The following is a 55,136-nucleotide window of genomic DNA, read 5'->3' as shown; positions in this document are numbered from 1 at the left end:
TAATGCAAATATCATTTTTTGTGTAATACAAATATCATCTTTTGTGTAATACAAAGATCATTTTTTTGTGTAATACAAATAGTACTTTTTGTATAATACAAGTAATACTATCCTATTATTTTTCTTTACACAATTGAATGATCTTTAATGCCAAAACCTTAATTATTGCGGAAAAGCCAAGTGTGGCACGAGAAATAGCCCAGTTTTTAAGCAATAAACTCAAACGCAAAGCAACAAGAAGTAATACTCATATTCAACTTGGAGATAACCTCGTAGTGACCCATTGCGTAGGACATCTCCTCAGTCAAGCCATGCCCGAAGCCTATAATCCCAAATACGCTTCTTGGCGTCTCGAAGACTTACCTATTTTTCCTCAAGAATGGAAACTTGAAGTTAGTAAGAATACGGCTGGACAATATAAAGCTGTTGCGAGCTTTATTAAAGATAAAAGTTTTAAATATATTATTCACGCAGGTGACCCTGACCGCGAAGGTCAATTACTTGTGGATGAACTTTTTGTTAATTTAAAAATTAATCCTTACCAAGATCAACGTATTCTGCGTGTCATGATCTCGGACTTAACCCCAAATGGTCTCGATAAAGCTTTTCGGGATCTACTCAGCAACCAAGAACTCTATGGCGTAAGTCAGTCGGCTTTTGCTCGAGCTCATGCAGATTGGTTACTGGGGATGAACCTTTCCCGAGCAGCTACTATTTATGCACAAAAGCATCAATTTAAAGGGGTAATTCGTATTGGGCGGGTAATGTCGCCAGTAATGCAATTAATTTGGCAAAGACAACAAGAAATAGAAAACTTTGTTCCCCATAATTACTATCAACTCTATGCCCAAGTTAAATCAGCTCTAGGACAAGAATTTGCCATTACTAATAACGGACAGGCAACTACGAGTCCTTATTTTGTTGTGCGCTTAGATTTACTCCGCACCCTCGAAGCCCAAAAACCAGAAATTAAAAAGGCAACAACCGAGCTTTTAGTTAATGACGATTTTCTCGCTCGTATAGTTGATGAAGAAGGACGCATAGTTAATGAAAAGTTTGTTGAAGCCTTACCAGCAGCTCTCAGTGAAAATCCTTTTGGTACAGTAACCAAAGCTGAACAAAAAACTAAAGAGCAACGTCCGCCTTTAGGCTTGTCTTTACACGACTTACAAACTTTAATGTATAACTCTTTTGGTGTAAGTATTGATGATACTTTACAAGCTGTACAAAACCTGTATGAACGCAAGGTAGTTACCTATCCGCGTACTGACTCTAATTACTTTAATGAAACTGATTTTAACGATCGCCATAAAATTCTGGCAAACTTACAACAAAGCAGTGAGCAATTAGGCGTAGATAGACACAGTAATTACTTCCGTTTAAATCCAGAGCAAAAATCAGCAATCTGGCAAAGTAAAAAGGTAACTAACCACTCGGCTTTAGCACCAACTACTCAGAGTTACGACTTTAAGGGCTCATTTGCCGAAAATATGGCTTATAAGCTTATAGCCCAAAGATACCTAATGCAATTTATGCCTAATGCCGAATATGCTGATTCCTTTTTACAGGTTGAGTTTGAAGCATTTAAACGTCCTTGGGCGTTTACTGCTAAGTCTTCGACACTAAAATATCCAGGCTGGAAATTCCTTAGTCTTAGTGCCAAGGATAAAGAAAACCTCAAGCAAGGAAGCAAAGAACAGGCTCCAGGAAGTTTAGCATCAATTGTTGCAAATCAATTGGTAGCCAATATTAATCTCGGTGACCCTGTAGAAATTAATGACATGGCTAAAGAAGTTAAACTAACTAGCCCACCAAGCTATTTTAATGAAGCAAGTTTACTTACAGCCATGACTCATATTGCCCGCTATGTTACTTCTGCCAAGGTTAAAAATATTCTTAATGAAACTGATGGCTTGGGTACTGAAGCAACTCGGGCGGCTATTATTAAAAAATTGTTTGATAGCCAATATTGCTATAAAGAAAGGGGCAAGGATATTAAAGTTACGCCAATAGGGCAAGCTATTTTACAAGCTTTACCGCCTGAAGTAACTGTACCCGATACTACTGCTTTATGGGAATTGAGCTTAAAAAACATTAGCCAAAACCAAGATACTTACCAAAACTTTATGGCTAATATTCAAACTTGGATCAACCAACTGTTACAGCAAATGCAACAAGAAAGTAATAAGTTTAGGGCTTTAACAGGCTTGGGCTTGAGCAAAGGAGAGTATAAAAGTAAAGGGAAAAAAATATATCGCAAAAAAAAGACGGTCTAGCTTTCTAGATCGTCTTTTTTTATAACTTATAGTTTATCTAAACCTAAAACATTAGTCATGTCGTAAAGTTTTGCTTCAGGTCCTTGGCTTAACCAAAGAGCTGCATGTACTGCCCCACGAGCAAAAGTAATACGGTCAGATACTTTGTGGCTTAATTCAATTCTTTCGCCAATATCAGCAAACCAAACTGTATGTTCCCCAATTACATCGGCAGCACGAATTGTAGAAAAACCAATTTCATCTTTAGTACGCGGACCTATAAGACCATTACGCTCTTTTACCGCAACTTCATCTAGGTCACGTCCTAGAGCTTTACAAATGTGTTCGCCTAAAGCTAGAGCTGTACCTGATGGAGCATCTACTTTATTGTGGTGGTGAGCTTCAATAATCTCAATATCCGAATAAGTACCCATAACACGAGCAGCTTTTTCTACTAGTTTGAACATCAGGTTCATCCCTACGGAAAAGTTAGCGGCAAATACTACAGGAATACTTGTACTTGCTTGCTGAATTTTTTCTTTTTGTTCAGCATTTAAACCTGTAGTACCAATTACTAGAGGTTTACCTAGTTTTTGGCAATGTGCTAAAGTTTCTAATGTAGACTCAGGAGAAGTAAAATCAATTGCTACATCAAAATCTGTAGCTTGGCTTAGGTCACTAATATATTTTACTTCAGCAAACTCAGGTACATTTTGCCCTAATTGCGGTGCTTCAGGATGAACTACTGCGTAAGCTAAAGTAGTATCAGGGTTAGACGCTACAGTTTTAATTAGGTTAGTACCCATACGGCCTGCAGCCCCTTTAATAAGAATTCTTTTTGTCATATTAAGCCTCAAAAATAAAAAAAGTTATTATTGTTGTGGATCTACTGGAGGTAAAGCATTGATCCAATTTTTTTGCTCCCACATGCCTAGGCGATTGTTTTGTGCATCTATGGCTGCTAAAGCGTATTGTTCACCCCAATATTGCTGGATATTTACTTTTAGATCAACAAAAGCATAGCCGTTAAAAAGCATAGTATAGGCTATATTTGCTCCTAAAACATTATAGGCAGTTGCTTGGTAAGCTTGATTATCAGCTTGGTGAATTTGTAAGTAAACGGTCGAGTTATCGCCACCAAGACTAATAATCTTTTTGAGTTGCTCTTGAGCTTGCTTACCATAGGTCGCTTCTTGTCCTTGGGCATTGGTTAAAGCTGGAGCATAGAGGCCAAGCAGATTTACGGTAATGCGTTTGTTGCCCGCAAATAAACAAGTAAAACTACTTGCTGTTTGCACTTGGACATTAGTACAAGCTGGTAAAGTTTGGGCAAAGTTAATATTTGGGACTATAGCAATATATTGCGTTTGATAACCTACGTTACCTAAACCTGGAATTTCAATGCGAGGCACCTGACTAAAATCTTGCTCTTGGATTTGTACTTCAGGTGGTGCTTGCTCTGGTTCTTGGGCTAGCATAGGTTGTTTAACGGCAGCATCCGAAGTTGGGGCTTGGAGTTGCTGTTGGTCATAGTAATAAACCACGCCCGCAAAGATTAAAAAGAGGAGCGGAAAGAGAAAAAGTTTACGACGATTACGACGCCAACGCTCTTGGGCTGCGTTATCTTCGCGTTGTGGAGTTTGTTTATAATCGGACATATTTTTTTCAAAAGATTAGATATAGATTAAAATCTTTCCTATTATAACACAAAAAAAAAGAGCCCTAAATTAGGCTCTTTTTTCTGCTAGTTTCTAAAATTATTAGTATAAGTTACAAGCATTTGTTTCACTAAATCTAACACAGGATCTGGTCCAGTGGTTACATCAGCATTGGTAAAAGCACGATAGTTTGGATAAGTTTTCTTACCATTAGCTTTTGCCCAAGAGTTATAACGATTTAATGATTCTCTTTCATAGAATTTTTGGTAATCGAGACGACGACTATAGTTTATATAACTAACTTTTGCTTCGTTTTCTTTATGTACACGGAGAATAAAGTTAGCATAGTCACGATACTCTTTATTGGTTTTACTCCAATTTTGTTCGAGATCTTTTAGTTGTTGGATATAGGCAGGTTTTACATAATCTGTAAATGCCGTAAATCTAGTCTCATTAATTACCGAATATGGTAGAGGATTAAAGCCTGTACGTTCTGAATCTGCAGCTGCCGGGATAGCTGTAATGTTAACATCTGGAGTTACCCCATTAAACTGAGTTGCTCCCCCAGTTAAACGGAAGAATTTTTGAATGGTAATAATTGAAATACCATCGTTCGAGAAGTCACTTATAGGGCGAGGTTCTTGTACTGTACCCTTACCGTATGAAGTACTTCCTACTACAATTCCACGTTTATAGTCTTGGATAGCAGCTCCTAAAATTTCTGAAGCAGAAGCAGAATAACCATTAATTAAAACAATAATAGGTTTGGTAAAGAGGCTAGCACGATTATTAAAATCGTAAGTGCTCGAAAGTTTAACATTACCTACTACTTGCGATGGAGACGAAGTTACTTGGAAAATCGGAGCATAAGGTCCAAAGAATAGTTCCGACATTCTGAGTAATTCATCAACAAGACCACCACCGTTATTACGTAAGTCAATAATTAAACCTGCAATATCACGGTTATCTTCGATAAGTTTACGGATATCATTAGCTACGCCCGTGTAGAACATACCAAAAGATAGAACCCCATATTTTTTACCACCAACTCTATAGGTCTCTAATTTGGCAGTTTCGTCTTGTTTTTCTACCTCTCCACGAACAATAGATACTACTTTAGTGTAACCATTGCTAGAAAGAAGACGTAGGAAAACTTTAGTATTGCGTTGTCCTCTAATGAGGCGTACTACACGATCTTGGCTTAAGCCTTCTACTGAAGTCCAGTTGCGATTGTCATTAGAAACGGCAAGAATTTCGTCTCCTTTTTCAATCCCACCTTGTTTAGCCGAAGGACCGCCTGGGAGAACGCTTACAATTTCAAAAGTACCGTCGGTATTACCTTTAAAGCTTACGCCGATACCCACAAAGGATCTACTTAAACCATCAGCAAAATCTGACTGACGTTCAGCAGGGAAGAATTTAGAGTGATAATCTGCTCCCCCTACAGTATAAGAATTCATAAATAAACCAAACACATCACTATTGCTGGTATTATTTAGAATGCTTTGGAAGTTAACTAAACCACGAATAGCATAAGCACAAATTTCGCTCCAACTAAACGTAGTTTTTTCTAATTTAATTGAAATTAAACGAGATAAAGCTAATTCACGTGCTAGCTCATCTACGCTCTTACGATTTGCATTACGATAACTAGCTTTTTCCCCTAAAGCAAGCACGCCATTGGTATCTAAGTTAGGTTGCTTGTCTTTAAGAGATAAAATATAAGCTGCTTGAGCTCGGTTAATCTCTGTAGCTCTTTGCACATAAATTCGATAAATTTGCCAAGCTATATTTAAGTCATTAGTTAGCTTTGGCGTACTACCGCGAGTAAATTGAGACTTAAATCCATCAACGTCTTGTTGGGTAAAATAAATCTTATTAGGGTCTAAAACTGATAAATAAAACTCGAGAACTTTTTCAGCGTGTTCACTGCCACGGTTAATTCTTACGCGATCATAATGAAACTGAGCAAATTGCCCCTGCACTTGACGAAATGGGTAGAATTGATTTTGAGCGGGAGTAAAACTTGCACTAAGGATACTACTATTTACCACAAAGCGATCTAAAATTGAATTTTGGAGATAGGTACGATTATCAATCGGACTCGCTTTAGTGCTAGAAATTACAACCGCATTGGCTGTTTGCGAAACAGACATAATTGCCGTTAGTGACGCTAAAGTTGCGACGAATACTGTTTTTAAAAATGTTTTCTTCATAGGTATGCAGTTGTTTCTGTCTTTAATTTAAAATTTCTCCACCTTTCTCAAGATATAAAAACACTCCTTCATTATATATTATACTCTTTTTTTCCTTGAAGCCAAAAAGTCTTATATAATAAGAAAAAAAATTTGCAACCCTTTACTTTAGTTATGCCTGAATATAAATTAACCTCAGTAACCCCTCATATGCTTTTAGCGCAAAAGCATCTTGAAGGGCAAAAACCTACCACCCCTATAAAAGTACTCTTTACTGACCGTGATGATACGATTAACGATGATGGTCCAGGTTATTTACACCAGTATGAGCAAATGGAGATTTTTCCGCAAGCTTACCAAGTATTGCGCCAAAAACAACTCCAGGGCTACTTTATTGTTATAGTAACTAATCAATCGGGAATTAGTAAGAACAAGTTTAGCGAGCAAGACTTTATCCAATGCATGAATGATATGGCTCGAGATGCCTACCAAACTACAGGCTTAGTTATCGATGCCGTGCTCTATGCTAAAACTTCCGATGATAGTGAACCTTGGCGCAAACCTAATCCGCAAACTTTTATTGAATTTAGTCAATACTTTAATGTAGATCGCAGTAAAAGTTACATGATGGGGGATAAAACTATCGATATTCTCTATGGAAAAAACCTTGGTCTTACAACTATTGCCGTACGCACAGGTACCGAAATTTGCCAAGAGGCAGATTATGTTATTGACTCTATTGCCGATCTAAAGCAAATTCCTTTTAAATAAAATAGTTTACTCTCCGCAAGTTAAGTGCTTTTAGCTACTTTAAGTTTTTAGTTTTTTAAGCTTGCTTAAGTTTTTTAGTTTTTTTGTTTCATTAAGCTTTTTTGCCTCGGCAAAAACAAATTGGCAAAAGCTAAAAATCAACCTTGAGTTTAACTTAGCTCTGACAATAGTAAAAAGTACAACGCTTGCAAGAGTAAAAATAGCAATTCTAGCAAGAGTAAAAGAACAACTCTTGCTATAGTAAAAAAGCAACTCATGCAAAACTAAAACAAAAAATACCTCTGAACCTTTGCGTTCAGAGGTGTTTTTTTAAAAGTCTTTTTTGCTTCTTTGTAAAAAGTAATAGGCAATAAAGCGTAAAACTAAAATTCCTCCTAACAGACACATAGCGGTGATATTGCCCTGGTTAGAAGCAAAGCTATTTAACTGATTAGAAAGCAAATAGGTAATACTCGAAAGTTGATTATTACTTACAAAGAATAAAATTATTGAATAATCCCCGAGGCTTAAAATAAACACGGTCGTCGCAGCATAGATTAAGGAGTTCTTTAATAAAGGTAACTCATATAAATATAAACTCTGCCATGAGTTTAAGCCTACCATTAAGGAAAGAGGACTATAGTTTTGAATTTGCATATAAGCAGGATAGAGATAGTTTAAGCTAAAAACTATGGCTCCAAAGGCATTGGCTAAGACTATGAGAAAAACAAAGCCCCAAGTCCCAACCGCAACATCTAAACCTAAGTTAAGAAAAAGAAAATACCCTGCCCCTAAAAGCATGCTTGGAATTACTAAACTAAGTAAACTGAGGTTATTTATCCACTGTGCCGTATAATCCCCTAACCAACGTAAACCACGTAAAATTAAAATACTTGCTCCTAAACAAACTAGAGTTGCTCCAGCAGCTATAATTAAACTCATTTGCGTAGCCCGCCATAACTCCGACCAAGGATAACTAAAAGTATCACCGGTAAAGGCTCTTACTGACGTATCCTCGAGCTGACGTTGGGCATTTTGGTAGAGAAAAATCGCACTTTTAATGCCTGTATAAACCAGGCTAAATAACGGCATGCCAATAAAAATTATTGCCCCTGCTGAGTAAAAATAGGAAGTGATTTTTTTCCACTTGCTTCCTGGCCATAATCTTGGCACATAGCTATAGCTTCCCTCTTGCAATTGGGTACTATTACTTTGGTTTTGACTTGGTTTTACCAGAGAAATTAAAGCAATTAAACCCAGCGAGAAAATAATTTGTAAAGTGGCAATAACACAAGCTTTAGTAAAGTTAGCTTCGGTAACCAAAGAATTGTAAATGGCTACCTCAAAGTTAGTATAGGCTGGCCCCCCGAGGAATAAAACTAGAGCAAAGCTATTAAAGCAAAGCATAAAGAGCAAGAGCCAAAGATTAAGCAGATTATTTTTTACATAAGGATACTCTAAAATTCTTGCTCTTTGCAAAAAACTAAATTGACACATTTGCGCTAATTTAATGTTTTCTAGGGGAATTTTTTGCATGCTATTGTAAATTGCACTAGTAGCATAACCTAAATTAAAGTAGGTATTAGCAACTACTATTCCCACTAAACCATAAATACTAATATTTATGCCAATTTGTCTTAACCAACCATCTTGACCAAAAATGGCAATAAAAGCAAACACCACTAAAATTGTTGGTAAAGAAAAGCTAGTATTAGTAATGGTTAAGAGCCAAGAGGTATACTTGGGCGGTAAATAATAAATAGCCTTGGCTAAAAAGTAACTCAAAACGACAATAATTGTTGCCGAAAGACTTGCTTGCCATAAAGTATTTTTCAGGTACAAGCCACTAACTTGCTTTACCACTTGCCACCAGTCTGAAACCGGAGTTGAGTTTAAATCAAACTCAGGACGTACTAAATATAAGCTCAGCAAGCTAATCGCATAGAAAAGACAAATAAAACCTAAAACCAACCAAGCAATGCTAATTTCTTGCCATTTATATTTTTTCATAAACAAAAGTAAAGCTAACTAAAAGGTAAAACCTCTAGTTAGCTTGCAAAAATTACCTTAGTTTCCTACAAACACTTTAACATATGCGTCTAGTGCAGATTTTTCTGCTTGCGCATCTAAATTACGTAAATCTAATACTTTGTAATTGTTAATGCCTGCAGCTACTTTACGTTCTTCTGGACTTAAAACAGAATCTATATTAACTACAGGATATGAAGAGTTGTATTTGAAAAATACTTTTTGTGCTTCTGGAGTTAATAAGAAAGCGGCAAACTGGTCAGCTAGAGCTGCATTTTGCGTTTTAGCAGGAAGCAGAACACTGTCTACTAAAAATGGTAATTGTGCCCCTTGTAATAAAGGTTGTAAATTAGTTTTATTCTCTACTAAGGTATGATAAATAACTGAGGAAGAATAACCTAAAGCAGCTTGAGATTCACCTTTAGCAAATACCCCATACGAAGATGACCAACCTTTACCTACAGTAACTGTATGGTCTTTAATTTTTTGCCATAAAGCTACACGAGAAGCATCATCTTGCCCATAGTAAGCAATAATTTTATTTAAAGTACGACCTAAGTCATTACTACGTGGATCCCCAAAAATAAAACTAAAGTTAATATTGTTAATTAAATCCACAAAGCTAGTATAGTTTTGTCCAGGAGTATACTTGTCGCTATTGTAAATTACTGTTACAGCTGATGAACTTAAAGGTTGCGCATAAGGGTTGTTCCAAGTGCTTGCAAATGGGAAGTTATTTAAAGATTCAGGAGCATAGTTAATCGGACGGAATAATTTGCTTAATTGATCTTTAGCTATAGTTGCTGAGTTAATATCAACCCCAACAATTACATCAACCGGTTGCGCACTTTTACTGTTAACTGTAACTACGTATTTATTTAACATTTGAAATTGGCTCGAATCCGTAATCCAATTTATTTTACAGTTACATTGAGGTTCAAAAAGTTTACTAATTTGTTCCGCAACACCATAATCACGAATTACTTCATAGGTGAGAACATTTAAAGTAGGTTGATTTGCAAAGGCTGGTAGAGCTAAAAGACTAAAAGAGAGAAGGGAAAGTTTTTTCATGATATATATTCCTTAAGAAAAAAGAGATTACCATAAATATATATCACCGGGGGATTTAGGGTATAGAGGATCATTTCCTACGCAGCTATTGGGCTGATCAGGTTCGACGGATATACTCTCAGGCTTTTGCAAGCCACTCCGATGACACTCATTTATAATAGCATAAAACTATTAGAGATTTGTTGTTTTATAAATAAGCTAACTCAGGCAAATAATTCTCGCTAGTTAACTTAACTAAAACTCTATGTTCGCGTTCTAGAGCTACTAATTGCTCAGGATCGCTAATTTTATCACGCTCTGCCCAGAGTTTATTGTGCTCGGCAATAATTACTTCGGGACGGTATTGCGGATCATGAATAAAGGTTTCCAGATCTACGGCATCGCGTCCATAAAGATGCCCTTGGGCTTCACTTTCAGGATAGTTAAAACTAGCAAAGATTTTTGCTACATTTTCATAAGTAAAAAACTCAGGGTCTATGGCTACTTCTGGTAATTGATCTACCATTTTTTGCCAATCTACTTGCTCATAAGGAGCGCCATTAACAAATCTCGCTTCTACTTTCTCTTTACTTAATTTTTGATAATAGTAGAGCTTTTCCGTATCAAAGTGAAGCGAATTTAAAAAGGCTTTTTCACCTACAGCCTTAGCTCCGCGAGCAAATTTTTGTAATTCATAAATTTGCGTATTTAGGTCTTTTTCTTCTTCGCTACCTTGTACAGGACGATTAACACACATTTGGAATGGGGCAGTTTTATCTAGCTTAACCACCACATGATCATAACCATTACAAATATCGGCAACCCTAAATTTTTTATGTTCGTGTACACTTTCGTGTAAAACATCTTTACGAATATTTGCCTTATAAAAATAAGCAAAGTTTTCTTGGTCGGTCTTAAATTTTAACTGCATGCACAGTTTAGTATACTCAAGAAGTTTTTGACTAAAAACATGGTCGCAATCTACTTTAAATAGCCAAGCTTTATCATAGTCGCCATTTTCTCGAGCTAGCTCTTCTAAATGTAGTAAAGCATATTGCGAATAGGCATGTAGTAACCAAAAACGCGAAATACCATTGTAAATATAGTTATAAAAACCAGGTAAACCGTGATAAATCACATGAAAAGGATATTTTACCAACCGAAAACCTGGATTTTTAGCAATAAATTCTTGCGCTATAGCTAGAGAGGCATCGGCTTTAATACCTGGTAAGGGTTCGTGATAGCAAATAATTCCCTTTTTAAAAAATGGCACCAGAGATTCAAGGCAAGTTTTTAAAGTAATTGCCTCGTTGCTAAAACGAATATAAGCATAGGGCTCAAAGTCCTCACACTGATGCTCTTTTACCAGTTCACGTAAATCTTCTAGCGTATAGTTTGGATTTAGTTTCATATATATTTTAGTTGTCTTTTTAACTTAGTTTGTTCTTTAGACAAATTTATTTTGCCTAAAGTTTAAAACACCTTGCTTACAAGGTGTTATTACTATATTTGATTTTATCTAAATATTCATCGGCTAAAATTCTGGAAATAACATTAAAGTCGATAAAAAATTCAAGATTATTGCGTTTTTGCCCTGAAACTTCATATTCATTTCTTTGTTTATTTAAACGTTTGGCAACAATTTCAGGACGATAATCTTCTTGTTTAAACAGTTCTGCTAAATTAAATTGGGCAAAGCTCGCTTGGGCTTTTACCTTTCTAAAAGTATGAGCTACTTGTTTTAAATAGGCTTCACTATAAAAGTCTAAGTGATTTACCACTTCAGGAACTTGTTTGCTCAGGTTTTGCCAATTACAATCGCCTAGTTTAACACTTGCACCTTGATAATTAGTGACAAAGTTTACTCCTAAAACAAAATACTTGCGTGTACAAAGAGCAGTATTTTCTTTAAATACAGGATAAGCTTGAGAAATTACGCGATTTTTTCGTCCATCGCGATCTATTTTAAAATCAAACTTACTTATACTTGCTAAAGGAGCAAAAAACTCACCTGCTTGTAAACTACAAGAGATAAAGTTAATATCTCCTTGTGCACTTACTTTAAAGGCATAAGGTTGATAAACTTGATACTTGCCATAACTCCGACAAATATACTCAAAGAGATAAGCCACACTTAGCGGATCAAAAATAGTTTGGCTATTAGTTTTTAAAACCCAAGCTTTATCTTCGGTGCCTTGAACTTTAGTTAAAATGCGTAAATGCTCTAAAGCATAATTCCACACAGCATCGCTTAACCAATAACGAGAAGTACCTTTATAAAGATAGGTTTCGAGCTCAGGATAGTTTTCTGGAATAGCGGCAAATGGGTAAGTAAGCAGTTTATAGCCTGAATTTATGAAGCAAAATTGCTTTAATAATGCCAAAGTATCATCTTCCTCAACGCCACCAACCGCAGGAAGAAAAACTATAATTCCTTGCGGAATTAAATTGGCTAAACTGCGTAAACTCGAAAGAGCGGTTTCACTCCCACTTTCAACGCAAGTTAAAACGTAAGGAGAAATATCTTTTAGTTCCGGCAAACGAAACTGTTTGTGACTTTTACCTTCGAGATTGCTAAGATTTACTTCTAATAATGAAGAAAAACTTGACGGTAAATCAGGTAAAACAAAGTCATCTTCGATTTTAATATTGTTAACTTCTTGTCCTAAAGGTTGACCTATAGTAGCAACCTCTTCTGAAGCCAAGGTTACAGAGTTTGATTGTAAGTTATTTTTGCTCATAGTGGCACTAATCTAAAAAAGTTAAATTGTTAGGTCTATTTTTGAAAGTTAAATTGTTTTTTATATTGTACCACTTCCCCCAACGTTTTTGCACTAAAAAAGCCCCTAGACCTAAGGTCTAGAGGTTTGAATTTGTTCATAAATTAAATTAGCAAAAGTTCCGTTGGCATAAGCAAAATATGACGAACGATTCCAATGCATATAAACTTTATAGTTTTGGGTAACTAAGTAAGCTTGTTTAGGTTCATTGTGAGGCACAACTAACCATAATGGTGTAGTGTCACTTACGCCACTAGCATAAGCCATATTACCTTGATCGGCATTAGGCACTAGACCTAAAGCTTGCCATTGAGCTAGAGTTCTTCCTGCTCCGCCCACGCCTACTAGATCTTTATACTTAGTTAAATATTGCTCAAAAGTCATATTAACTTTTAAGCCCCAAGGTAAGTCAGCTTGCCAGCCTTCTTTATGGAGGTAATTGGCAATAGAGGCAAAAGAGTCTATTGCTGACAACCAAATATTTACTACCCCATCTCCATTACCATCGGCACCATAGAGTAGGTAAGATGTAGGCATAAATTGAATTTGCCCTACAGCCCCTGCCCAAGACGAGTTCATTTCTGCCTTGGTAAAGCCGTTAATTTCCATTACCCGTAAAGCATTGAAAAACTCACGCATAAAGTAATCACGACGACGCCCTTCATAAGCTAAAGAGGCTAAAGAGTCAAGGAGGTTATAGCTTCCTTGGTTGCGACCAAAGTTAGACTCCATGCCCCACAGACCAACAATTACTTGCATAGGCACTTGGTATTGGACTGATATTTTTTCTAATACTGGACGATAGTTTTCTAATAAAGCTACCGCTCGATCCACGCGCCCTGTACTTATATGCATATTTAAGTATCTTTGCATCAGAGCTTCTTCTTTAGGCTCTTTAACTACAGTTTGCCCTGAGCTTTGGCGGTTACTAAGAATACGTTCATATTGAGCTTGGTCTGCTCTAACCACGCGCGGATTAAAAGTTAAAGTTTTTAATTGCTCTAATACGCGTTGATCAAAGCCTTGCGCTTTGGCATTGGCAATTAAAAATTCCACAAACTCAGGCCATGTACTAGCATCAGCAGCATAAGGGATATCGGTCTTAGGAGTATCGGCTACGGCTAGAGGCTGAGTTAGATTTGGGCTCGGCTTAACATTATCGGCACAAGAGGATAAAGCAAATAAAGCCAAAAACGGAACGGTAAATAAGTTTCTGTATCGCATCCTAAAAAATTCTCGTTGTTGTGTTTGCTTTTTATTATAGCAAACAAAAGCCTAGGGGAGAACTCTAGGCTTTATCTTCAGCTAATTCCTTAGCTTGTTTGTGCAATTGTGCTTTCTCGAGTTGCGAAGGTTTTAGTTTAACTAAACGTTTACTATGTTCTTGCTCAAACTCTTGACGGGCAAGTTGTTCAATTTGTCCATCAATATTTTCGAGAGCACGATTTTGACTATCTTGGAAAACGGCAGTTTCCATTTCAAATTTAATCTCGCGAGCTTGACGATCCAGTTTAGCACGGAACTCTTGTTCGTTCTCGAGTTCTTCTGGAGAAAGCTGAGCTTGATTAATTTGCGAAGCAAACTGAGCAGCACCTTGGTTAACCACCCTTTGTCCTTTGCTCGTACGACGATATACGCGAGCTGCGTCGGCAAGTTCAGGCTGACTATTAGTTTTAATTTTACTTTCATCAACAATAATGCCAAGGACTTTGTTAATGGTTTTCATAACTTCGAGCTCATCGCCTTTGAATTTATTAATTACTAAACTATCTTGCGTTACTCTAAACACTTCTGGATAGGTAGAAACTAATTTAAAAGCCTGATCTACATTAAGCTTGTCCGTGCTTTCCCAAGTAATGGTAGCTGCTCCGCGACTCAGAACTATCGACTTGAGTCCTGCATCTTGATAATGGAGACGGAGCTTGTGCATCATAAACATGGTTCTTAGAGGCGTTGGCAATGGACCATGGTTTTCAATAATGCTATTGGCAATTTCTTCCAGTTGGAATTCACTGCTTGCATTATCTATTTGGCGATAGTAGAACACGCGTAGGTTCGCAGACTCAATATAGCTCGAAGGAATTAAACTCGGGATGTCTAGATCTATTTCTAGACGTTTACTCATAATTGAATCTATATCTAACTCTTTATTGTTACGTAATTGTTTAACCGCATTTTGTAACATGCTCATATAAAGAGTATAGCCTATTTCATCAATTTTACCCGATTGCCCTTCCCCTAAAACTTCACCTGCTCCACGAATTTCTAAATCATGGGTAGCAAGAATATAACCTGCCCCTAACGAATCTATATCCGTGAGCGATTTAAGACGCAAGCGAGCCTCGGTAGTCATGTGATTTAAATCTGGCACTAGTAAGTAAGCATAGGCTTGACGGAACGAGCGTCCTACCCGACCACGCAATTGGTGCAACTGTGCCAAACCAAAGTTTTGCGCATTGTTAATTATTATGGTGTTAGCATTAGGCACATCTATTCCCGTTTCCACAATGGTGGTACAAACAAGAACATTAAAGCGTTGATTATGAAAGCTCATCATTACTTCTTCGAGCTGGCTTTTTGCCATTTTCCCATGCCCTACGCCTACGCGAGCATGTGGTACCAGTTCACGAATGCGATTAGCTACTGCTTCAATGCTTCCTACATCATTGTGAATGAAAAAGACTTGCCCCCCTCGTTGAATTTCTCTGGCAATGGCATCTTTTACTACCTCGGTTTTATCACTTTCGTATAAAGAGGTAATAATTGAGAGACGATTTGGGGGTGCGGTCGAAATTAAAGAAATATCTCTAAAACCATTAAGAGCTAGATTTAGGGTGCGCGGAATCGGGGTAGCAGTCATGGTAATAACTTCGACGTTAGCTCGCATTTGTTTGAGCTGTTCTTTTTGTCGTACCCCAAATTGATGCTCTTCATCAATAATTAAAAGACCTAAATCTTTGAACTTAACTCGTTTTTTTAACAGAGCATGCGTCCCAATAATAATATCAACCAGCCCTTGTTCGAGGCGTTCGATAATGCGGTTATTGGTTGTTGCGGTGTTAAAACGCGAAAGTATTTCAACATTTGCTCCCGTAGCCGCAAATCTATCTCTAAAGCTTTCGTAATGTTGTTGGGCTAATAAAGTTGTAGGCACAAGAATTGCTACTTGTTTAGCATTGGTAATAGCAACAAAGGCTGCACGCATAGCAACTTCGGTTTTACCAAAGCCCACATCACCACAAATCAGACGATCCATTTTCTTATCCGAACTCATGTCATCTAACACTTGTTGGATAGTAGCATACTGATCTGGAGTTTCTTCATAACGAAACTGCGAAACAAACTCTTGGTACTCTTGCTCAAAAATAGTATAAACTATGCCTTTTTCCACCATCCGGCGGCTTTCAAGGTCAAGAAGTTTGGCTGCCATATCGCGAATTGACTCTAAAGCCTTTTCTCGTGATTTTAACCAACGTTTAGCCTTGCGTCCTGAAACTGCCGAAAGAAGTTCGCGAGGTACATCCCCTACATGCTGCTGTCCATAAGAGGAAAGTAAATGTAAATCTTTAACTGGAACAAAAAGATTAGTATCAGCAAACTCTAATTCGAGCATGTCTTGCGGAAAATCTGGAGTAAACTCATAGGTTTTTAAGCCCAGATAACGACAAATCCCGTGGTTCTCATGAACAAGTAATTGCCCTTCGTGTAATTCGAGTAAACCTTGAATTACTTGGTTGGCATTTTTTTGTTTAATACGAGCCAGAGTACGCGAACGCGTAACAAACGAACCTACGACATCTTGTTCAGAAAGAATTATATAGGCAGTTTTTTTGCTTTCATCATAGTAAGCAAAGCCTGATTTTAAGCTCGAAATTAAACAAGAAAAAACTACTGGATTAGCTACGGCAGCTGGATCGCTGTTTTGCAGGCGATTATATTCTTTATTGCCTCGACTCGAAACTACTTGCTTTTTATAAGTATTGGCAAATTGTTGGGCTAGAGTATACTTCTCTTGGGGTTCAATAAACTTGAGAGGAATATCCTCAAGCAAATCAATAAATGAATTTAAACGTCCTTTATTACCCGCACTTACGGTAATATGCACATTACTAAAGTTAGCTCTTAGTTTACGAATAAAACTTACGAGCTTGTATAAAGGGTGATTTTCAGTTACTTTAGGAGCAAATAGATTGCGTAAAGCTAAAGCATTAATATTTTCTAGCGATTTTAAAGTAAGATCACCAATAATCGGTTGATTTTGTCTATTTAATCCTAAAGTAATGAGCTTTTGTACATTAGGTTGGGCTTCGAGTTTTACTTCCTCTTTAGTTCCTACTGAGTTTTGCACATAAGACTGCAACAGATTATCTAAAGGTAAAAATGGGCTCGTATGTTCGAGCTCTTGTCCTTTTAACTCTTGCCCCTGAGCCAAGTGCGACATACTAGTAAAGTAGTCTTCATACTCAATTAAGTTAGCCTTAGCTCTTAATTGCTCTAATAGTTGCTCAGTATTAAAGTAAAGATCTTCAACTTTAACTGGTGGCCAGAGGCGATTATCGACGCGGTCTTGATAACGACGCTCATTTTCGGCAGCAAAGAACTCGCCCACGCCTTGGTAACCTGTAAAGTAAACTACTTGTACTTGTCCTTTGAGGTAGTCAGCTAGCGAGCTTAAAGGTGCCTCATAAAATAGAGGTAAGTAGTATTGCGAGCCTTGTGGTAAAGGACCTTCATTTTCGGTAATTAAGGCATAAATCGAATTTACATCCACAGGTATAGAACCAAAGTAGTCTAAAAACTTCTGGGCAAAATTCTTTCTTGCTACCTTGCTACTTGGAAACTCTGAACCTGGGTTAATATTTATTGATTGGACATTAACAAAGTTTTGACGCTCTTCGGTAGTATAAGAACGTATCCGGTCAATAGTGTTTTCAAAAAAGTCTAAACGATAAGGGAACTCAGCTCCCATTGGGAAAAAGCTAATTTGTCGACGAGCTTGAGAAAATTCACCAGGCTCATAAACTAAATCTACTTCACTATAACCTGCATCTAAAAGATCTTGACGCACTTGCTCGAGACTACGTTCTTGCCCTGCACGGTAGTTAGTTACATTAACAAAACTACTTGCTGGCGGTAGCTTATGTAAAGCCGTAGTTAAAGAAAGAATATAAATTCCTGGCACTCCACTACCTAGAGCTTCAAGAAAGCTAATGCGTTCGGAAATAATTTGGGCACTTGGACTAAAACGATCATAAGCTAAAGTACCCCAATCTGGACAGTAAAAAACGTTATACTCTTTGTCCGCTAAATCTTTTAAAAAACCATATAAATAATCAGCCTGATTATTACTATTGGCTAAAATAAGAAGTTGCCCGTCTTGAAGCTGAGCAAATTGCTCTTGCAGTAAAAAAGGTACTGCATCTTCAACTACACGGGCAATTTTATTGGTTTGCTTAAAAGATAGAGAGAAGGGCAAAGTGATAAAGTTGCTTGCCATTTGCGCCTCACTTCTACTTTTTTAAAATAGTTTTTTCGCTAACTTATCAATAAAGAACCAACGTGCCCGACGTAAGGTTTGTTTTACCCGACGAGGATAATCTCTTTGTGCTTCTATTTGTTGATAAGAGGTTAATTTCGTACAGTGTTGCAACATAAATTGCATTTCATGCTCGGCTCTTTGCTTTAAAAGATAATAAGGATCATAAACTAATAAAGCATTTTCGGCATCTATATTAAAAGAACGTTCGTTAAGATTCGAACCTGTCCAAATATAAAACTTATTGTCTATAGCCAAGCCTTTGGCATGATAAGAGTTATTGTCGTGACGCCAAGCAAAAACTTCAATTTTACCTTCACTGATGAGGTTTTGGTTGTTTTTAAGAAACTTACGTAAGTTTAACTCATATAAGTAAGGTAAAGAATTCGCCGAAGTATAGCTTTGGTCTTCTGGATCAGTATAGAAATCGTTAGCAACCTTATCGCTGAGGATAATTCTTAATTTTACCCCTCGTTTACAAGCTTCAATTAAACGTTTGGTCAGTTGTTTAGTGAAGTTAAAGTAAGGAGTGTAAATAAGAATTTGCTCTTGGGCTTGAGTTATTACCTCAAAAATAGTTTGGTTAATCGGATTGCGTTTACCAATGCCAAATAATGGGGTAATAATTACATGCCCTGGGACAAGATTATTTGCCTTGCCGTCATTGCTTGTTTTAGCGTACTTTAAATTACGTCCGCAGAGAACATTTTGTCTAAAGTTTTTATAATCTAAACGTTCACTTTTACCTGGACGGCTCGAAAGATTATCACTAAATAGGCTAATTGCCGCCTTAGCTCCCGCTAAAGCATGCTCTTGGGCTGTGGCAAAGTTTTTATAGATAAAATCGTAAAAAGTATCAGCTAAAGCCTGATCTTCGATCAGTTGATATCTATCTTGACGATAAGTTTGGTAAGCACAATAGTTATTATTTATTGAAGCCCCTGTATAGAGAATAGTATTGTCAAATACCATCCCCTTAATATGATAGACACCAAAAAGCTCGCGAGCATTACATGGAACCCCATAAATATTTATGCGGCCATGCTCTGACTTGCGATTGAAATTGCTTAGCGTTTGGTAATACCAGTGAGAATTACTTAATTTTTGCTCTTCTCCTAAACGGCTTCTTTGAGCTCGATGGAGATCTAAAAAGACATCGACTTGCAGTTGAGGATTTTTTTCAACTGCATTAATTAGAGCTTGCATTACTAACTGTCCACTTTGGTCATTTTCGAGATAAAGACAGTTAATGAGAATACGTTGACGGGCATTTTTAATGAGCTCTAATAAGCTATTGAGGTACTGTTGTGGATGTTGTAAAAAAGAAATCTTGTTGTCCTCAACAATATACCCTTGATTTATTAAAGTATTTAACATTGTCAATACAAGATCAAGAAACTATTTTTTGCGTAAAAAAATAGTTAAATTGGGAAAATTGATCTTTTAGCTTTTAGCTAAAAGAATACAAAAGTACTATCTATTTTACACTATTTACGCTATTTATTGCCAAATAATTGTGCATAAATTAAACGATAGCTTTTAATATAAGTTTGCGGTTGTTGACTGAGAGTAAGCAAATTCTTTAGCTTTTGGGCATAGGCTGGGTAGACTTTTTCCCAAGCATGGAGTTTTGCCTTATTAGCCTCGGGTGCCAAGCTCAATTGATATAGTTCCCCTAGGGCTTTAATTACCTCTTGCTCGCCATAAAGAGCAAGCAAATTACCCTTGCCTGTTGACTTATTAGCATTAGCGAGATAGCAAACATTAACAAAACCACACGCTTGCCAAAAGGCACTGGTTTGCTCGTGCTGACTATACATAACTAAAAGCTGAGGATAGAGGTCTTGGCATTGTTGCACCATAAACTTACCGAGCCCTAAATGACGATACTCGGGCTTGAGAAAAATACGACTAATGCGAGCTCCTTGCCAATGTCTCAGTTCGTCGCTAAGAGCAAAATATTGCATTAGCGTTTGGATGCCAAGATTACCTGGCGGTAAGCGCGTGCCTGCAATTATTGCTTGCTGAAGCTCAGAGCCTTGGGGCAAGCTTTCGGGAATAAGGTGAACCCCGCCAATTAGTTGCCCTTGATAAAAAAGAGCATATAGCTCTTGCTCGGCAAAGGCACTGGCAAAATCTTGCACTTGATGGCGATAATGGGTTAAATATGCGAGCTTAAAGAACTCTAACTTAGAAGCAAAAGAAGTTAATTTTTGCCACTGCAGTTGGCTAAAATCTAGGTGCTTTATGGCCTGAGGAACTACAGGAGTAAACTTTTTGCCTGTAGCCATCGAAGTATAAGGCAAAGCTTGACTTTGTAAGAGAGTTTCTAAGCTCGTTGTCCCTGATAAAAGCTCTTGCCAACGACTTAGCACATCTGGCACTAAAGCTCGAAAATGCCAATCAAAATAGTACACTTGGAGTTGACGCTGACTTTGCGGAATTACTTTGTGCCATAAGCCTACGCCTGCTCCACTTTCATAACCATCAATGGTAGTAAGAAAAATTAAATGTTGCCAGTCACTTGCGAGAAGTTGCTGTAAGTGTAAAGCAGATAAAGCACTTGCCTCATCTACAAGTAAAACCTTGCCTTGTTCTTGGCAAGCAACCTCTGGAGCCAGGTAAGGGAAATTAGCATAAACTTGACGTTTGCCAAGAGAGGTTATAGCTCCTTGTCCTAAAGCTTGAATTAAATCAAGACTAAACTTAGTTTTGCCTGTCCCTCTTTGCCCTGTAAAGAGCCATAAGGTTTTTTGCGTGCTAGTTTGCAATTGCGCCAACATCTGGGCTAGCTGAGTTTGGTAACTTTGCTGTGCTTGGGCTTTTTGCTGAGCATAGGTATCTTCTTGCTGCCAAAAATGAATTAAATCTTGGTAGTTTGCTAAATAGCTTACTTGCTCTTGAGCAAAAGAATTTGCTTGCTCTTGCCCTAAAGAGTTTGCTTGCTCTTGAGCTAAAGAGTCTCCTTGCTCTTGGGCTAAATAAGCACTCACTTGGGCTAGCTCTTGAGCCGTTTGCACTACATAAGCCAAGTAAGAATTAGCCTCAGCAATCGGGCTAGTAAAAAAGTAAAAATACCCTTGCTCTTGCACTGTAGCTAAACAATAAAGCAGATTGTGGGCATGAAGGTTTTTTTGCTGTTGTGCCAAACTCAAGTGCTCATAATAATAGTTGTAAACTATGCCACTAAAGTTATAGCCCAAAATACGTTTGGCATTGCTTAAGTCAATAAGCATTACTTGGTAAGCCCCAGTGCCTGCTAGCACTTGATTTTTACTATCTAAAAAAGTAAATTGGGCAAGATCCTTGTCTTGCATCTGGGCAAGGAACTCTTGACTACTTGCCCCTAGCCAAGCTGCCACGCCAGCATTAGCTTGGCAAATAGTGGCTAAAGCTTGGAGTTGGGCTTCTAAGTCATGCCCCCAAGCAAAATGTAATTGACGTGGAGAAGGCATCATGATTTTTTTAATCCTTGCCAAGGGGTAAAGATATCAGCAGGATAAGCTATATCAAGTTGATCACATATACGAGCTACTGATTGATTTACTAAATCATCAATAGTTTGCGGATTATGATAAAAAGCTGGGACAAGAGGCATGATTTGTCCGCCATACTCGGCAACCTGAGTCATTAAACGTAAGTGCCCTAAATGTAAAGGCGTTTCTCGCACACAAAGGACAAGTCTACGTCTTTCTTTTAAGTGTACATCAGCACAGCGGGTAATTAAATCACCGTCAAAGCAATTGGCAATGGAAGAAAGAGTTTTAATTGAGCAAGGCACAACCACCATTCCATGCGTTTTAACCGAACCCGAAGAAAGGGCATTACCTATGTCTTGGTAATTATGCACTTGATCGGCTAGAGCTTTAAGTGCAGAAAGGCTGATATTGCTCTCACTTTTTAAAGTCAATTGCCCTGCTGGACTAATAATTAAATGCGTGTAAACCTGCGGTAAGCGTTGACACACTTCTAATAAACGTTGTGCGTAAATAATTCCTGTTGCCCCTGTAATGGCAATCACCAAATGTTTTTGTTCCATAATTTTTAACTTTTTTGTCTATATTATACAAGGAAAAAGTTCCCCTTTAAGCTATAACATCCGCTAAAATATAACTAGCCAAACTCAAGCTTTACTTTATATGTTTAACTTAATTAAATATGACCGCCTTACTCCCTGTTTAGAGTTACTTACCCAAGTAATTAAACAGAAGAATTTACCCCCTTTAGATTTAACGAATCTTGTTAATCTTGCCGAGCAATTTCAGGCACAAGATTTAATTGTGGTGAATAGCGATTTACAACGCTTACAAATTGAAAGCCAACTCAAACAAATTCCTGGCATTCAGGTTTTACCTAAGTTTATTACCCTCAACCAACTTTTTGGGAAAATAATAGACGCTTTTATTTTAAAAATCAATGAACAACAAGTGCGGATAAAAAAAATTAGTCCGCGCCTACTGGAAATTAACACCCAACTAAAAAACTACTCGAGCTCGCACAAACTAATTAATACGAGCAACCTTGAAGCTCTTTCGGTAAATGAAAATAATGCTATTTGGTTAACCAGTCAGCTCTTGCAACAAATGTTACAGGCTCCTGAGCAAAACCCATTTATTGCTAACCTTGCCAAACAAATTGGGGAAATTCAAGACCCCCAAGGGATTAGCTCGGCATTATTTTTTACTGCTCAAGAGTTAAGTAGTCTAGGACGTATCCTGAGCTACTATTATCCTGAACTGGCATATGAACTTATGCAAGATCAAGTTAACTATGAGCAACTGTTAAAGCGAGACTTTACTTGCTCGCCTCAGGAAAAACCTCTGCTCCAAGGGCAACTTGAGTTCTTTAGTGCCTACTATAAAAATATCCATGATTTTACCTGTAATGTTTTAGGGAAAATGCATACGTCTTCTTTTGCGCAGACGCAAAACATTATAATTACCAATCAACAAGCTGTGCTTTTACTTGCCGACTCGGAATTTGAAAGCTCTGATGTTAGTGCGGTAGAAAAAATGCAACGCATTTTTATGTTTGATACTAGAGTTTACAATAGCTCTTATATGCTTATTCTCAAAAAAGCAGCTCATCACTTAAATATCGAAATTAACTATTTTGTTAATACTTTTACGCATTTGCTTTTTGATACTACCTCGCGTCGTACTTTTCTTGATTACCTTGCAGGGCACAACTATAACTTGGATTTTAGTTTAAGAAACTTAAACTACACTAAAACCAACTCAAGTTATAACCTCTTAAGTTTACTGGGCGAAGGTACCAAAAAACGCCTCATAGCTCTACTCAACCATGAAACCTATGCCGAGATTGAGGAAGAAAAAGATAAATATAGTGAAGGTTATATTTTTACGCATCATTTGGCTTACCCTATCCATACCTATGACATGTTTGTTGAACTGCAACAAACTGATGGCTTTTACCCAAGTGACTTACGTAAAAAGCTCACGCAAGTGTTTGGGGAAGTATATAACAAGCTCGAACAAGCTCTAGGCGAGCAAGCTATAACCGAACAAACTGTGGCTCAAGCTCTGCTTAAACAAGATTTAACTGATTTGGTTAAAGTACTACGCAATCCTGGTCATCCAAGCTTACTCGAGCAAATCAAGAACTCATTGCAAGAGTATACTGCCTTTGAGAATAAAGACTTTAGTGACTTTACTCACAACCACAAAAGACAATTTCCCGGCTACTTACACTTGCGAGGCGATGACTCTTTACAAGTAGTGCGTGCCCATACGGCAAGACGCGAACTCGAATATGCTATGGATTTTATCCAACGCGAATTAAGCCAAAATCCAGCTCTCAATTTAAGTGACTTTGTTGTTTTTACTACACATTTACCAGACTACCAAGCCTTAATTCCGCAAGTAGTTCCGCCTGAATTTGCTTATCAAATTCTTAGTAGTGAAAAAAATGAGCAAATTGTTGAAGTAATTCAGTTCATTTTTACCTTAAGCGACAACTACTTAAATATCGAGCAATTTAAAAACTGGTTAAACTTTGCTTGTGTGCAAGATTTTTACCAGCTCAACAATCAAGATCTCGAGTTCTTTACGGCTTTACTCAGCAAGCACCAAGTAAACAATGAAGCTGGTTACAATGGTAAAGATATAGGCAGTGCTAGCCTCTTTAATCATGTTTTACCTTTGCATAACCAAAAACTGCAAACTAATGACTCTAACTCAATTGGCAATAATTTTCCTGTGTTAAATTACAATGCTTGGCAACATGTGTTTCTCCGAGCAAATTTAAATAACAGCTTTAACTATGCTGCCAACCAAGAGTTATTTTTAACTACTTGCTTGCCACAAAGCCAAATGAGTGCAGACTATGCGAGTATCAGTAAACTAAATAGCTTACTTACAGATTTAACCTTGTTTAATCAGTTTACTAATAGCCTCCATACAGGCGACCAATGGCTCGACTTTTTACATAATCTGGGCTTACAGTTTTTTGTTACTCCAGAACTTGAGCGTCAATTTAAACAAGCTTGGCAAGATCTTCACTCACAAATTTATCTAACCCAAGTAGGGGCAACTAAAGTAGATAAGTTCATTATTCAATCTGCATTTTTTGAGGCACTAGCAACTCGCAAAGTGGCTCCGCAACACAATAGCTTAACCTTTGCTAATTTAACTGATCTTAGTGGAACTAGCTTTAAAAATGTTATTTGCTTAGGCTTAAATGCTAATAAGTTCCCTGGCCTCGAAGAAGTAAATACTTACGATTTTACTGCGAGTTACAATAAAATTAGTACTAGTCCTTCGCTATATCAACTTTCCCAGTTGCAGGTGCTCGAGTTATTCAATAATACGCAAAATAAACTTGTTCTGAGTTATATTGGGAAAAATGCCCGTGATGATGAGTTACCGCAGTCAAGTTTACTTAGCGATACTTTAGAGTTTATTAGTAATAATTTATACTTGCCGACGCCTTTACTGCCGCAGCAAGATAATCCTGAACTAAGTAAACACTTATTGAGTATTTTTTACTCTACCCCAAGTACGCCAAGTTACTTAATTGATCTTAACCTAGGTTCTTTTGATTTACGTAACTATGGACAAAATGAATTGCAACTAAGCCAAAGTTTAGATAATGAGTTACTAGCAAAAAATCTTCTCCACACGGCATATCCTAGCTTTAATCGCACTTGGTTAAATCTCGAAGGACAAGCACCAGAACAAGAAGATTTTGCTAACTTTGGGCAAATTCTTGCTTGCTATAAACAAGTGCTCGACCTAAGCAACGATGATAATCTTCTTGTTTATGAACCACATTATCGTCCAAATAGCGAGCATTTAACATTTACTTTTAGCCTTAGAGATCTAAGTAGTTTTATGAGCCTCGATACCGAGCGCTTACAAGAAACAAAAATTTGGCAAAATACGCTCGCAGTTACCTCGACCTATGGTCTAGAAATGAGCGATACAAAAGTTAAATGGAAAGCACACAAAGCTCTAGAAAAACTTTATACTAGCTCAATTAGTGCCGAGCATTTAATGCAAAATCTTTATCTCGAAGGGGACTTTCTTAAAACCACTCTGGTGCAAACTAAACTCAACCCTGAAATTGAAAAATTTATTAATCAAGCTCAGGCTCTCGAGCAAATTAAGCACACTAAGGTTTTTTATAGCCTCAAAGATTTGTATCATTTAGCTCGCAATGCTGATTATCCAGCTCCAGCAAAACTTGACACAGCTTTACATTTTGAGCCTCAAACTACAAGTCTAACCTTTAAGTTAGAGCCCGCATTTATCGAGCGTTGTCGTCAGTTTTTTGCCGAGTATAGTCAGCAACCAGTTTTTGCTCAACTAATTCCTCGCATGCCAATTTACATGCTCCTTGATGAAGTAGAGCAAAAACAGCAAGGTAACAAAGACATCTATGTGCAAATAAATGTCGATAGCTTAGTATGGCAAAATAGTCTAAAACTTGAACTCGAAGACGATAAAATTAAGTTTTGTGAATTACTTGATCTAAAGCGTAAACCTAAAGTTTCTAGTCCTTTAGGGAATGTGGTTACTAATATCAATAACCTCGCACAGATTTTAGCTGCTTGCCAAAATCCGCAAATCCAAAGTCTCTATATTGACTACTTTATTAGCAGTGAAGATCTAAGTAAAATCCAAGAGTTCGAACTCCCAGAAACTCTGGTAAAACTTTGCCATGACCAGCGTTTAGTTTATCAACTTCTGGATCTAACGAGCCAACGCCAAAGCCTGCTCGAAGCAGGAGGCAAGGCTCTGAGCCAAATTCTCAGTTGGTTCTTAGTCGGACGCAATCTCCTTCTACCTAAGGATCAAGAGAGCTTTTTTGTCCAACTTTTTAGTGAAAGGGATATAATTCTGAGTAATCAAGAAAACAATTTAATCAATGAATTATATTCTGGGCAAGAGTACGATATGCTAAAATCCTTTAGTTTTTATCGTAAAAAGACTCAAGTTGCTCTTAACCTTGAGGCTATTAAGTTAGCTCTAGAAAACTTTTACGCATAAATAATGCTCCCAGGATTGCTCTGGGAGCTTCTTTTTGCTAAGAACATAGAGGCTTTTTTTTGCCAACAAAAAAAAGGAGTGGACTAGTAATCCACTCCTTAAAATCACTCTAATTTTAATGTTTTCTAGAAATAATAAATCTCTAGATTGCCACGACTACTCTAGTAGCCTAAGGCTCAGTTGGAGAACTAAGCTACATCTGCAGCTGTATCTGCAGGTAAAGGATATTTCTCACTTAATTCTTTATCGATTAAATAAAGACCTTGACCTTTAGTACCTACAATACCAATTTTACGTAACATTGAAGTTAAGAAGAACTCATCAGCGTGTTGCGTAGTTACTTGAGATTGTAAATTTGCGTAAGTAGCAAAATCTTTGTGTGATAAACATACATCTAAAATGTTGTTAAGGTCTGCTTTATAACCTTTTTCCATTTCATAAATGTACACAAAAAGATCTTCAATATTATCAAACTCACGTAAACCTTCAGGGATTTCACGTAATTCAGCTTGATAACCGCATTCGCTTAAGTATTCAACGCCAGAATTAACGTTGTCTAAAGCTTTTTGTGATAGGCTTAAGAAGTAACCTTGTACTCCTTTTAAAGTTAGGTCATTTGCCCAACCTGAAATATCTAAAAACAGATTCGAGCGGAAGTATTCTTGATTGATTTTGTCGTTTAATAACGCAAGTATGTTTTGATTAATCATAATATGCAACTCCTTGAGTAAATTTAATGTTTAAATGTAAATTAGTGGATAGACTCAATATCACGGTCAACGTAGTAAACAGCAATACCGTCATTACCAGCTATATCAAATTTACCAAGAATGTCAGAGAATAAAGATTCTTCTTCTACTTGTTCATCAACGAACCATTGTAAGAAGTTAAATGTTTTATAATCTTGAGCTTCTTGTGCTACTTTTACACAATTGTTAATTGCTGAAGAAACAAATTGTTCGTGTTGGTAAGCTTGTTCTAATACTGATCTTAAATCTTTAGTCTCAATATTAACCGCAGGAACAACACCTACATGTGGACGTACATTGTTATCTTCAAGATGTTTCCAAATGCGTTTAAAGTGTTGGTATTCTTCTTCAGCGTGTGATTTGAAGAATGAAGCAGCACCTAATAAACCTTGAGTACGGCACCAGTTAGACATTTGTAAGTAAATGTTTGAACTGTGGAGCTCATAGTTTAATTGTTGGTTTAAAACATCAATAACCGATTGTTTTAACATAATTAAATTTCCTTTCTTTTGTTTATTTTTTCTAAATCTTTGTTATAACTTTGACTTGAGCAAAGAACTTATTGCCAAAGCTATGCAACCATAGGTTTGACGATAAATTCTTGACTCTTTTAGTCAAGTATAAGTAAAATTATTTCAATTTTGTTATGCTTCTATTATAGGCCTTAAAATAAAAAATTTAAACAAGCGAGCTTGAAATTTGCCCATTTTTAGGACAAATAAAAATTAAAAAAGAATTATTAACAATAAAAAGTATAATCAGCAAGCCTTAGTGTTAATAATTAACATTTAACTTTAGCACTTTATTAAAAATCAACAAGTTAACACTTGTGCAAATAGCAATAATTACAAATTAAGTCCTCTCTAAATAGGTTTTTTTAGCTTTTAGTGAGCCTAAAAGGCAATTTAGTTCCTGTTATTTTGCCCTAAATTAAATATTTTTCTAAAAGGGCTTGCAAAAATTTTATTGTTAAGTTTAGCTTATTAATTAATTTCCTCACGCCGTTTTTTATTAATTTATTTACCTTAACCTATTGCTCAATTTCTTTTTTCTCAAGCCGAGTTGAAATAGATAGCTTTGGTAACCGAGCCCTTACTTTTGGTTAACAGAGCTCTTACTTTAGTTGTATTTTTATCTTTGCCTCATACTTTTAGTTTGCCTTGGCTAAGTTTTTGCCATGGCTAAGTTTTTGCCATGGCTAAGTTTTTGCCATGGCTAAGTTTTTGCCATGGCTAGGATTTTGGTTTAAGGAGTTATTGACTTAAGCTTTTAAGCAATTTATTTACTTAGCTTCTTATATAAACAGTTAGCTTGCCTTAATTACTTATATAAGCAGTTAGCTTGCCTTAGTTACTTATATAAGAAGTTATCTTGGCTAGTTACATGTATTAAAGGTTACATGTAAGCTTAGCTACTTACATTCCTTGGGTTTAAATTAAGTTATTCTCCTTGCCCTAACACAAGTTACTTTTTTTCATAAGAAAAAACCCGAGGTCAGTTACCTCGGGTCACCTGTCTAAAATAATATAGGAAGTATGTTAATTAGACGTTACAGTATCATTGTTAGCTTTACTATCAATATAGTCTAAAATATCTTTAACTTGATAAGTATATTTTTTGCCACAGCAATTACATACAGCTTCAAGAGTTGGTGAAGTTTCATCTTCTAGTTCTGCACGTCCTAAAGAAGCTATAGCTTTAAAGTATTTTTCTTCTGAACAAGTACATTGGAAGCTCAGATCTTTTTCTTTAGCTAGAGTTACTTGTTCTTGGTTAAATAAACGATAGAGTAAATCAGAAGCAGAAAGTTTTAAAAGCTCGCCGTCGGTTAAAGTATGAGCTAGAGTCGCTAAGCCATTAAAGTCTTCTAAAGTACCTGATTCATCTGGAATAAATTGCATAAATAAACCTGCTGCATTTACATCCCCATGCTCATCAACTTGAGAAGCAATACGGAAAAAGGCAGGAATTTGTACAGATTGACGGTAATAGTCTAAGATCGAATCTTGAATCGAGTTTAAGTTAACGCGAATAATACTTTGGTAAGGTTGCATTTGTCTGTCTGCAAAGTATACCGACATAATTAAGTTAGCTTCAGGATTAATTAAATCCTCAAGTTTTGCTTCTTGCGCAAACTCAGCATTTTCATCTAAATAAGCTACCACACGAGCAGTATCACCTAGTAAGCCTACAGATAGGGCTCTTACTGGAGTACCTTCAGATTGAATAGCTAAAGAAAAGTTACCATCTGTTTTAAGATAGTGTTTTAAAATTGAACCTACCACTAAAAGCTCACCTAAAAGCTTTTTAATTGCAACTGGGTAGTTAACTTGATGTTCAAGCGAATCTTTTAAGGTTTTATGAACGTTGATCCATAAACCTTGTGCTGGTTTTACATCAAATAAAAAGCGATACATGCTATCACGATCAGCTAAACCTAGTTTTTCTTGTTCCGCTGATACGGCAAATTTGTTGTTTGTCATTATTCCTCTGGATATATTTTAAATTAATTTTTTTCAGCTATATTATAGCACTAGAGTCAAGCTTTTTCAATATTTACGTCTAAATTTTAAAATTACTAATGAATTTACCGCTACTTTTAGGTATTTAAACTTCTCAAATTAAAAACTTAAACTCAAACTTCTAGTTCTATATGAGCCCCTCTTCTCTTTTAGGGACAATTTTTTGAGCTAAAAAAGTCAAGTTTCTTTATAATAGAGAACAAAGAAAAAAGCACGCGCTTTTACGTGCTTTTTACTTATAATTATCTAAAGAAGAACGGTCAATTTTGAATTTTTGCAAGGTTCGACGTTCTTTTTTGTTAGGTTTGTGTGCCGAAGCGGTATAAGACATTTTATCTATACGTCTTTGTTCTGCAATTTGCTCACGCAACGCCACACTTTCAGGCGTTTCCTGATAATAATTTTGGGCTACTTTATAAGCTGTACGACGGTTACTTAATTCTTGCACAATTACCGTAATCTTTTCATTACCTTTTTGTAAAGTAATTTGTGCTCCAATCTCTACTTGGCGCGAAGGCTTGGTTCTTTGCCCATTATAGGTCACCTTACCACCTTCTACCATTTGTGTAGCTAGAGAGCGAGTTTTATAAAAACGAGCTGAGTGTAACCACTTGTCGAGACGGACAACTAGTTCATTATCATTACTCATGGATTCTCCTTATATCTTTTTTCCTTGAATATTATAACATTAATAATCACCATTTGAGAACGCAATATTATGAATCAAATTTTACTCATTCCTCTATTTCTTTTACTGCTCCTTTGTTTTTACCTCTGGCATAAACTTAGTCTTAGCAAACAAAACTCGAGCCTCCTTGAAAGCAAACTTATAGATCTAACTAGCGAACACTTAAAAGTAAGTGGCGAACTCGAACAAGTACAGTTTGACTACCAACAAAGCAAAAGTCTGTTTTCCCAACAAGAAACTGAGTTAGCTACCTTAAAAAATACTAACGCCCACTTACAAACTCAAGTAGAACAACAAGAACAAAAAGCTCAAACACACGAGCAAAAGCTCGAAGAACAACGTCAACTTGCTGGACAAGCTCAACTCCAAGCTAGCCTAGGGCAAGAAAAAATTAATCAACTCGAAAAAGAAAAAGAGCAACTAGCCCAAGAGTATCAAGATAAGCTCAATCTGCTTAAACAACAACAGCAAGAACAACTTCTTAGCCTCGAAAAACAACAAAAAGAACGCTTTGTTCAATTACAAGAAGCTTACAAACAACAAGAGCAAGCTACTAAAGAACAGCTCGAAGCTATGCAAGTAATTACCAACCAGAACTTAAAAATCATGCAAGAGAAATTAGAAAATGCTACTTCTAAACTCGTGCAAGGTACTTACGAAAAAAATATCGAGCAATTTAAAACCATTACTAATCCGTTTAAAGAAAAACTCGAAGAGTTTAATAAACGTACTAACGATATCTTAGAGAAAAATCTGCAAAATGATTCTAAATTTGCTACGCAAATTGAAACCTTTGATAAGCAAATTGAAAAAATTCATGCCCAAGCAGATAATCTATCTAATGCCTTACGAGGTTCGGTTAAAAAACTGGGCAACTGGGGTGAACAACAACTTGCAGTGCTCCTTGAAAGTGTAGGTCTCATTCGAGGCACCCACTTTGCTTTACAACCAAAATTTAAATCGGCTGCAGGAAATAGTTTACAACCTGACTGTGTCCTTAACCTACCTAACGGACGTAAAATAATTATTGATAGTAAAACTACTTTAAATGCTTACTACAATGCTTATAACGCCAAAACCAAGGAAGAAGAAACCCTTGAGGCACAAAAACTTGTAAAAAATATTGAAAGCCACATTAACGATCTCAAAAGCAAAGAGTATCAAAAACTCCCTGAACTTAATAGTTTAGATTTTGTTTTAATGTATATTCCGATCGATAATGTCCTTTCTTATATTGCCCAAACAAAACCTGAGGTCTTCTTAGAAGCCCAAAAAGCCAATATTGCTATAGTTACTAACTCAACTCTGTTCCCCCTGCTAACGCTTATTGATAGTATTTGGCAAAGCTATGAACAGTCAAATAATGTGCGTAAACTCATTGAATGGGCAGATAAATTCTTTGCTCGCATGGGTGATATAGCTATACTTACCAAAAAAGTTGGTGATAATCTGAGTACAACTAATAATAACTTTAATAAACTCTTATCTCGCTTAGTAAGTAATAGTGGAGCTCTTCGACGCGTAGAAAAATTTAGTAGCGAAGCTAAAAAAGCTGGAGCTGAACTAGAAAAGCTCCAACCTTTAGCAACTAGTGTTGAACAGCAAAGCCTCAATCAACTTGATAACTTTATTGCTCAGCTACCCCAAGAAGCTACTGCTGACTTCTATGCAGATGTAATAGACGAGGCAGAGTTAGAGCAAGAACAAAGTTTAGTGCTTGGACAAGAGCAGAAACAAGATTTAGAACTTGGAGATGCTCAAGAGCAAGATTTAGAACTTGGACAAGAACAAGAGCAAGATTTAGAACCTGAAGTTGATCAAGCTCAAGATTTAGAACTTGGACAAGAGCAAGAACAAGATTTAGAACTTGGACTCGATCAAGAACTAGATCTAGAGCAAGCAGTTCTAGCTCCTGAACCTATTAGCTATACAGATCCGCTTGCAGATCCTGAACTAGCAGCCCAAATTCAAAGTCAAATGGCAAATGTTTCGGCTCACAATGAAGCAAACTTCTTTGCAGAATATGACCAAATCTTTGCTCCTTTTGATAAATAATAATTTGCCTCTATTAGTTAACTAATAGAGGCATTATTTTTTTCGGCTATAATATAAGAGGATAAAACTTTTTACGTAACTTTATACTTATGACGCAACCAAAAACCTTTAATGCTTTCGAATTTAACTTAAATGCTAATAGCATTATTGAAGCTAGTGCAGGAACAGGAAAAACCTATTCCATAGTGAATATGTTTTTACTGCTCCTCTTGCAGTTAGGCAAAAAGCCAATTGAGCAGCCGATAACTGCCAAAGAAATTCTCTTGGTTACCTTTACAAAAAACTCAGTAGCAGAAATGCAACAAAGGGTAATTGACCGCATGCGCTTAATGCAAAAAGTGCTGTTTATTCTTCGTCACCAAGATAACGCAACACAAGATTTTGCCCAAATGTGGCAAGAACTCCCTGAGCTTGAGTTTAGTAAATACCATTTAGATAAAAATAAAATTCTTGCTGATGAATTTACGCGTTTGTGCCTCGAGCAAATCTATCAAGAAAGCCGGATAAATGCTTGTTACCAAATTCTTGAACGTGAACTCTTTAGTAATGATTTTTCTATAATGACTTTAGACTCGTTCATAGGGCAAGCTCTACTTAAGGTTGATAATGAACTCAATCCTAGTACCCTAAAAACTTTTCCGCTCGATAAAATCCAAGATAATGTCGATGATCGACGCACAGACCTCTTTCGCAGTAGCTATAGCCAAGTTCTTAAAGAGCAAATTAAGGCAATAGATTTAAGTGGACTAGCTTTAACTGGGGTACAAGTTATTCAAGAACTCAGCCATAAACTGGCTGCAACTCCTTTAGCTACTACCTATAAAGCTACCACTAAATCTGGCAAAGTGAGCTTGAGTCAAGAAGACTTAAGCATTGAAAGCGATTACTTTACCAGTGGCTTGTTTATTACTAACTATGATAGCTTTAGTAAAAGTCACACCACGTTACTTAATTTAATTATTAGCTCGATTTACCAGTATATATCTCCAGAGCGTATTGCTACTCTTTATCACAAGTATGGCTTTGATGAGCAAACTACTTTACTTGATATCTATCAAGCAAAGCTAGAAGGTTTTGCTCTCTTTAATAGTTTACGCATTTTCTTTACCCATAAAATTATTAATCGCTTTTTAGCCACTTGCTATAAAAATAAAGAGCTAGATCTGAGCGGTAAAGCCTTTTTACTTTTAGAAAAAATTAATCCACAAAGTAAAAAAATAATTCGTGATCTCTATAAATTTGTATTTATTGACGAGTTCCAAGATACCTCGCCAGTGCAATTTGATATTATCGATCGCTTATTTTTACAACGCAAAGACGAGCAAGATGATGAGCAGTCGGGCTTAATTATGATCGGAGACCCTAAACAAGCAATTTATAGCTTTAGGGGTGCCGATATCTTTAACTACTTTAAAGCCCAAAATAAACCTGGGGTAGTGCAAGCTCCGACTCTAAATCGTAACTTCCGTTCGAGCCAATCTTATGTTCAAGCTTGTAACTATCTGTTTACTGCCAATCGTAATTTCTTTACCTTACCGCAAATTAAATATCCTTTAGTTGAGGCGGGGAACAAAGACAAAGAAGTACTAGCTTTACTTAATGAGCAAGGGATACTCGAGGAAGTAAACCCTCTGAGCTTAATCACCCTGGCTCAAGCTGAGAGTAGCGAGAAAAAAGGCAAAAAAGAAAAACAGGACTATCCGCAAGTTTTAGCCGATTTTATTGCCCGTTTACTCGAATTAGGACAACAAGAAAAACTCCTGTTAGTTGCACCTAAATATATCGGTCAAGCTACTTATCAAGGACGTCCGGTTAGAGCACAAGATATTTGCTTGCTTGTTCATCGTCATGATACAAGCCAAAAAGTCGCAACCTACTTAAAAACTCAGTATGATATTAACTCTAACTTAAAATCAGACTTTTTAACTGCCTCAACTAGTAGTTTGCATGAAGATCTTACTCATGCCTTAAAGGCAATTTTTGATGCAAATAACAGTCGTCAAGTACGAAGATATCTTTATACTCCTCTAGGAGGCAAGAGCTTTGCTCAAATTCAGCAAACTCTAACCGAGGCAAATCAATACAATCAAGTGCGCCAGCACCTAAAAGAGCTCAAAAACCTCTGGGAAAAGCAAGGCTTATTCCAAGCTTTTGATCAACTTGTGCGCGACAACCTGATTTATAGCTCAGTTAAAACTAGTCAAAACTATGTGGAAAACCTCTGGCAAGTATTTAACCTCTTATTTGCTCGCTTACAAGATCCAACTAATCCCCAGTTGGTATTTACCCAGTTAGAGAACTCAACCTTTATCAATGACTTCTATAGTGAAGCGCAAGAGTTACTGGCTAAAAGTAATAAAAGATATCAGATTAACCAAAATATTAGCTATCAAGAACAACAAGAGCAAGTAACCATGATGACCATTCATGGCTCCAAAGGTCTTGAGTTCCCTATAGTTATTGCGTGGGAAGAAAAAGAAATTAAGCTCGCTTGGGAAGTTAACTCAATTTTACCTAACTTTGAGGACTTTTATGACTTTAGCGATGCTTGCCAATTAAAATTCTCGCAAGATCTTGCGGGTGCCGATCACGCGCGTTTACTTTATGTTCTCTTAACGCGAGCTAAAACGGCGATGTTCTACTTTTACAAAAGTGAACTTATCGAACAAAATCTTGCTAACCCGCAAGTAATGCAAAGTTATCAAGAGCTTATAACTGCCGATCCTTATAACTATCAAGAGCAAGAATTTACTTCTCATCTTGCTGCAGACTATGATGCTTTTGTTAAACAACAGCAAGAAGATAATGGCAATCTTTTATTAGCCTATTATAAAGAACGTCATCTGGAGTTTAATCCTGAGCTCGACCAACAAAGAAAGTTCTTTGAGTTAATGCCAAGAGCGACCTTGCAAGTAATGCAACCTAGCTTAAACCTTGAGGCACAGGTGCCTCCAGGACTCGAAAAACAAACTTGCCAAATTAACCAGGCTAATCTCGAAGTCTTTCCGATTATGCCTAACCTTGCCCAAGGTCTGGCTAAGCTCTTAAAGCTCCTCGAGATCACTAGCCCTAGCTTAGCAAGAGTAAGCAGAGATGTGCAAGAGAACAAAGAACAATTAAATCGCCTCGAAATTCAAGCTCTAGGACAAAGCTTGTCGCGTCCGCAACAACAAGTAGAAGTTGAGGATGACTATATTTACCCGAGTCTAACAAGCCAAGAGCTCAGTCAGCGTTTACCCCGCGGAACTATGCGAAGCTTTAGTAATGTCGCTCCTCACTTTACCCAACAACTCGAACTAAAAGTTTATAAAGGATCCTATGCCGATAATGCTAACATTAACGCCCAAATCCAAAGTGAACTTTTACAAGAGGCAAAAGGGCAAACCGAGCTCAGCGACGGGGATGAAGGACAAAACCCAGCTAGCACCTTTAACTATGCTTTGCCTGAGGATCAAAAAGATTTCAGCCACAGTAGTTTTGAAACATTAGTACAAAATCTTCCTGCTGGAGCCGAGTTTGGCGATAAGATGCATAAAATCTTTGAAGGTTTTTATCGCGAGAGTAAAACCACAAGCTTGAATCTTGATAACTTTTGCCAAAGTCTGGTGCAGCAAGAGTTTGGGCAAAATAATAATCTCATTAGCCATTTGCTTAAAGCTAGTCTTGCCTATGAGCTAATTGATCTCAAGGTTCTGCGTCAAACTAATTCGCTCGAACAAGCTATTTTAGCTGCAGGGCAAGATCCAGGAAGTGATATTTTACGTTTAAATGTTGGCAAACAAAGAGCAGTGCTCACCGAATGGCAGTTTTACTTTAATAAAACCGCACGAGCTAACTACGAACGTTTAGTGCCTCGCTTTATTGAAATTTTGGCACGCAACAATATAATTCAGTTAAAAAGTCAAAGCCAATTAAATCTCTTAACCGACCAATTTACGGGAATTATAGATTTAATTATTTTTAGTGAAAAAGAAATTTTCATAATTGACTATAAAACTAATTACCTAGGAACGGCATTACATAATTATTCGAGTTCGGCTCTTGAACAAAAAATGCAAGAAACAGGTTACATTTTACAAATGTACATCTACTTGGCTGCCGTATACAGCTATTGTCGTCAACATCTTTTCTTTGATAAGCCAGAGCAATTGGCACAAATAAAATTTGTTGGCTTGCATTTATTTATTCGTGGCTTTTTACATCAGCCTCAAGCTCATGAGCCTAAGTATGGAATCTATGGACAAATGCCTGATCACCAACTCTTACAAGAGCTCAGTGATCTAATTGTAAATTTAGAGAAAGCATAACTATGGCATCGCCTATTTTTCTTTTAAGCCGTAGATTTAGTAAGTCAGTACGTCGCACCCGTTTTACACGGGTGAGCTACTCCCTCTCGGTAATAGCCTTTGTCTTAGCTACCTTGGCTATTGCCTTTATTACTACGGTATTAAACTCTATGCAGCAATTTCAAAAAGAGAGATTGCTCAACTATACGCCGCAAGTTATTTTAACTTTTAATCAACCTTTGACGCTTAATGGGCAAGCTAGCCCCGAGGCTCAACAGGCTTTTAACCTTATTAAACAAAGCCCCATTAGCTCGGAGCTCAATCAAATTACTCTCTATGCGGGGGGCAAGTTTTTTATTCAAGTAAGGAATACGCTAGTCGAAGCTCAGGTTTTTGGTCTGGATAATACTAATCCCCAAAGTCGTGAGGTGCTAAATTCGAGCAGTAATCCTGTGCAAAACTTTCCGCCTGAAGTAGCCAATTTACCGCTCGAAGCAGGTAAGTATGAACTGGCTATTTCCGAGCAAACGGCACGTGAGTATTTTCTCTCAGTAGGGGATCAAGTAACTTTAATCAATAGTGAAAAATCAACTTATTTACCTACTGGCTTTATGCCCGTAATGCGTCAGTTTACTATTGCTTATATTTATCAAGATCAAGGGCAAAACACTACTTGGTATAGTAATATTTACGATATAAGTCGCTTAAATCTCGAACGCAATGTTACCCGAGTAAACCTCTTTCTCAAGGATGCTCTCGAAATTGAGACTTTAATGCCTAAATTAGCCAAATACCTAGGCTTAGAAGCTCAAGGTAACTATACTTATGGCAAAGATCAAGGAGAAGGAGAGCAATTACAGGTGATAGCCGCTAGTGATTGGCGTCAGAGCCTTGCCGTACTCTTTAACTCAATAAAAACTGAAGGGCAAGTAACTACAACCTTAACTTCTCTGTTAATTATTATTGCTATTTTAAGTTGCTTAATTACCTTTAGTTTTATTATTGTCGAAAAAGATCGCGATATTGCCGTGCTCAATGTTTTAGGCATGCAACCAGGAAAAATAAATCTGGTGTTCTTGACCATGATCCTTGGTCTGCTATGGCGAGGCAACCTCATTAGCCTTGTTCTTTTTATCTTGGCAAGTTATTTTTGGTCAAGCTACAATGTTTATCTCAATTTAACTATCCCGCTGGTGCCTGATTACTTGAGTCTTGCTCTGGTTTATCTGGGTTGTACCGCAATAATTTTTCTTACCACGGCAATTGCAGCTTACTTTATTATTCGCATTCGCCCTGCACAAGTTTTACGTTAACTATGCCTATTCTAGAAGTAAAAAATCTTTCGTTAGCTTATAAAAACAACCAGGCTCAGGTTAGTCATGGTCCTATTGCTCCTGAAGAAAATAAAACCATTATCTTTTCTGACTTAAGCTTTTCCATAGAGGCAGGAGAACAAATTTCTCTGGTAGGTAGATCAGGAAATGGTAAGTCTTCGCTCTTGTATTTACTTGCAGGTTTTGAGCAAGTTGCACCGCAAACTATCTTTTGGCAAGGTCAAGATCTTGCCCAAATGTCAGCTAAGCAAATTAATCAACTGCGTAATAAAAGTATAGGTTTTATCTTTCAGTTTCATAATCTTTTACCTGACTTTACTGCTCTTGAAAATGTGCTTTTACCAGCTCAAATAGGTAATTTTCCTTTAGCCCCTGCCAAAGAGCGAGCTTACCAACTTTTAGAGTATATGGGACTAAAAGAGCGCATTAATCACTATCCGGAACAACTTTCGGGTGGGGAAAGACAAAGGGTAGCCATAGCTCGAGCATTAATTAATAATCCGCAATTAATTTTAGCCGATGAGCCTACAGGAAATCTGGATCAAGAAACAGCAAGCGAGGTGATGAAGCTTATTAGCCAAATTAGCCGTGACTTTGCGACAAGTATTTTACTTGTAACCCATGATCCTGAAATTGCCCAAAGCATGCCTCAACGTTGGCAGCTCGATAATGGGAGAATTAAAGCCTATGCTAATTAGTAAAATTGCTTGGCGTTTTTATACTTTTAAATCTAATATTCGGGTTCTTTCCTTTATCAATCGCTTAACCAAACTCGGAATTATCTTGGGGATAGCCATTTTAATTATGACCAATGCCGTAATTAATGGCTTTGATAAGCAACTACACGACAAGTTTTTAAATTTAATTCCGCAAGCTTTGGTGTATACCCCAAATCAGCAACCTTTTGCTGAAGGAGAAAAACTCGAACAAGAGTTAAAACGCTTTACTAATGTCGAGGCTATAAGTCCTCTTGTTTCTCGCACCGTGCTCATTGAAAATGGTCCGCAAAAAAGAGTGATTCAAGCTTTTGCGGTTGATCCGCATAACTATGCTCAAGTGAGCTCTTTAGGTGACTATGTCCAAGAGCAAGGCGGACTCCAAACCTTACTAAGCTCGAGCTTGGATCCCCAAGGACAAGAGCTTTTACTCCCTAAAGCTAAAATTCTTGCCCAAATTAATGGCGAACAAAACTTTAGTGAGTATTTAAATGCCCCAAGTATTTTACTGGGTAAACAACTGGCTCAAGCTTTACAAGTTGAAGTAGGTTCTTTTGTGCGTCTGTATCTTTTTGGGGATAATAACAACCTCGAACAAAACTTTTACTTTATGGTAACGGGGATTGTTGATTCGCAAGGGGTTTTTGATAAAGAACTTGCGTTATTTAATATTTATGACGCCAGTCAAATAGTTGACCCAAGTTGTACGCGTCCGCAAGTGGATTCACAAGGACAAATTACTAATGCCAGTAATTGTCAGTTAAGCCCCCAAGAAATAGCTAATGCTTTTCAAATTCGCTTAACTAATCCTGATGTCCTGAGAATTACTCCTTACCAAGGTTGGCTTAGTGACCAAGCTCTAAACTATAGTTCTTGGGGACAAATCTATCCTAATATCTATCACGATATTCCGATGATTAAGTCACTGCTTAATCTGGGCTTAATTTTTGTGGTAACTCTGGCGGGCTTTAATGTAATTTGTGCGATCCTAATTCAAATTCGTGATAAGAAAAAATCCATTACTAGCCTTCAAGCTGTAGGATTAGGACGCGGACAAATCCATCAAATCTTTGTGCTCTATAGCCTCATTCTTTCGGGGCACGCAGTTATTATAGGGATGCTCCTTGGTGTGCTCTTAAGTTTAGCTTTAGAGTTTATTAGTCACTGGTTACTAAGCTCGGGCGTTGAAGTAATTAGTGCTGCTAACTACTTTATTGACTATATTCCAGTTGACCTTAAAGTAAGCAATATGCTCATTACCGCAACTGCTATTATTGCGGTATCTCTGCTCACTGCTTACTTAACTAGTCTGCTTACCAATAAAAATAAAGTTGATATTAAATATTTAGCCTAAAAAAATGACCTAGAGGTTAATCCTCTGGGTCATTTCTTTTTCTTTTTCCCTGCAGTTTTTGGGCTTGAGCTTCTAAATCCTCTTGTTCCATTTGTTGCACAAATAACTCACTGCGTTGGCGTCTTTGGGCATGTTTGGCGTGGATAGAGGCTTTTTGCTCGGCAAGTTGCTCGGCACTAAGTGCAGGCTTAGCTTGCCAAGTTTGCGAGATTTTCTCTTGCACTTGCTGTTGCAAGTGTGCAAAAGAAGTAGCGCTAGCAAGATTGGTTACTTGCTCGGGCTCAAGGTCATAGGCACTTACTTTAGGGAAGTTACGATCAGGAGCCGTTTGACTTGCTTTTTGCCGTTTATACTCATAGAGCGAACTAAAGTTAGCTCTTTGCTTGAGCAGAGGCAAGTCCTGTTGCTCTGCTAAGGATTGCTCAGGCTCTGACTCTTCTAAGCTAAACTCTTCTAGCTCACTTGGACTTAAATAATAGGCTAGTCCAACTTGCCCCTCAACTCCTGTTGAAGGTAAGTACTCAGTTACCCATTCTTCGTGTCCTTCTATTTGCTCAGGATGTAAAAGCAACTGCTCATACATTTGTATCAGTTCTGGGCTTAACTCGAGCTCGGGCTCTTGGGCAAGTTGGCGTTGTAAGCGTGCCATTTGTCTTAAAGCCTCGCTAGGAGCTGGAGGTTTTTTCCAAGTTGCTTTTTGCAAGAGGTTTTCTCCTGCTAGAGAAAGATGAGCCTTAGCTTCACCCTGAACTTGAGGTACAATTAGCTTAGCTTGCTCTTTTGGAGCTTTGCCTTTAACCTGCTGAATTTGTTGTTGCAATTGCTTTTGTTCAACTTTGAGTTGTTGAATTGCTAAGCCTTGCACCAGTTTACTAAACTGCTGATACTGCTGTTGTGCTTTGGCTTGACGCTCTTGCACCCAAGCAAGAAAATTGTCATCACTTGGCTCACTACTTGCTGCAACCTCAGACTGAGGAGCTACATAATATTCTTGCTCGTTAGTTAAACCAAGCAGAGCTTCATATTGCTCAATAAGAGTAAAGAGCTGGACAATTAGCGGATGATCATGCTGATTTAATCTAGCACTTACTTCAAAAATGCGAGTTAACGGCACTTGATGTTGAATTAACTCGGCTCTTACTTGCAGCAAATCAAAAGTAAACTCTTGCCAAGCGGGAGCAAGTTTATACTCTTGATAAAGTTGAGCAAAGACTGGCTCGAGAAGCTTGAGATATTTTTTTGTTTCTTTTTGAATTTGCTTGCGTAAGCCTTGTGCCTCTTTGGCTTGGCTAGGAGCAAGCTGAGCTTGAGCTTGATCATAAAAAGAAGTAATTAACTCTTGGCGTTGTTGCAGGCGAGCTTGACGTTGTAAATACTTGAGGTATTTCTCAACTTGCTCTTGCACAAATAAACGCTGGCGTTTAGCATATCTTTGCTCAACCGTTGCTTTAATTACTTGCTCGGCAGGTGCGGTAGTTTCTTGGCTCTGGAGTTGATTATGCTCTTTTTGTAAGGCAAGAGTCATACCCATTTTGCCGATATAAGGAGCTTGCTCATCGTGCATTAATAAAGAAACAGGCAAGTCTTTGGCTAGATCTTTAAGAAAAACAAAATAATTGCTAATACGACGTTTGAGGCGAACCAAGCGTTCAAGAAACTTATTTTGCATGCGCACTAAAGAGTAAGCTGGGTTATAGCCACGTGCCAGAGCAAGAAGATAAGCATTTTTCTCTCGCACTAGTTGTTTAACTAGCTCTTTTGGTAAACTAGGATCACTATAGTCAACATAATGACAACGTAAAAGTTCTTTCTCTTGCTCTTTTATAAGCTCACTAATAGTAGCATAGGCTTGTTCGCTTTGGGCTCCTTGAGCATAAAAAGGCAGATCCTTGTTACTTTGCAATTGGACGCGTTCGCTAAGTTGTAAGTGACGCCAATAATCTAAATCAAGTTCTTTATTAGCTTGTCTTTGTTGCTCGGGTTTGTCTTCGAGCTCGGGCTTACTTTGCTCTTTAGCCTTAGCCTCTAACTGGGACTTAGCCTTGTTAGCTAGCTCGTTCTCTTGGGCTTGGGCATTATTAGCTACAAGTTTAGCTAAAAGCTCATCCCAGTCGGCAGCACTTGGAGCATTCTCTGGCGTTGGTTTTGCCTCTTTTGCTTGCTCAGGAGTATTACTGGCAAAATGCTCAAGTTGCTCTTTATATTTTTGCCACTCGGGCTTTTGTAAGGCTTGAGCTATGCCTTGGCGAGTAAACTCTTGCTGTTGATTATGAGCAATAATATTTTGCCAACGGGCAAACTCTTGAGCTTGTTGTTCAGGAGTTAATGGCGAAGCTAACTCTAACTCTCCTTGCTCATATAGCTTATAACGTTGGTTATACTCGGCAATACTGTCACAATTACCATCTAAAACTAATTCGGGCATAAAAGCAGGAAAAAGTTTAGTTTCCCAATAGTGACTAAAAAACTCACTCCAGTTACAACAAACAAGAACCTTGTCTAGAACATATTCCCAATATGGAAATTGATCATCAGGGCAAAGAGTTTGGTAAAGATTAAACAAGGTTGTAGCATTAGTTAAACTTTGCTGGACAAACTCGCCAAGGTCTTGCTCATAGGCAATACTTGTAGCCCCTATAGTTAACTGAGCTTGATACTTAGCTAAACTAAAGTTGCCGAGAATTTGTAAATCAAGAGGGCGTTTAAATAAAGCGAGAATCTCTTGTGCCAAAGGCGTTTGTGAATTTTCTTGGGCAGCTAAATAGCGACTATAGTATTGCTGGTAAAAGTTTTTCCAATAGTCGAGTTTAAATTCAGCTAGAGCCACTAAAAAGATTTCTTGTACGCGACGCGTAAGCTGCTTTCTTACTTGCCCTTTTATTTCTTGCAAGCTGTTATTAAGTTTAATTTCTTGCTCGCGTAGTTGCCGTAAGCGTTGATTTTGTTCTCTTTGTGCAACTATATCTACTGGCTGTTGATCACTAATAATAGGTTTATATTCAGGCTGATACTTACGTTGCTCATATTTGGCTCTTACTCGAGCAGCTAAGGCGGAGTTATCCCCCTCCTTAATCGCCTCTTCGAGCATTTGCCAAAAAAGTTGCGTTTTTAATTGCTCACGACTTATTTGGGTTCCAGGCTTTTGACTAACAAACTCTTGTGCCTCTTGATAGAGAAGTTTATCTTCGACTTGCTCTTCGAGATAGGCATCTATTTGGGCTGCTAGTTCAGGATTTTCTAAATCGAGAACATTAGCTTGTAAATCTCGCTCTCTTTTTTGTAAAGCTGTTTCTAAACTGCCTTCTACGCCCACTAGTTGTGCAAAAGCTTGGCTATCTAAGCCTAGCATTTGGCGATACTGTTCATTATTGAGGCGACGATTTAAAGCTTGAGCATAATAATAATTATTGATATGACTATTATCTTGCCGTGTTAACTCACTATCAGAGTTTTGCGCTTGGGCATAGAGATCCGAACGCACATAAGTAACTATCGGCGTATCCTGTAAACGTAAAAAAGCTCGCTCTTGCCCCAGTTGCTTTAATAAGTGCTTTAATCTTGGCTCGAGCATGGTGGTTAAAGAACCAAAGTAATAATAGAGATTTATCTGACTAATTTGCCCTTGAGTATTAAACGCGAGCTTAGGACTAATTAAGCTTTCAATACTCAAAGTATGTTTAATGCCCAGATCTTGCCCTACATATGTGCGTAAATCTGGACTTAAGTTATCCCATAGATATTTTCTTAACTCCAGCATGAGCTTAAGGTGAGACATGAGCTGGGTGTAACTTATTCCCTGGGGAAGATCTATACTTTTAAGTGGATCTTCAGTGGGAGAAAAAATTGTTTTAGCCATATACTTTTTGCTGATTATTTTTATGTCTATTATACAAGAGGTTGCCCAATTAAATGATTTTTGTCGTATAATATAGCCAGTTGGCTTACGCTTAGTTGCTCAAGTTTGCAGATATATGCCTCTTTTTAGGAAATTGTCTATATACGTGCAAATTTCCAACTTCCCGTAAACCTAGAGAGTAAATATAAAGATTAATAGGTTTATGTCTGAGAAAAAATCATCATATAAAGTAGTGTCTCTTGCTAGTCAAGAACCAGAGGCACCAGCATCCGAGCCTGACTCCAAGTCAAGCTCTCCCCGTCGCACCTCACGTCCAGCACGAGGTAAACATCTGTTTTGGGATTATCATCAAGATGATCCAGAACAAGAAGATTATCTAACCCAAAAGCACGAGAGTCCCCAAGTTAACTCGGCAATTACTCCGCGCGAAGTTAGGGCACCTAAAAATCCTCGCCCTGTTAAAGAACAAGAAGTTTCTAGTTATGATGTGGTAACTCCACACCAAAAAGCTCTGCAAAAGAAATTACCTTCGGCGTACTTTATGGTAATTTTACTTTCTATAGTTTCGATTACTCCAGGGCTAGCTAATACTTCTTTCAATCCTGCAATTTTAGAAATTGCCAGTGAGTATAATGTCTCTTTAGCTAAGATTCAAGCTCTGGCGGCCACCTACTTTTTAGGTTTAGGTTGTGGTCAGCTTTTATGGGGTCCATTTACCGATCGCTTTGGGCGCAAAAAATCAATTATTATTTGTACTCTCCTTGCCGTTTTAATTAACTTTATTTTTATTAATACCCAAACTTACGGACAACTGCAAACAGCTCGCTTTTTTCAGGGCGTAGTCTTTAGTTGCTTTGGTTTACTGCCAACGGCAATATTACGCGATAGCTATTCGGCACGTAATTTCATTATCTACAACTCTTGGGTAATGATTCTCTTTTTACTGGCACCAGCCTTTGCTCCTTTATTTGGGGGCTATGTTTTAATTGCTTTGGGCTGGAAGTGGATTTTTAATATTCTTTCGGCAATTTGTGTTCTGGGTTTACTGTGCTTTTTACGCAAAATTCCAGAAACTCTTGATCCAAGTCGGAGACAGCCAATTAACCCACGTGCCATTATAAAAAACTATGCCACTATTTTAACTAACTTTAAGTCGTTACTTTGCTTGAGCCTTGGAGGCTTAATGGCAGTAGTTATCTTTGCTTGGACTGCCTTATGTTCGGCACTGCTAATTAATGACTATGGCATTTCTCCGCAAAATTTAGGTTACTACTCAATTTTTCCCGTTATCTTTACTATTATTGCCAATAAGCTCAATGGTACTTTAGTTAAACAGCATAGTCCACAAAAAATTCTCGTTCTTTCGACAATAATTCAAGTGCTCTGTGCTAGTGTTAACTTTATTGTTGCCTTTTATTTCCTTGGACCTATAGGGCTAGTGGTTGCTCAAACGTTTAATGCCTTATTTACAGGCTTCCAAAATGCAAATCTAGTTTCGATTTACTTAATGGACTATAGCAATATGGTGGGCACTGCCTCCTCGCTCTTTTTAAGTTTACGTACTATTATTCCAAGTATTTTAATTTTCTTTATTAGTTTTGAACCAAGATACATGGGGAAAACTTTCCTCTTTTTTGATGCGGCAGTAATTTTTGTGGGCTTTGCCATAGTGCTGTTATTTAATCGCTTGTATCCTGCTCCTGGAGCACGTATGCATGCCTTACGTATTAAAGCAATTAAGCTACAAAAAAAACAAATGCAAGCTCGCTTTGGTTCACCTCACTAAACGCCAAGGGCACCGAGATTTCTCGGTGCCTTTTGCAACCTTCGAACAAAAAATTTGTCTAATAAAGATTAGGACTTGAAGTTTGTAACTCTGCCCTCATATATTAAACTTAAGCATCTATAATTTTATTTGCTAAAAGTAAGATAATTTTGTAAGATATACAAGTCAAAAAGTAATCATTTTTCTATTTAATCTATGCAACAAGAAAAGATTCAACTAAAAAACTATCGTTGTGCTTTTCTGGCATGTTTAATCTTATTAACGGCAGTTTTTGCTAACATTCCACAAGTATCGGCAACAAGTCGAGCTTATATCCCGAATGTTACTTTACTCTTTAAACAAAAGAGTCAAGCCCAAGAGCAAAAAGCACCTGCCTTAATCCAGACTAAACAAGAAAAAACTAAGCAACTGCAAGAATATCCTTCTCTTGCGTTAGATCTAGTTCCTCTTGAACTAAGCCTAAGTCGTTTTGCTTATAGCCTAATGCCTCTGGCTCCTTAAATTTCTCCTCTTTTTATAGGGGGCAATTTCTGGAGCAGCCAGAAATTGCAAAGATAAATTTCTTTATTTTAAGGATAGTTTAGTTTTTTTATGAACATTTTCACTTCTATTTTTACCAAGCTTTTTGGTTCAAGCAATGACCGTGTCTTAGGTCGTATGCGTCGTGAACTGAAAAAAATTAATGATTTCGAAAGCAAAATTGCAGCTCTATCAGATGAAGAGCTCAAAGCTAAAACGCAAGAATTTAAAGATCGTTTAGCTAATGGCGAAAGCTTAAATAGCATACGTCCAGAAGCATTTGCCGTAGTACGTGAAGCTTCTCAACGTGTTCTTGGTATGCGTCCATTTGACGTACAAGTACTAGGTTCGCTAGTTTTATGTTCACGTTCGATTGCTGAGATGAGAACGGGGGAAGGTAAAACTCTTACTTCAACCATGGCTTCATATTTACACGCTTTAACTGGGCGTGGGGTACACGTGGTAACCGTGAACGACTACCTTGCTGAACGTGATGCCAAAAACAACATGCCATTATTTGAATTCCTTGGCATGAAAGTAGGGATCAACCTTTCAGGTATGAGTAATGAACAAAAGCGTGAAGCTTATAACTGTGATATTACTTATGCAACAAACAGTGAGTTAGGTTTTGATTACCTCAGAGATAACCTTGTAACACGTCGTGAAGATAAAGTACAACGTGAACACTACTATTGTATTATCGATGAGGTGGACTCGATTCTAATTGATGAAGCACGTACGCCATTAATTATCTCGGGTCAAGCATCAGATACTACTGAATTATGTGTGGCAATGAATAAAGTTATTCCACACTTAAAAGCACAAGAAAAAGAAGAAATTGAAGACGAAAGCCAAGCGGGTGACTATATTGTTGACTTAAAAAATCGTCAAGTATTACTTACTGAGCAAGGTCAAGTAAAAGTAGAACAAATTCTTACAGTAGCTGGTTTACTGCAAGAAGGTGAGTCACTTTACTCTACGCGTTCTCTTTCTTTATTACACTACTTTAACGCCGCTCTAAGAGCTCACACTTTATTTGAGCGTAATGTAGACTATATAGTACAAGATAATCAAGTAATGATTATCGACTCAAATACAGGTCGTACTATGGAAGGTCGTCGTTGGGGTGATGGTACCCACCAAGCTATTGAAGCTAAAGAAGGTGTACCTATTCAAGCAGAAAATACAACTATTGCTTCGATCACTTACCAAAACTACTTCCGTACTTATGAAAACCTTTCAGGGATGACAGGTACTGCCGATACTGAAGCATTTGAGTTTAACCAAATTTATAGCCTTAATACCATTGTAGTTCCACCTAACCGTCCAAACGCACGTGTGGATTTACCAGATATTCTCTTTAAAACCGAAAAAGCTAAATTTAAAGCTATAGTAAACGATGTTAAAGAGCGTATTGAGCGTGGGCAACCGGTACTTATAGGTACAGCTTCGGTAGAAAAATCAGAAGTATTATCACAGTTTTTAACTAAAGCTGGAATTACGCACCAAGTATTAAATGCTAAATTCCACATGCGTGAAGCGGAAATTATTGCCCAAGCGGGTAAACCAGGTACAGTAACTATTGCTACTAACATGGCTGGTCGTGGTACTGATATCATCCTTGGGGGTAACCGTAAATCTATGATTGCCGAGTTAGGTCCTGAAGCTACTCCAGAACAAATTGAAGCGGTAAATAAAAAATGGGAAGCTGATAATGAACTCGTGCGTAATGCAGGTGGTTTAGCAATTATCGGTACCGAACGTCACGAATCTCGTCGTATTGACAACCAATTACGTGGACGTTCAGGACGTCAAGGTGACCCAGGTTCTTCACGTTTCTACTTATCTTTAGAAGACAATTTATTACGTATTTTTATTCCAGAAGCTCGTCTTAAAACTCTAGCAAATGCTTTTGCTAATGAAGACGACTACCTAGATATGAAAATCATGTCTCGCTTTATTGCTAATGCGCAAGGTAAAGTGGAAGCACATAACTTTGATATACGTAAAGACCTCATTAGTTACGATGACGTAATTAATGAACAGCGTAAAGTGATCTACCAACAACGTGATTACATTCTTAATAAAGATGACTTAAGTGAGTTATTAATTAACCAAACTTATGACGTAATTGGTGGAGTTATTTCTCGCTTTATGCCACCTAATACGGTATACGAACAATGGGATCTTGATGGTCTAGATTCAGTAATTAAAAACGACTTCAATTTAGACTACTCAGTAAAACAACGCCTCGAAGAATCATCAATTCTGCAAGAACAAGACTTTGTGCGTGAAATTGCAGAAAAAATGCTCGAAGCTTATAACCACAAAATGACCCAATTAGGGGGTGAGTTACGTATTGCTGTAGAGCGTACAGTATTTGTGCAAAATATTGATGACTTATGGCGTCAACACTTAAGTGATATGGAACACTTACGTAAACACATTCACTTACGTGGTTATGCGCAAAAAGATCCAAAACAAGAGTACAAACGTGAATCATTTGAAATGTTTGAAACTCTAATGCAAAACTTAAACTACAATGTGATTTCGATTTTAGCGAAAATCCAAGTAGAACAAGCGGCACAACCGCAACCTCAACCACAACCAACACCTATTCCATTTGCTCCACCGCAAGTGGCAAACAACCCACAAGTGCTCGATGAAAGTGCATTTGAAGGAGTAGGACGTAATGATCCATGTCCTTGTGGTTCAGGTCTAAGATTTAAACACTGCCATGGTAACCGTGCAACGCAAAATGCACCTATGAATCCACCACCAGCAGGTTTAGTTTAAACAAAAGTCCACACGCCTCAGGGGGTGTGGCTTTTTTTATGCTTTGTTTGCCAGCGTTTTTTGTTATAATGAAGCCTAGTTTAACTATTGATTTTACGTCAAGTTAATTTTTTTATTATGAATAAACTCAAAATTATAAGTCGCATTTGCTTAGGGGCAGGAATAGCCCTTGCCTTGACGCAAGCTCCCCAGATTTTACCTAAAGCTTTTATAGGTTCAGCCTATGCTGCTGACCAATACCAAAGCAGTAATGATCTTTTAGCCCGTATTACGCAAATTAATATCAATGTAAAAGCTTGGCAAGATCAACTCACAAGTTTACAAAGCCAAAGCAACCCTGATGCTGCTACCCAAGAAGCAATTCAGGATTTAACGACATGCATAGATTTTGCTAATAAAACCATTAGTGTTTTACAAGATCATGCCAATCTAATGCGTCAAACGGATACGCTTGGACAAACTCTAGCTAGCCTTGATAGTCAAATTACTAGTTTACAAAGTAAAATAGCTAATTTCTCTAGTGCTAGTCTAGGCATAGCTAACTTAAGTGCACAACAAATTACGGCGCAAATTGAAACTATTAACTCAAGTTTAGCCGATCTGCAAAACCAAGAATCGAGTCTTACTCCTGTAAATACTAACTTAAACGTAGATATAATTCAGAATAATACTCGTATTCAAGCTATAGAAACTAGCTTGGGCAATCCAACTAGCCTAAGCCAAACCCAAGCAACTAGTTTACAAAGTGAATTAGATTATCTTAATGCCAAAAATGGCTATGATAACTACTATATTTCCCAACAAAGTCTGTATACCAACTACTACCAAAAACAAAGTGAGTATTACGACTTACAAATAAAATACCTTAACTTAGAGTTAACTGCTTATACTCAAGGTTATACGCAAGTTTTAGGGCAACAAGTAGAAAGCCAAGATTCTAAAACTAATGCTGATTTCCCAGTATTAAACCAAGAATTACAAATTAACCGTAATCTGGTAAAACAATTTGAAACTTTAACTAGTTTCCAAAGCCAAATTAACCAGGTTGAACAAGAACGTGATGCTCAACTTGATCTGGCACAAAAAGTATCTACAACTATAGATACACAAATTGAAGTTTTAAAAGGTACTCTAGAACTAAATGTATTAATTAACCAGCAAAAAAGCTTTTTACCTAATGTAGGGCAAATTGAAAGCTATGCTTCGCAAATTAATGCTTTCCAAGTGCAAAACTTCCAGTTACTGGCAATGCAACAACAAATTGCGAGCCCAAGCACTTATATTGATAATCTAGAGTCAACTAATCGCGTAACCTTTACTGCCGAACAACGTCAGTACTTAGAAACTCTGCTAAGTCAAAGAAGTGAATTAATTGCCCAAAACTTAAAACTTCTCAATCAAGTAATAGTTGAAACTACTAAAGTAGAAAACCTACAAAATGAATTAGTGCAAACTATTACCAATATTGATGACAAGTTAAACCAACAAGACTTCTTTGTTCGTTCTACGCCAAGTATTTCTTTAAACTGGATTAAGAACTTTACCTACGGGGTATTAAACCAATGGCAAAGTATTCAAAATCAATTTACTTTTACCTTTGGTTCGCTCCTCTTTTACCTTATAGGTTTAGTATCAATTATCTTTGGTTTAAGTATTCGTAGTGGACAAAACCGCATCATAGCTCAGTTAGAAGTACTGCGTAACCGCGTAAACAACCGTAAAAAAGATAGCTTTATCGTTACTCCACTGGCTATAGGTTTAACTCTATTAGCAAGTATTTACCGTAGCTTTATTTGGGGTGGTATAGTGTTAATTATCTTTAATACTATTTTCCGCGATACTAGCTATGTAATCGATTACTTTGGTTATACCTTTATCTTCTTAATGTTCTTAACCTTTACCCTGAACCTTCTGCGTCCAGGTGGGGTATTAAACTCACACTTTAGTCCTCTAGGTTCTTATTATGCTAAAAATGAGAACGAAGACTTTGAGCCAAGTGATGTGCAGCCACAACCACGCGTGCCATTTACTCCAGTGCGTATTTTTACCAGTTCGCAAGTGGCAGCGATAACGGACAAGAGCTTTGTAACTAATCGTCTTGACTACCTCGCGGAAATTGAACGTCATGAAGGGGTAATTACTAAAGAACAAGAACTTTATGATCCGCATCTAGCTAGTTTTGAGCCAGTAAGCGAACGTGTAGTTTGTGCAGAAAGTGTTCCTGTTCTCGACCCAAGTATGCGTAAAACTAAGGTTGTAGAGTCAGAAAAATATAGTGATATTCCTGAAGCTCCTGTAAAACAATTATTTGTTAAAGCTGCTTTATTTAGCAACTCTTTACGTAACTTCTTATTAGCAACGGCAATTCCAATTTTTGTCTTTGTTAATATTATGTACTTTAACTTACACCCAACGGTAACGCCGTCAGAAAACATTATTGGTCAAGCTTTATATGTAGTTGCCTTCTTGTATATTTTAATTATGCTAATTAAATATACTCGTCAAATGAATGCAACCTACCGAGCAAGTCATGGTTACCTCGATTATTTCTATAAAACAGGTATTTTCTTCCTCTGGTTAGTACCAATAGTTCTGCTAATTATGGTAGCTTACGGTTTTGTAAATACTACAACAGTTATCTTACAACACATTTTATATAGCTACTATGGCGTGGTAATTCTGATTCTAGTAACGCGAGTATTACAACGTGAACTAGCAGTATTTAACCTCATAAACTCACGTAAAGCTCAACCTGAAGTTAAATTAACTGCTGATGATCTAGATGATGTTCAGTATGCAAAAGCTGTTTCGGATAATGTTTTTGTCCAACAAAGACAAGAAGCTAAAGCTTTATTCACTGCTCATCGTGATGCTTACTTTGCCGAATTTAGCAACTACCGTCGTTTTGCTAACCTTTTAGCATGGATTGTAGGTTTAATTATTTTCTACCTTGTATGGGCAGACTTAGTAAGTGTAGTTAACTACCTCGATAAAGTAACTATCTGGCAAGTATCAGGGGCACAAGCAGGTACCCTACAAAATATTACCCTGCTCAATGCCTTAAAAGCTTTAATTTCGATTCTGGTAACCTTCTTCATTTGGAAAAACTTAAAAACTCTACTCGATATTTTTGTTTTTGCCAAACTAAAACTATCTGATGGTTTACCTTACGCTATTCAAACCGTAAGTGCCTATATTCTTTTTGCGATTGGTTTCTCAATTGCCGTAGGTACTCTTGGTCTTAGCTGGTCGAAACTACAATGGTTACTCTCAGCTCTATTATTAGGTCTGAGCTTTGGTTTACAAGAAATCTTCACCAACTTTGTGGCAGGATTTATTATCCTCTTTGAACGCCCAATTCGTATTGGTGACTATGTTACTATTAGTGGTAACTCAGGTTCGATTAAATCTATTCGTATTCGTGCAACAACTATTGTTGACTCAGATAACAAAGAAATTATTATCCCAAATAAAACCTTTGTTACAAGTTCGTTTACTAACTGGACTCTGAGTGAATCACGTACTCGTTTAGTATTTAACATAGGTGTTGCTTATGGTTCAGATGTAGACCTAGTTACTCAAACCTTAATTGAAGCTGCTAACCTATCACCACAAGTGATTAAAGATAAGTATCCACCAACTTGTTACTTCTCTGACTTTGGTGCTTCAACTCTCAACTTTGTTCTACGTTGTCACGTACCTGTATTAGGTGATCGTGTTCCTACTACCCATGACATTAATCGTACAATTAATCGTCTCTGTAACGAACGCGGTATTGACATTGCCTTCAACCAATTAGATGTTTACATCAAAAATGGTTCAGGTTTAGATGTTAAAGTTGAAAGTACAAATCTTTTAGAAGAAAAAGATAAATAAGCAAAAGCTCTCTAGCCAAAAGCTAGGGAGCTTATTTTTATTTATGCTTCCATAGTTTAGGATCAACAGGACATTGCCCTTCAGGATATAGATTCGGATTCCATAGTCCTAGACGAGCCTTCTTACTTTTTTCAAAACCTTGTTTGTAAATATTAAGTAAGGCTAAACCAGAATTGCCATTTTTGTAAACCCAAGCATTTCCAGTTGTGAGAAGAAGTTGATTTACATTCACGTAATAGTTTTCTTGCCGTAAAAAGAAAATACCTAAAAGCCTACCACAAATATCCCGTCCAGTAAAGCATAATTTTAAATGTTTGCCTTCTACAAGTTCTTGTAAGTATACTTTAGCTTCTTCCCCATAGATCTGATTAAGTTCAGGGGCATCTATGGCATGTAAGCGTATTTTAAGTTCCTCTTCTAAATTATCTAATAAAACAACTTTAACTGTATCACCATCATGAACAGAAGTTACTGTACAAGATTTCAAATCAAACCGCTCTAGCTCCTCAAAAGGTATTTTATTAGCAGTATTGATCGGTAAGTTCTTGTTAAGAAATGATTTTACACTTTGAGAAATTTTAAAAGAAGGTTTAGTAAAATCACTTATATCACCACCTAAAAGCAACTTACCAGTATCACTCTTTCCCTTCTTTAATGCACTTAGTTGCGCTGAATTGAGAAAATCTGATAATTCAGTTGTTTTATTAGCAGGATTTATTACATCATCCTCTTTAATCTCCCTCATTTTTATATTCTTTAATTTAGGAGTACTAGAAAGAATAGGATTAATAATCTTATTAGGAGGATCTACTATTTTAACTCTATAAACTAAAGCATAAGCAATAGGAGTTAGAGTTGCCTTGTCTTTACCTAATTTTTGCTCTTTAATATCTCTTAACTTAGGTCTATTCCAAAGAAGCTGCATAACCTCTTTAGGATAGTAAACCTCAAATTGAGGAATATTAATTGTTGCAAAAGTATTTTCTTTTGTTTTACTAATGAGATTAATTGTAAGAGTTATTTCTTGCTCATCCTCATCACTAAGCTCCCAAGTTCCCCTAAGCTCATTCATGCCACTATCTTTTAGTAAACTAAGCAAATTCTTATTACGAATTTGTAATTTAAATTGGCTCTTGTCTTTACCAAAGATAAGTTGCATTTCTGGTAGTGTAGGTTTAATGGGAGTAGAGATAAACTGAGAAATTAGCTTTTCCACTCCACTCTTAACTTTAGCAAAACAGAAAGAGACTCTACTCTTTAAATAATCTAGGAAAGTACTAATACTTGCTTCAACTTGACTCCCTAAAAAAGGATCAATTAGTTGCCCAGTGTTCCTAGCTTGTTCTTGAGCCTGTGCTTCTGCTTTAGCTTGAGCTTCTGCTTTAGCTTGAGCTTCGGCTTTAGCTTGAGCTTCGGCTTTAGCTTGAGCTTCTGCCTTGGCTTTAGCTTCAGCTTTTGCCTTGGCTTGGGCGTCTGCCTTAGCTTTAGCTTCTGCTTTTGCCTTGGCTTGAGCGTCCGCCTTGGCTTTGGCTTCTGCCTTGGCTTTGGCTTGAGCGTCTGCTTTTTCTTTGGCTTGGGCGTCCGCTTTTGCTTTGGCTTCTGCCTTGGCTTTAGCTTGAGCGTCTGCTTTGGCTTTAGCTTCTGCCTTTGCTTTAGCTTCTGCCTTTGCCTTGGCTTGGGCGTCTGCTTTAGCTTTTGCTTCTGCTTTTGCTTTGGCTTGGGCGTCTGCCTTATCCTTGGCTTCAGCTTTTGCCTTGGCTTGAGCGTCTACCTTAGCTTTTGCTTCAGATTTTGCCTTGGCTTGGGCGTCTGCTTTGGCTTTGGCTTCCGCTTTTGC

At 37.3% G+C, this 55,136-nt stretch carries 29 protein-coding genes, 1 pseudogene and 1 riboswitch; of the genes and pseudogenes, 12 read left to right on the top strand and 18 right to left on the bottom strand.

From position 1 onward, the window contains the following. Window positions 1–137 precede the first annotated feature (137 nt). Window positions 138–2,276, top strand: coding sequence for a DNA topoisomerase III (gene topB, locus CJP74_RS02060; protein WP_119496619.1), 2,139 nt, complete (start codon window positions 138–140; stop codon window positions 2,274–2,276). A gap of 26 nt (window positions 2,277–2,302) precedes the next feature. Here topB and dapB read toward each other — a convergent pair whose 3' ends face one another. From dapB to CJP74_RS02045, 3 genes are all read right to left on the bottom strand, one after another. Next, complete coding sequence (gene dapB, locus CJP74_RS02055; protein ID WP_119496618.1) at window positions 2,303–3,100, bottom strand: 4-hydroxy-tetrahydrodipicolinate reductase; 798 nt, start codon at window positions 3,098–3,100, stop codon at window positions 2,303–2,305. 27 nt (window positions 3,101–3,127) lie between these two features. Continuing rightward, entirely contained in the window at window positions 3,128–3,913 is a 786-nt protein-coding gene (locus CJP74_RS02050; protein WP_119496617.1) for a thermonuclease family protein, read from the bottom strand. An 86-nt stretch (window positions 3,914–3,999) separates the two neighbouring features. Further along, window positions 4,000–6,129, bottom strand: a complete 2,130-nt coding sequence (locus CJP74_RS02045) for a carboxy terminal-processing peptidase (protein WP_119496616.1) — start codon at window positions 6,127–6,129, stop codon at window positions 4,000–4,002. A gap of 153 nt (window positions 6,130–6,282) precedes the next feature. Here CJP74_RS02045 and CJP74_RS02040 point away from each other — a divergent pair, with 153 nt between their 5' ends. Continuing rightward, window positions 6,283–6,879, top strand: a complete 597-nt coding sequence (locus tag CJP74_RS02040) for an HAD-IIIA family hydrolase (protein ID WP_119496615.1) — start codon at window positions 6,283–6,285, stop codon at window positions 6,877–6,879. A gap of 309 nt (window positions 6,880–7,188) precedes the next feature. Here CJP74_RS02040 and CJP74_RS02030 read toward each other — a convergent pair whose 3' ends face one another. From CJP74_RS02030 to CJP74_RS01990, 9 genes are all read right to left on the bottom strand, one after another. After that, complete coding sequence (locus CJP74_RS02030; protein WP_119496613.1) at window positions 7,189–8,868, bottom strand: ABC transporter permease subunit; 1,680 nt, start codon at window positions 8,866–8,868, stop codon at window positions 7,189–7,191. Window positions 8,869–8,925: 57 nt separating this feature from the next. After that, the gene (locus tag CJP74_RS02025) at window positions 8,926–9,957 is read right to left on the bottom strand and encodes a thiamine ABC transporter substrate-binding protein (protein ID WP_119496612.1); all 1,032 of its coding nucleotides are present in this window, start codon (window positions 9,955–9,957) and stop codon (window positions 8,926–8,928) included. A gap of 57 nt (window positions 9,958–10,014) precedes the next feature. Then, a riboswitch (TPP riboswitch) is annotated at window positions 10,015–10,108 on the bottom strand. A gap of 36 nt (window positions 10,109–10,144) precedes the next feature. After that, the gene (locus CJP74_RS02020) at window positions 10,145–11,347 is read right to left on the bottom strand and encodes a hypothetical protein (protein WP_119496611.1); all 1,203 of its coding nucleotides are present in this window, start codon (window positions 11,345–11,347) and stop codon (window positions 10,145–10,147) included. A 76-nt stretch (window positions 11,348–11,423) separates the two neighbouring features. Further along, complete coding sequence (locus CJP74_RS02015; RefSeq protein ID WP_119496610.1) at window positions 11,424–12,677, bottom strand: hypothetical protein; 1,254 nt, start codon at window positions 12,675–12,677, stop codon at window positions 11,424–11,426. A gap of 111 nt (window positions 12,678–12,788) precedes the next feature. Beyond that, entirely contained in the window at window positions 12,789–13,940 is a 1,152-nt protein-coding gene (locus CJP74_RS02010) for a lytic murein transglycosylase (protein ID WP_119496609.1), read from the bottom strand. Window positions 13,941–14,004: 64 nt separating this feature from the next. Next, window positions 14,005–18,213, bottom strand: a complete 4,209-nt coding sequence (gene mfd / locus CJP74_RS02005) for a transcription-repair coupling factor (RefSeq protein WP_119496608.1) — start codon at window positions 18,211–18,213, stop codon at window positions 14,005–14,007. Window positions 18,214–18,234: 21 nt separating this feature from the next. After that, window positions 18,235–19,629, bottom strand: coding sequence for a CDP-diacylglycerol--serine O-phosphatidyltransferase (pssA, locus tag CJP74_RS02000; RefSeq protein ID WP_119496607.1), 1,395 nt, complete (start codon window positions 19,627–19,629; stop codon window positions 18,235–18,237). A gap of 119 nt (window positions 19,630–19,748) precedes the next feature. Beyond that, window positions 19,749–21,710 (bottom strand): tRNA(Met) cytidine acetyltransferase TmcA, encoded by a 1,962-nt coding sequence (locus tag CJP74_RS01995; protein WP_119496606.1) that lies wholly within the window; start codon window positions 21,708–21,710, stop codon window positions 19,749–19,751. Beyond that, window positions 21,707–22,291: a UbiX family flavin prenyltransferase gene (locus CJP74_RS01990; RefSeq protein ID WP_119496605.1), complete on the bottom strand. Its 585-nt coding sequence runs from the start codon at window positions 22,289–22,291 to the stop codon at window positions 21,707–21,709. Before CJP74_RS01990 ends, CJP74_RS01995 begins: the two co-directional genes overlap by 4 nt. A 100-nt stretch (window positions 22,292–22,391) precedes the next feature. Between CJP74_RS01990 and CJP74_RS01985 the strand changes: the two genes are divergently transcribed. Further along, complete coding sequence (locus tag CJP74_RS01985) at window positions 22,392–26,762, top strand: PD-(D/E)XK nuclease family protein (protein WP_119496604.1); 4,371 nt, start codon at window positions 22,392–22,394, stop codon at window positions 26,760–26,762. Window positions 26,763–26,950: 188 nt separating this feature from the next. On the opposite strand, the gene CJP74_RS01980 is transcribed toward CJP74_RS01985, so the two are convergent. The 4 genes from CJP74_RS01980 to CJP74_RS01965 form a co-directional block, all read right to left on the bottom strand. Next, on the bottom strand, window positions 26,951–27,472 hold the full coding sequence (locus CJP74_RS01980) for a ferritin (protein WP_119496603.1): 522 nt from the start codon (window positions 27,470–27,472) through the stop codon (window positions 26,951–26,953). 41 nt (window positions 27,473–27,513) lie between these two features. Then, complete coding sequence (locus tag CJP74_RS01975; RefSeq protein ID WP_119496602.1) at window positions 27,514–28,002, bottom strand: ferritin; 489 nt, start codon at window positions 28,000–28,002, stop codon at window positions 27,514–27,516. Between the two features lie 1,047 nt (window positions 28,003–29,049). Further along, the gene (hslO, locus tag CJP74_RS01970) at window positions 29,050–29,994 is read right to left on the bottom strand and encodes an Hsp33 family molecular chaperone HslO (RefSeq protein WP_119496601.1); all 945 of its coding nucleotides are present in this window, start codon (window positions 29,992–29,994) and stop codon (window positions 29,050–29,052) included. A 271-nt stretch (window positions 29,995–30,265) separates the two neighbouring features. After that, the gene (locus tag CJP74_RS01965; RefSeq protein ID WP_119496600.1) at window positions 30,266–30,682 is read right to left on the bottom strand and encodes an RNA-binding S4 domain-containing protein; all 417 of its coding nucleotides are present in this window, start codon (window positions 30,680–30,682) and stop codon (window positions 30,266–30,268) included. Between the two features lie 69 nt (window positions 30,683–30,751). Here CJP74_RS01965 and CJP74_RS01960 point away from each other — a divergent pair, with 69 nt between their 5' ends. From CJP74_RS01960 to CJP74_RS01940, 5 genes and pseudogenes are all read left to right on the top strand, one after another. Further along, window positions 30,752–32,776: a DNA recombination protein RmuC gene (locus CJP74_RS01960; RefSeq protein ID WP_119496599.1), complete on the top strand. Its 2,025-nt coding sequence runs from the start codon at window positions 30,752–30,754 to the stop codon at window positions 32,774–32,776. 89 nt (window positions 32,777–32,865) lie between these two features. Next, a complete protein-coding gene (locus CJP74_RS01955) occupies window positions 32,866–37,083 on the top strand; it encodes a UvrD-helicase domain-containing protein (protein WP_119496598.1) in 4,218 nt (1,405 codons plus the stop codon). Between the two features lie 2 nt (window positions 37,084–37,085). Next, on the top strand, window positions 37,086–38,375 hold the full coding sequence (locus CJP74_RS01950) for an ABC transporter permease (RefSeq protein ID WP_119496597.1): 1,290 nt from the start codon (window positions 37,086–37,088) through the stop codon (window positions 38,373–38,375). A 2-nt stretch (window positions 38,376–38,377) separates the two neighbouring features. Beyond that, a pseudogene (locus CJP74_RS01945) lies at window positions 38,378–38,938 on the top strand (ABC transporter ATP-binding protein); the annotation flags it as partial. A 145-nt stretch (window positions 38,939–39,083) separates the two neighbouring features. Continuing rightward, entirely contained in the window at window positions 39,084–40,466 is a 1,383-nt protein-coding gene (locus tag CJP74_RS01940) for an ABC transporter permease (protein WP_222986839.1), read from the top strand. Window positions 40,467–40,482: 16 nt separating this feature from the next. Here CJP74_RS01940 and CJP74_RS01935 read toward each other — a convergent pair whose 3' ends face one another. Continuing rightward, a complete protein-coding gene (locus tag CJP74_RS01935) occupies window positions 40,483–44,322 on the bottom strand; it encodes a hypothetical protein (protein WP_119496594.1) in 3,840 nt (1,279 codons plus the stop codon). Between the two features lie 202 nt (window positions 44,323–44,524). On the opposite strand from CJP74_RS01935, the gene CJP74_RS01930 reads away from it, so the two are divergent. The 4 genes from CJP74_RS01930 to CJP74_RS01915 all read left to right on the top strand — a co-directional run bounded on the left by CJP74_RS01930 (window position 44,525) and on the right by CJP74_RS01915 (window position 53,299). Continuing rightward, a complete protein-coding gene (locus CJP74_RS01930) occupies window positions 44,525–46,108 on the top strand; it encodes a multidrug effflux MFS transporter (RefSeq protein WP_119496593.1) in 1,584 nt (527 codons plus the stop codon). Between the two features lie 195 nt (window positions 46,109–46,303). Next, window positions 46,304–46,609, top strand: a complete 306-nt coding sequence (locus CJP74_RS01925) for a hypothetical protein (protein ID WP_119496592.1) — start codon at window positions 46,304–46,306, stop codon at window positions 46,607–46,609. 96 nt (window positions 46,610–46,705) lie between these two features. Beyond that, window positions 46,706–49,423, top strand: coding sequence for a preprotein translocase subunit SecA (gene secA, locus CJP74_RS01920; protein ID WP_119496620.1), 2,718 nt, complete (start codon window positions 46,706–46,708; stop codon window positions 49,421–49,423). 117 nt (window positions 49,424–49,540) lie between these two features. Then, on the top strand, window positions 49,541–53,299 hold the full coding sequence (locus CJP74_RS01915; protein ID WP_119496591.1) for a mechanosensitive ion channel domain-containing protein: 3,759 nt from the start codon (window positions 49,541–49,543) through the stop codon (window positions 53,297–53,299). A gap of 37 nt (window positions 53,300–53,336) precedes the next feature. Here CJP74_RS01915 and CJP74_RS01910 read toward each other — a convergent pair. Beyond that, window positions 53,337–55,136 (bottom strand): thermonuclease family protein (locus tag CJP74_RS01910; protein WP_222986837.1); only part of this gene is annotated, 1,800 nt, incomplete at its 5' end.

The sequence above is a fragment of the Psittacicella melopsittaci genome, assembly GCF_003585925.1.
Lineage (GTDB): Bacteria > Pseudomonadota > Gammaproteobacteria > Enterobacterales > Psittacicellaceae > Psittacicella > Psittacicella melopsittaci.
The sequence above is the reverse complement of the archived record's forward strand: the minus strand, read 5'-3'. Positions and strand labels throughout refer to the sequence as shown.

What these genes read in the sequence shown, in the direction of transcription:
- topB (WP_119496619.1), top strand. Translation starts at nt 138, where the DNA reads ATGATCTTTAATGCCAAAACCTTAATTATTGCGGAAAAGCCAAGTGTG.
- dapB (WP_119496618.1), bottom strand. Translation starts at nt 3,100, where the DNA reads ATGACAAAAAGAATTCTTATTAAAGGGGCTGCAGGCCGTATGGGTACT.
- CJP74_RS02050 (WP_119496617.1), bottom strand. Translation starts at nt 3,913, where the DNA reads ATGTCCGATTATAAACAAACTCCACAACGCGAAGATAACGCAGCCCAA.
- CJP74_RS02045 (WP_119496616.1), bottom strand. Translation starts at nt 6,129, where the DNA reads ATGAAGAAAACATTTTTAAAAACAGTATTCGTCGCAACTTTAGCGTCA.
- CJP74_RS02040 (WP_119496615.1), top strand. Translation starts at nt 6,283, where the DNA reads ATGCCTGAATATAAATTAACCTCAGTAACCCCTCATATGCTTTTAGCG.
- CJP74_RS02030 (WP_119496613.1), bottom strand. Translation starts at nt 8,868, where the DNA reads ATGAAAAAATATAAATGGCAAGAAATTAGCATTGCTTGGTTGGTTTTA.
- CJP74_RS02025 (WP_119496612.1), bottom strand. Translation starts at nt 9,957, where the DNA reads ATGAAAAAACTTTCCCTTCTCTCTTTTAGTCTTTTAGCTCTACCAGCC.
- CJP74_RS02020 (WP_119496611.1), bottom strand. Translation starts at nt 11,347, where the DNA reads ATGAAACTAAATCCAAACTATACGCTAGAAGATTTACGTGAACTGGTA.
- CJP74_RS02015 (WP_119496610.1), bottom strand. Translation starts at nt 12,677, where the DNA reads ATGAGCAAAAATAACTTACAATCAAACTCTGTAACCTTGGCTTCAGAA.
- CJP74_RS02010 (WP_119496609.1), bottom strand. Translation starts at nt 13,940, where the DNA reads ATGCGATACAGAAACTTATTTACCGTTCCGTTTTTGGCTTTATTTGCT.
- mfd (WP_119496608.1), bottom strand. Translation starts at nt 18,213, where the DNA reads ATGGCAAGCAACTTTATCACTTTGCCCTTCTCTCTATCTTTTAAGCAA.
- pssA (WP_119496607.1), bottom strand. Translation starts at nt 19,629, where the DNA reads ATGTTAAATACTTTAATAAATCAAGGGTATATTGTTGAGGACAACAAG.
- CJP74_RS01995 (WP_119496606.1), bottom strand. Translation starts at nt 21,710, where the DNA reads ATGATGCCTTCTCCACGTCAATTACATTTTGCTTGGGGGCATGACTTA.
- CJP74_RS01990 (WP_119496605.1), bottom strand. Translation starts at nt 22,291, where the DNA reads ATGGAACAAAAACATTTGGTGATTGCCATTACAGGGGCAACAGGAATT.
- CJP74_RS01985 (WP_119496604.1), top strand. Translation starts at nt 22,392, where the DNA reads ATGTTTAACTTAATTAAATATGACCGCCTTACTCCCTGTTTAGAGTTA.
- CJP74_RS01980 (WP_119496603.1), bottom strand. Translation starts at nt 27,472, where the DNA reads ATGATTAATCAAAACATACTTGCGTTATTAAACGACAAAATCAATCAA.
- CJP74_RS01975 (WP_119496602.1), bottom strand. Translation starts at nt 28,002, where the DNA reads ATGTTAAAACAATCGGTTATTGATGTTTTAAACCAACAATTAAACTAT.
- hslO (WP_119496601.1), bottom strand. Translation starts at nt 29,994, where the DNA reads ATGACAAACAACAAATTTGCCGTATCAGCGGAACAAGAAAAACTAGGT.
- CJP74_RS01965 (WP_119496600.1), bottom strand. Translation starts at nt 30,682, where the DNA reads ATGAGTAATGATAATGAACTAGTTGTCCGTCTCGACAAGTGGTTACAC.
- CJP74_RS01960 (WP_119496599.1), top strand. Translation starts at nt 30,752, where the DNA reads ATGAATCAAATTTTACTCATTCCTCTATTTCTTTTACTGCTCCTTTGT.
- CJP74_RS01955 (WP_119496598.1), top strand. Translation starts at nt 32,866, where the DNA reads ATGACGCAACCAAAAACCTTTAATGCTTTCGAATTTAACTTAAATGCT.
- CJP74_RS01950 (WP_119496597.1), top strand. Translation starts at nt 37,086, where the DNA reads ATGGCATCGCCTATTTTTCTTTTAAGCCGTAGATTTAGTAAGTCAGTA.
- CJP74_RS01940 (WP_222986839.1), top strand. Translation starts at nt 39,084, where the DNA reads ATGCTAATTAGTAAAATTGCTTGGCGTTTTTATACTTTTAAATCTAAT.
- CJP74_RS01935 (WP_119496594.1), bottom strand. Translation starts at nt 44,322, where the DNA reads ATGGCTAAAACAATTTTTTCTCCCACTGAAGATCCACTTAAAAGTATA.
- CJP74_RS01930 (WP_119496593.1), top strand. Translation starts at nt 44,525, where the DNA reads ATGTCTGAGAAAAAATCATCATATAAAGTAGTGTCTCTTGCTAGTCAA.
- CJP74_RS01925 (WP_119496592.1), top strand. Translation starts at nt 46,304, where the DNA reads ATGCAACAAGAAAAGATTCAACTAAAAAACTATCGTTGTGCTTTTCTG.
- CJP74_RS01915 (WP_119496591.1), top strand. Translation starts at nt 49,541, where the DNA reads ATGAATAAACTCAAAATTATAAGTCGCATTTGCTTAGGGGCAGGAATA.